Annotated in this window: 57 protein-coding genes (1 of these 57 cut by a window edge); 32 read left to right on the top strand and 25 right to left on the bottom strand. The window is 68.8% G+C overall.

The genetic code is table 11. From position 1 onward, the window contains the following. Together NCCP_RS07750 and NCCP_RS07755 are read left to right on the top strand one after the other, a co-directional pair. Positions 1–633 (top strand): RHO alpha subunit C-terminal catalytic domain-containing protein (locus tag NCCP_RS07750; RefSeq protein ID WP_263970133.1); only part of this gene is annotated, 633 nt, incomplete at its 5' end. Between the two features lie 157 nt (positions 634–790). Then, entirely contained in the window at positions 791–1459 is a 669-nt protein-coding gene (locus NCCP_RS07755; RefSeq protein ID WP_225873749.1) for a GntR family transcriptional regulator, read from the top strand. A gap of 211 nt (positions 1460–1670) precedes the next feature. Here the strand turns inward: NCCP_RS07755 and NCCP_RS07760 are convergent, their stop codons facing one another. The 3 genes from NCCP_RS07760 to NCCP_RS07770 form a co-directional block, all read right to left on the bottom strand. Then, positions 1671–1874: a cold-shock protein gene (locus NCCP_RS07760; RefSeq protein ID WP_149956680.1), complete on the bottom strand. Its 204-nt coding sequence runs from the start codon at positions 1872–1874 to the stop codon at positions 1671–1673. A gap of 175 nt (positions 1875–2049) precedes the next feature. After that, on the bottom strand, positions 2050–3669 hold the full coding sequence (locus NCCP_RS07765; protein ID WP_479688378.1) for a BCCT family transporter: 1620 nt from the start codon (positions 3667–3669) through the stop codon (positions 2050–2052). A gap of 54 nt (positions 3670–3723) precedes the next feature. Next, positions 3724–4668, bottom strand: a complete 945-nt coding sequence (locus NCCP_RS07770) for a flavin reductase (protein WP_149956681.1) — start codon at positions 4666–4668, stop codon at positions 3724–3726. A gap of 141 nt (positions 4669–4809) precedes the next feature. Here NCCP_RS07770 and NCCP_RS07775 point away from each other — a divergent pair, with 141 nt between their 5' ends. The 9 genes from NCCP_RS07775 to NCCP_RS07815 all read left to right on the top strand — a co-directional run bounded on the left by NCCP_RS07775 (position 4810) and on the right by NCCP_RS07815 (position 12671). After that, complete coding sequence (locus NCCP_RS07775) at positions 4810–5505, top strand: GntR family transcriptional regulator (RefSeq protein WP_225873750.1); 696 nt, start codon at positions 4810–4812, stop codon at positions 5503–5505. A 136-nt stretch (positions 5506–5641) separates the two neighbouring features. Next, positions 5642–6271 carry an amino acid synthesis family protein gene (locus NCCP_RS07780; protein ID WP_149956682.1) on the top strand — a complete coding sequence of 210 codons (630 nt, stop codon included), beginning with the start codon at positions 5642–5644 and terminating at the stop codon, positions 6269–6271. Continuing rightward, entirely contained in the window at positions 6268–6822 is a 555-nt protein-coding gene (locus tag NCCP_RS07785) for an amino acid synthesis family protein (RefSeq protein WP_225873751.1), read from the top strand. Before NCCP_RS07780 ends, NCCP_RS07785 begins: the two co-directional genes overlap by 4 nt. Then, positions 6819–7685, top strand: a complete 867-nt coding sequence (locus tag NCCP_RS07790; protein WP_225873752.1) for an alpha/beta fold hydrolase — start codon at positions 6819–6821, stop codon at positions 7683–7685. The genes NCCP_RS07785 and NCCP_RS07790 overlap by 4 nt, the downstream gene beginning before the upstream one ends. After that, entirely contained in the window at positions 7678–9159 is a 1482-nt protein-coding gene (locus tag NCCP_RS07795; protein ID WP_149956683.1) for an aldehyde dehydrogenase, read from the top strand. The genes NCCP_RS07790 and NCCP_RS07795 overlap by 8 nt, the downstream gene beginning before the upstream one ends. Positions 9160–9171: 12 nt before the next feature. Next, on the top strand, positions 9172–9417 hold the full coding sequence (locus NCCP_RS07800; protein WP_149956684.1) for a tautomerase family protein: 246 nt from the start codon (positions 9172–9174) through the stop codon (positions 9415–9417). Positions 9418–9429: 12 nt separating this feature from the next. Next, complete coding sequence (locus tag NCCP_RS07805; RefSeq protein WP_149956685.1) at positions 9430–10497, top strand: LLM class flavin-dependent oxidoreductase; 1068 nt, start codon at positions 9430–9432, stop codon at positions 10495–10497. Between the two features lie 590 nt (positions 10498–11087). Beyond that, positions 11088–11969 carry a manganese catalase gene (locus NCCP_RS07810; RefSeq protein ID WP_149956686.1) on the top strand — a complete coding sequence of 294 codons (882 nt, stop codon included), beginning with the start codon at positions 11088–11090 and terminating at the stop codon, positions 11967–11969. 246 nt (positions 11970–12215) lie between these two features. Next, entirely contained in the window at positions 12216–12671 is a 456-nt protein-coding gene (locus NCCP_RS07815; RefSeq protein WP_149956687.1) for a DUF4383 domain-containing protein, read from the top strand. A 183-nt stretch (positions 12672–12854) separates the two neighbouring features. Here NCCP_RS07815 and NCCP_RS07820 read toward each other — a convergent pair whose 3' ends face one another. After that, positions 12855–13196, bottom strand: coding sequence for a DUF8129 domain-containing protein (locus tag NCCP_RS07820; protein WP_149956688.1), 342 nt, complete (start codon positions 13194–13196; stop codon positions 12855–12857). Between the two features lie 146 nt (positions 13197–13342). Then, the gene (locus tag NCCP_RS07825; RefSeq protein ID WP_149956689.1) at positions 13343–14086 is read right to left on the bottom strand and encodes an MBL fold metallo-hydrolase; all 744 of its coding nucleotides are present in this window, start codon (positions 14084–14086) and stop codon (positions 13343–13345) included. A gap of 231 nt (positions 14087–14317) precedes the next feature. On the opposite strand from NCCP_RS07825, the gene NCCP_RS07830 reads away from it, so the two are divergent. The 3 genes from NCCP_RS07830 to glf are packed head-to-tail and all read left to right on the top strand — an operon-like array spanning position 14318 to position 18296. Beyond that, positions 14318–16786: a glycosyltransferase gene (locus NCCP_RS07830; RefSeq protein ID WP_149956690.1), complete on the top strand. Its 2469-nt coding sequence runs from the start codon at positions 14318–14320 to the stop codon at positions 16784–16786. Beyond that, positions 16783–17079 (top strand): hypothetical protein, encoded by a 297-nt coding sequence (locus NCCP_RS07835; RefSeq protein ID WP_149956691.1) that lies wholly within the window; start codon positions 16783–16785, stop codon positions 17077–17079. Before NCCP_RS07830 ends, NCCP_RS07835 begins: the two co-directional genes overlap by 4 nt. Beyond that, entirely contained in the window at positions 17073–18296 is a 1224-nt protein-coding gene (glf, locus tag NCCP_RS07840) for a UDP-galactopyranose mutase (protein WP_149956692.1), read from the top strand. The genes NCCP_RS07835 and glf overlap by 7 nt, the downstream gene beginning before the upstream one ends. A gap of 105 nt (positions 18297–18401) precedes the next feature. Here glf and NCCP_RS07845 read toward each other — a convergent pair whose 3' ends face one another. Next, positions 18402–18848, bottom strand: a complete 447-nt coding sequence (locus NCCP_RS07845; protein WP_149956693.1) for a MarR family winged helix-turn-helix transcriptional regulator — start codon at positions 18846–18848, stop codon at positions 18402–18404. Positions 18849–19037: 189 nt separating this feature from the next. Here NCCP_RS07845 and NCCP_RS07850 point away from each other — a divergent pair, with 189 nt between their 5' ends. The 5 genes from NCCP_RS07850 (at position 19038) to NCCP_RS07870 (ending at position 22596) form a co-directional block, all read left to right on the top strand. Continuing rightward, entirely contained in the window at positions 19038–19277 is a 240-nt protein-coding gene (locus NCCP_RS07850; protein ID WP_149956694.1) for a hypothetical protein, read from the top strand. Between the two features lie 438 nt (positions 19278–19715). Next, positions 19716–19931, top strand: coding sequence for a hypothetical protein (locus NCCP_RS07855; RefSeq protein ID WP_149956695.1), 216 nt, complete (start codon positions 19716–19718; stop codon positions 19929–19931). Positions 19932–20264: 333 nt separating this feature from the next. Next, entirely contained in the window at positions 20265–21344 is a 1080-nt protein-coding gene (locus tag NCCP_RS07860; protein WP_225873753.1) for an iron-containing redox enzyme family protein, read from the top strand. After that, positions 21341–22384: a glycosyltransferase family 2 protein gene (locus NCCP_RS07865; RefSeq protein WP_149956697.1), complete on the top strand. Its 1044-nt coding sequence runs from the start codon at positions 21341–21343 to the stop codon at positions 22382–22384. The genes NCCP_RS07860 and NCCP_RS07865 overlap by 4 nt, the downstream gene beginning before the upstream one ends. Beyond that, a complete protein-coding gene (locus NCCP_RS07870; RefSeq protein WP_149956698.1) occupies positions 22381–22596 on the top strand; it encodes a CDGSH iron-sulfur domain-containing protein in 216 nt (71 codons plus the stop codon). The genes NCCP_RS07865 and NCCP_RS07870 overlap by 4 nt, the downstream gene beginning before the upstream one ends. 42 nt (positions 22597–22638) lie before the next feature. On the opposite strand, the gene NCCP_RS07875 is transcribed toward NCCP_RS07870, so the two are convergent. Both NCCP_RS07875 and NCCP_RS07880 read right to left on the bottom strand, forming a co-directional pair. After that, positions 22639–23637, bottom strand: a complete 999-nt coding sequence (locus tag NCCP_RS07875) for a cation diffusion facilitator family transporter (protein ID WP_149956699.1) — start codon at positions 23635–23637, stop codon at positions 22639–22641. Further along, positions 23634–24119, bottom strand: a complete 486-nt coding sequence (locus NCCP_RS07880) for a transporter substrate-binding domain-containing protein (protein WP_149956700.1) — start codon at positions 24117–24119, stop codon at positions 23634–23636. The genes NCCP_RS07875 and NCCP_RS07880 overlap by 4 nt, the downstream gene beginning before the upstream one ends. A 289-nt stretch (positions 24120–24408) precedes the next feature. Here NCCP_RS07880 and NCCP_RS07885 point away from each other — a divergent pair, with 289 nt between their 5' ends. The 3 genes from NCCP_RS07885 to NCCP_RS07895 all read left to right on the top strand — a co-directional run bounded on the left by NCCP_RS07885 (position 24409) and on the right by NCCP_RS07895 (position 27038). Beyond that, a complete protein-coding gene (locus tag NCCP_RS07885; RefSeq protein ID WP_149956701.1) occupies positions 24409–24957 on the top strand; it encodes a hypothetical protein in 549 nt (182 codons plus the stop codon). A gap of 642 nt (positions 24958–25599) precedes the next feature. After that, a complete protein-coding gene (locus NCCP_RS07890) occupies positions 25600–26346 on the top strand; it encodes an alpha/beta fold hydrolase (protein WP_149956702.1) in 747 nt (248 codons plus the stop codon). Positions 26347–26402: 56 nt separating this feature from the next. Next, positions 26403–27038, top strand: coding sequence for an esterase/lipase family protein (locus tag NCCP_RS07895; RefSeq protein WP_225873754.1), 636 nt, complete (start codon positions 26403–26405; stop codon positions 27036–27038). Between the two features lie 64 nt (positions 27039–27102). Here NCCP_RS07895 and NCCP_RS07900 read toward each other — a convergent pair whose 3' ends face one another. After that, a complete protein-coding gene (locus NCCP_RS07900) occupies positions 27103–27681 on the bottom strand; it encodes a TMEM175 family protein (RefSeq protein WP_149956704.1) in 579 nt (192 codons plus the stop codon). A gap of 600 nt (positions 27682–28281) precedes the next feature. Between NCCP_RS07900 and NCCP_RS07905 the strand changes: the two genes are divergently transcribed. Both NCCP_RS07905 and NCCP_RS07910 read left to right on the top strand, forming a co-directional pair. Continuing rightward, complete coding sequence (locus NCCP_RS07905; RefSeq protein ID WP_149956705.1) at positions 28282–29943, top strand: serine hydrolase; 1662 nt, start codon at positions 28282–28284, stop codon at positions 29941–29943. 127 nt (positions 29944–30070) lie between these two features. Next, positions 30071–31261, top strand: a complete 1191-nt coding sequence (locus NCCP_RS07910) for an NAD(P)/FAD-dependent oxidoreductase (RefSeq protein WP_149956706.1) — start codon at positions 30071–30073, stop codon at positions 31259–31261. A 125-nt stretch (positions 31262–31386) separates the two neighbouring features. Here NCCP_RS07910 and NCCP_RS15260 read toward each other — a convergent pair whose 3' ends face one another. Beyond that, a complete protein-coding gene (locus NCCP_RS15260; protein WP_225873755.1) occupies positions 31387–32916 on the bottom strand; it encodes an FAD-dependent oxidoreductase in 1530 nt (509 codons plus the stop codon). A gap of 155 nt (positions 32917–33071) precedes the next feature. On the opposite strand from NCCP_RS15260, the gene NCCP_RS07920 reads away from it, so the two are divergent. Then, positions 33072–34244: an alcohol dehydrogenase catalytic domain-containing protein gene (locus NCCP_RS07920; RefSeq protein ID WP_149956707.1), complete on the top strand. Its 1173-nt coding sequence runs from the start codon at positions 33072–33074 to the stop codon at positions 34242–34244. 116 nt (positions 34245–34360) lie between these two features. Here NCCP_RS07920 and NCCP_RS07925 read toward each other — a convergent pair whose 3' ends face one another. Both NCCP_RS07925 and NCCP_RS07930 read right to left on the bottom strand, forming a co-directional pair. Then, the gene (locus NCCP_RS07925; RefSeq protein ID WP_149956708.1) at positions 34361–34741 is read right to left on the bottom strand and encodes a PaaI family thioesterase; all 381 of its coding nucleotides are present in this window, start codon (positions 34739–34741) and stop codon (positions 34361–34363) included. 136 nt (positions 34742–34877) lie between these two features. Beyond that, positions 34878–35741 carry a hypothetical protein gene (locus tag NCCP_RS07930; protein ID WP_149956709.1) on the bottom strand — a complete coding sequence of 288 codons (864 nt, stop codon included), beginning with the start codon at positions 35739–35741 and terminating at the stop codon, positions 34878–34880. Between the two features lie 130 nt (positions 35742–35871). Between NCCP_RS07930 and NCCP_RS07935 the strand changes: the two genes are divergently transcribed. Then, positions 35872–36690, top strand: a complete 819-nt coding sequence (locus tag NCCP_RS07935; protein ID WP_149956710.1) for an SGNH/GDSL hydrolase family protein — start codon at positions 35872–35874, stop codon at positions 36688–36690. Positions 36691–36857: 167 nt separating this feature from the next. Here NCCP_RS07935 and ald read toward each other — a convergent pair whose 3' ends face one another. Continuing rightward, positions 36858–37988, bottom strand: coding sequence for an alanine dehydrogenase (ald, locus tag NCCP_RS07940; RefSeq protein ID WP_149956711.1), 1131 nt, complete (start codon positions 37986–37988; stop codon positions 36858–36860). A 175-nt stretch (positions 37989–38163) separates the two neighbouring features. Here ald and NCCP_RS07945 point away from each other — a divergent pair, with 175 nt between their 5' ends. Further along, positions 38164–38655, top strand: a complete 492-nt coding sequence (locus tag NCCP_RS07945; protein ID WP_149956712.1) for an Lrp/AsnC family transcriptional regulator — start codon at positions 38164–38166, stop codon at positions 38653–38655. 427 nt (positions 38656–39082) lie between these two features. Here NCCP_RS07945 and NCCP_RS07950 read toward each other — a convergent pair whose 3' ends face one another. Then, positions 39083–39343, bottom strand: a complete 261-nt coding sequence (locus tag NCCP_RS07950) for a GlsB/YeaQ/YmgE family stress response membrane protein (RefSeq protein WP_149956713.1) — start codon at positions 39341–39343, stop codon at positions 39083–39085. A 241-nt stretch (positions 39344–39584) separates the two neighbouring features. Here NCCP_RS07950 and NCCP_RS07955 point away from each other — a divergent pair, with 241 nt between their 5' ends. From NCCP_RS07955 to NCCP_RS07965, 3 genes are all read left to right on the top strand, one after another. Then, on the top strand, positions 39585–40148 hold the full coding sequence (locus NCCP_RS07955) for a Dps family protein (RefSeq protein WP_149956714.1): 564 nt from the start codon (positions 39585–39587) through the stop codon (positions 40146–40148). 69 nt (positions 40149–40217) lie between these two features. Further along, positions 40218–40412, top strand: a complete 195-nt coding sequence (locus NCCP_RS07960) for a CsbD family protein (protein WP_149956715.1) — start codon at positions 40218–40220, stop codon at positions 40410–40412. Positions 40413–40495: 83 nt separating this feature from the next. Continuing rightward, complete coding sequence (locus NCCP_RS07965) at positions 40496–41074, top strand: cysteine hydrolase family protein (protein ID WP_149956716.1); 579 nt, start codon at positions 40496–40498, stop codon at positions 41072–41074. 67 nt (positions 41075–41141) lie between these two features. On the opposite strand, the gene NCCP_RS07970 is transcribed toward NCCP_RS07965, so the two are convergent. Beyond that, positions 41142–42371, bottom strand: coding sequence for a cytochrome P450 (locus NCCP_RS07970; RefSeq protein WP_149956717.1), 1230 nt, complete (start codon positions 42369–42371; stop codon positions 41142–41144). Between the two features lie 137 nt (positions 42372–42508). Continuing rightward, positions 42509–43459: an SDR family oxidoreductase gene (locus NCCP_RS07975; RefSeq protein WP_149956718.1), complete on the bottom strand. Its 951-nt coding sequence runs from the start codon at positions 43457–43459 to the stop codon at positions 42509–42511. Between the two features lie 666 nt (positions 43460–44125). Here NCCP_RS07975 and NCCP_RS07980 point away from each other — a divergent pair. Beyond that, the gene (locus NCCP_RS07980; RefSeq protein WP_149956719.1) at positions 44126–45085 is read left to right on the top strand and encodes a DNA topoisomerase IB; all 960 of its coding nucleotides are present in this window, start codon (positions 44126–44128) and stop codon (positions 45083–45085) included. A 458-nt stretch (positions 45086–45543) separates the two neighbouring features. Here NCCP_RS07980 and NCCP_RS07985 read toward each other — a convergent pair whose 3' ends face one another. The 7 genes from NCCP_RS07985 to NCCP_RS08015 form a co-directional block, all read right to left on the bottom strand. Then, positions 45544–45810: a DUF7218 family protein gene (locus NCCP_RS07985; protein ID WP_149956720.1), complete on the bottom strand. Its 267-nt coding sequence runs from the start codon at positions 45808–45810 to the stop codon at positions 45544–45546. Positions 45811–46138: 328 nt separating this feature from the next. After that, a complete protein-coding gene (locus NCCP_RS07990) occupies positions 46139–46714 on the bottom strand; it encodes a DUF3618 domain-containing protein (protein ID WP_149956721.1) in 576 nt (191 codons plus the stop codon). Next, positions 46711–47151 (bottom strand): phage holin family protein, encoded by a 441-nt coding sequence (locus tag NCCP_RS07995; RefSeq protein ID WP_225873756.1) that lies wholly within the window; start codon positions 47149–47151, stop codon positions 46711–46713. The genes NCCP_RS07990 and NCCP_RS07995 overlap by 4 nt, the downstream gene beginning before the upstream one ends. Continuing rightward, positions 47148–47978: a hypothetical protein gene (locus tag NCCP_RS08000; RefSeq protein ID WP_149956722.1), complete on the bottom strand. Its 831-nt coding sequence runs from the start codon at positions 47976–47978 to the stop codon at positions 47148–47150. The genes NCCP_RS07995 and NCCP_RS08000 overlap by 4 nt, the downstream gene beginning before the upstream one ends. Positions 47979–48373: 395 nt before the next feature. Further along, on the bottom strand, positions 48374–49243 hold the full coding sequence (locus NCCP_RS08005; RefSeq protein WP_149956723.1) for a glycosyltransferase family 2 protein: 870 nt from the start codon (positions 49241–49243) through the stop codon (positions 48374–48376). After that, positions 49240–50823, bottom strand: coding sequence for a D-glycero-beta-D-manno-heptose 1-phosphate adenylyltransferase (gene rfaE2, locus NCCP_RS08010; protein ID WP_149956724.1), 1584 nt, complete (start codon positions 50821–50823; stop codon positions 49240–49242). Before rfaE2 ends, NCCP_RS08005 begins: the two co-directional genes overlap by 4 nt. After that, a complete protein-coding gene (locus tag NCCP_RS08015; protein WP_149956725.1) occupies positions 50808–52208 on the bottom strand; it encodes an aldehyde dehydrogenase family protein in 1401 nt (466 codons plus the stop codon). The genes rfaE2 and NCCP_RS08015 overlap by 16 nt, the downstream gene beginning before the upstream one ends. 149 nt (positions 52209–52357) lie before the next feature. Here NCCP_RS08015 and NCCP_RS08020 point away from each other — a divergent pair, with 149 nt between their 5' ends. Further along, positions 52358–53515 carry a glycosyltransferase family 9 protein gene (locus tag NCCP_RS08020; protein WP_149956726.1) on the top strand — a complete coding sequence of 386 codons (1158 nt, stop codon included), beginning with the start codon at positions 52358–52360 and terminating at the stop codon, positions 53513–53515. Here the strand turns inward: NCCP_RS08020 and NCCP_RS08025 are convergent. Continuing rightward, positions 53481–54254 (bottom strand): SDR family oxidoreductase, encoded by a 774-nt coding sequence (locus tag NCCP_RS08025; RefSeq protein WP_149956727.1) that lies wholly within the window; start codon positions 54252–54254, stop codon positions 53481–53483. The genes NCCP_RS08020 and NCCP_RS08025 overlap by 35 nt on opposite strands. 65 nt (positions 54255–54319) lie before the next feature. After that, a protein-coding gene (locus NCCP_RS08030) for a PfkB family carbohydrate kinase (protein ID WP_149956728.1) crosses the window boundary here: on the bottom strand, positions 54320–54820 show its 3' portion. 951 nt of this gene lie beyond the right edge of the window; the window shows 501 of its 1452 coding nt (coding positions 952–1452); its start codon lies off the right edge, out of view; its stop codon occupies positions 54320–54322.

A 54820-nucleotide genomic window follows, 5' to 3' on the forward strand; every position in this document is an offset into this window, starting at 1 on the left:
CACGCCGCGTGCAATTACCAGCTCATCCTGGACAACCTGATGGATTTGACCCATGAGGAGTTCGTGCATTCTTCCTCGATCGGGCAGGAAGAGCTGAGCGAGTCGGAATTCGAGACCACCCATGACGGGAACACCGTGACCGTCACCCGGTGGATGTTCAACATCGACGCCCCGCCGGTTTGGGCCAACTATCTCAAGGACCGTTTTCCCGACTACGCCGGTCCGGTGGATCGCTGGCAGATCATTCAGTGGCAATACCCTTCCACCATCCGGATCGACGTGGGCGTGGCCAAGGCCGGTACCGGCGCGTTCGAGGGTGACCGCAGCCAGGGCGTCAACGGCTACGTGATGAACACGATCACCCCGGAGACGGACCGCACCAGCCACTACTTCTGGGCGTTCATGCGCAACTACCGGCTCAACGATGCGTCCATCACGCGGAAGACCACGCAGGGAGTGTCGGGAATTTTCGCCCAGGACGAGGCCATGCTCAAGGCCCAGCAGGAGGCCATCGACGCGAACCCGGACCACGAGTTCTACAGCCTGAATATCGACGCCGGCGGCATGTGGGTGCGCCGGCTGATTGAGCGGATGCTGTTGGCGGAGGATCGGTTGGCCGCGGCGGCACTGTAGGGTCGGCACACCGGCAGGGTCGGCACACCGGCAGGGTCGGTGCCGCGGTAGGGTCAGGGGGCATCGGCATCACCGCCATCGTGCAATAATGTCGACAAAATTGGTTGCCAACAATCAGCGCCAACATTCAGCGCTGACATTCAGCGGAGGAGCAATCGTGACAGCGGAAAGCCTCACGGCCACCCAGACGGTCGTTTCCAGGCTCCGGGACGCGATTTCGCGCGGAGACCTGGCTCCCAACCAGAGGCTCATCGAGCAGGACATCTGCATGGCGTATGAGGCGAGCCGGGCAACGGTACGGGCCGCCCTGGCTGAGTTGGCGACCGAAGGACTGGTGGAGCGGATCCAGAACCGCGGTGCGCGGGTACGCTCTGTCCCGGTGTCCGAGGCCATCGAAATCCTCGAGGTCCGCGCGGCGCTTGAAGCTATGTGCGCGGCCCAAGCTGCCGCCCGGCTGAAGGACGAGGACCGGCGAATGCTCCAGTCTTTGGGCGGGAGCATGCGCCAAGCCATCGACGCGGGGGATCTGTACCGTTATGCGGAGCTTAACAACCGCCTGCATGAAGCTGTTTTGAATATCAGCGGGCACGGCACGGCTGCCGCGGTGATCCACCGGCTCAAGGGCCAGGCGGTCCGCCATCAGTTTCGGCTCAACCTGCGTTCGGGCGGCCCCGCAGGATCGCTGGCTGAACACCTGGAAATTATCGATGCCATTTGCGGCGGTGACGCCGCCGCTGCCGAGGACGCCATGAAGCGGCATCTTCTCAACGTGTGCGACGCGCTCCGGGAGCGCGGCGTGGAAGGGCATGCCGCCAGCGAAGCGTAGCGCCCTGCTCCCGGGGCCTTCTGGGGGCCAGGGCCGTGCGTTGTCCCCGGCCCTGCGTTGTCCCCGCCCTGGAGACGGGCGAAGGCCCCAGCTGGGGGGAAGCTGGGGCCTTCTTCATCACTCGCACCTTTTGAGGTGCTTCCAACATTAGGGAGCCAGCCTGCAAAATCCCTGTGTGGAACGTGGGAATTTGCCCGGCTCTGATGCCCGGCTAGAGCGGGCGGATGTTCTCTGCCTGAAGGCCCTTGTTGCCCTGCACGACGTCGAATTCGACCTTCTGGCCCTCGTCGAGGGACCGGTATCCGCTGGATGCGATCGCCGAGTAGTGCGCGAAGACGTCATCGGAGCCGTCGTCGGGGGCGATGAATCCAAAGCCCTTTTCGGAGTTGAACCACTTCACTGTTCCAGTTGCCACTTGCAAGCCCTTCGGTATTCATGATCGCCCAGACGGGACACCTCCAGACTATGGGCGCTGACTAGGCGGGTGCAAGGAAAATTAGTCCGGCCTGCCGCGGATGACGTCCGGCGCGGACGGTCCGCGGGCCAGATGGCCGGCGGACCGTCCGGTGTGCGCACTACGGGGGCTGCCGCTATGATCCGCTTTCCTCGCGTTCCGCCCGCCCTTGTGCCGCCGGCAGCTCGGCCAGCTTCGCGTGGCGCAGGAGCTTGAACTCCGGGTCCTGCCGCATTTCCTTGACCAGGGAGATCCCCAGCAGCGCCACGATCAGCGTGAAGGGAAGGGCTGAGAGCATGGCGGCCTGCTGGAGGGCCGCCAGCCCCCCGACCACCAGGAGCAGGACGGCGCAGGTGCCGGTGAGCACGCCCCAGAGGGTCAGGACCGGCCTGCTGGGGGTCAGGCTCCCCTTGGAGGAGAGCATGCTCAGCACGTAGGTGTTGGCGTCGGCTCCGGAGATGAAGAACAGGGCCACCAGGACAACCGTGACGACGGCGGTGACCTGCGCCAGCGGAAGCTGCTCCAGCATGGCGAAGAAAGCGGAGTTGACGTTCGCCGTCGTCGCCTCGCCGATGCCGGCGCCATCCATGTCCATCTTGATGGCCGTGCCGCCGAAGATGGTGAACCAGGCGAAGAAGACCAGGCTGGGCACGCCCAGGACGCCGGCGACGAACTGGCGCAGGGTGCGTCCCTTGGAGATCTTGGCCAGGAACACCCCCACGAAGGCCCCCCAGCTCAGCCACCAGGCCATCATGAAGTACGTCCACCACTGCATCCACTGCAGGTCGTCCGCGGTGGAAGGGGTGATGAGGCTGGTGGCGAAGAATTCGTTGGCGTACTGGCCGACGGAGCGGAAGAACAGGTTGGAGACGAAGCTGGTGGGACCGGCGAGGAAGACGTAGATCGCCAGGACCACCGAAAGGCCCATGGTGATTTCGCTGATGTACCGGATGCCGCGGTGGACCCCGGACAGGGCGGAGAGGGTGAACAGGACCGTGATCACCGCGATGATGACGATCTGTACCGGCAGGCCCACGGGAAGTCCGAAGACCCGGCTCATGCCCTCGTTGATCTGCGAGGCTCCCAGCCCCAGGGAAGTGGTGGTGCCAAAAAGGGTGGCAATGATGGCGAAGACGTCGATCGCCTTGCCGAACCACCCGTCCACGAGCCTGCCCAGGACTGGCCGGAGCATGGGGGAGACCAGGCCGGGACGGTTCTTGCGGTGGGTGGAGTAGCCGATGGCCAGCCCGAAGACCCCGAACACGGCCCAGGCGTGTGGTCCCCAGTCGAAGTAGCTGAACTGGAGGGCGCGCACGGCCGCCTGCATGGTCTCCGGCTCGGCCAGGGCGTGCGGCGGGGCCAGGAAGTGGGAAACAGGTTCGGCCACGCCGTAGCTGATCAGGCCGATGCCCATCACTGCCGAGAGGATCATGGCCAGCCAGGCGCGGGTGCTGTATTCGGGCCGGCTGGTGTTGGAGCCGAGCCGGATGTCCCCGTACCGGCTGAGGGAGAGGTAGACCAGCAGGCCGATGCACAGCAGCGGGACCACGAGGTAGCTCCAGCCCATGGATCCGGCGACCCGGTTCATGGTGGTGGTCATGGTATCGCCGAGGCTGGTCGGGGAAACCGCCGCCCAGAGGACGAAGACGGCGATCAGGCCCACCGACACCGCCAGCACCGCCCCGGGGCGGTTCGGGGAGGATGGCCTCTTCGGGGTGGTGCGGGGCAGGACGGGCGGGTCGATTTGTTGGACCACGGTGTTCTCCGGTTCTTGTCGTCGAAAGGGCCGGCAGGCCCTTTCGAGCAGGCGTCACAGCTGGATGAGGTCGTCGCTGTCGTAGAAGCGGCCGGCTTTGTAGACGATCGGGCTGGCCTCGGTGACTTCCGCGTGGCGCACGCGGCAGATGAAGACGGTGTGCGTCTTGGCTTGGAAGCGTTCGCGGATCTCGGCTTCCAGCGACGCCGGCGAGCCGTCGATGAGCGGGCTGCCGTGGGGCCCCGCGTGCCAGTCGACCTGCGCGAACTTGTCAGCGGCTTTGGAGGCGAACGTCGCCACGGTCTCGCGCTGCCCGGTGCCGAGGATGTTAATCCCCAAGTGGGTGGCCGAGAACAGGGCGGGGTAGGTGGAAGAGGTCTTCTGGATGCAGACCATCACCAGGGGCGGCTCCAGCGAGACGGAGGCGTAGGAGTTGACCGCCAGGCCCTTGGGTTCGCCGTCGGACTGCGTGGTCACCACCGTCACCCCGGTGATGAACTGGCGGTTGAAGGTCTTCATCACCTGGGGGTCCGGCTCGCCGGACAGGTCGTCCACGACGACCTCGCCCGGCTGCTCCAGGGCATCGCTGAGGTGGCGGACCCCGAGGCTGTGCAGCAGTTCGGAGCCGTCCCAGGTCACCTCCTCGCGGTCGATGCGACCGTCCACCAGCGACAGGTGGTTACAGCCGCGGGTCTGGACCCGGCGCTGGGTGGCCGGCACGCCCAGATAGGGCTCGGTGTGGGTTCCGGTACTCGTCCAGAAGACGGCTGCGGTGTCCCCCTGGACCACCACCGAATCGATCGTCGTGGTCAGGTCGGGGAAGCCGGCCCGCACGGCGAGGATCTCCTCCTGCAGCTGCTCCAGCGTGCTGCTCTGCCCGCTGGCCCGGCTGACCCGGCTGTAGCCGGGAGTGACGACGTCGGCGAGGGCGGCCACGTCCCCGCAATCCCACGCGCTGTGCCAAATGGACGTAAGACTTTTTTCCAGTTGCTGTTGCATGGCACAACAACGTAATGCCCATCACACCGTCTGGTCAATCTCCTGCGCAGACTTTCCTGCTTCCTCGGAATTAAGCGGTTTTTTCCGGCCCCGCCGGATGCGCCTTGACGCATGCCCAAGGCCGCACCTACGGTTTGATGTATGCAAGAAACGATGGAGAACCTGACCGGGGACACCCACGGCTCCGAAGGGGCCCTTCTGGACCGGGTGCGTCACCTGGTCCTCAGCGGGCGCTTCCCGCCCGGGGCCCCGGTATCCGAGGTGCTCCTGGCGCAGGAGTTCGAGGTCAGCCGCACCCCCATCCGGGAAACGCTCAAGCAGTTGCAGCACGAGGGGCTGGTGGAGATCCGCCCCAAGGTGGGCACCTTCGTCCGCGAACCCACCCGCCGGGAGATCGTGGAGCTGTTCCAGCTCAAGGAATGCCTGGAGGGGATGGCGGCCGGCCTGCTGGCCCGGCGCGGACCGGTGCCGGAGCTGGAAATCCTGGAACGCAACGTCGAGGAGTCGGACAAGGCGGCGGCCAGCCAGGACGCGGCCCGGTACGCCGAGTTGGTCCACGAGTTCCACCGCACGCTCATCCTCGGGGCCGACAACAGCAAGCTGGTGGAGCACTACGACCGGCTGATGAACCAGCTTGCCTACCACCGGCTGGTCCTGCGCACCGCCGAACACCCGGGACGGATCACCACGTCCACCGGGGAGCACCGGGCGGTGCTGGCCATGATCCGTGCCAAGGACCATTTCGGGGCCGAGGCGGCCATGCGCAACCACGTCTATGCCTCGTCCCGCGAACTGCTCACCGACGCCCGGACGGCGGCGGAGCACACGCTTTCCTGAAACTTTCCAGACCCACGGATGCCGGCCCCGCCCGGCGCGAAAGGAACACCCATGCGCTTTTCGATCGTCCCTGACCCCGGCGCCTTCGGGGACCCGGCCAGCCCGGAACTGCCCTCCGAGAAAGTGATGGCGCACTGTGCCTAGCCCGAGTCCCTCACCCGAAGCGGGTTCCGCCGGCATCCGCAAGATCATCTACTACCAGGAGGAGACCTTCCTGGAGAACGGGCAGGAACCGGCCGTTCCGGCCGTGCGCGCCGCCGCCGCGGCTGTCCTTGCCAACCCGTGGGCCGGAAGCGGTCCCTCGGCCGACCTGGCCGCCGGTTCCGCAGGCGTGGCGCCGCAACTGGCCCGCGTGCTGAGCGACCGCCTGATCGGGGGCCTCGGGGGAGCGGAGAGCATCGAGGCTTTCGGCAAGGCCGCCATCGTTGGCACCGCCGGGGAGATCGAGCACGGCGCCGCGCTGATCCACACCCCGTACTTCGGGAACCTGGTCCGCGAATTCCTCGAGGGCAGCTCGATCCTGTGTTTCGCCGACGACCGCGCGGAGGCCGGCCAGCCGCTGGTCATCCCCATGTGGCACAAGACCGCGGCGGCCACCCGCAGCCACTACCAGACCATCACCACCCGCATCGGCGACGGCCCCCGGGCGGACGAGATCGTCATCGCCGCGGCCGCTTCCACCGGCCCGCGTCCGCACCCGCGGATCGGGGACCGCAGCACCGACCCCACCGTCACCTCAGCCGTCCTTGAAGGAGCAACCGCATGATCACCCCGCGCAAGATCTACACCATTGTCGAAGAAACCCTCCTGGAAGGTGGCCGGCCGGTCGAACCGGCGGCGCGTGTCGCCCTCGTAGCCGCCGTGATCCCCAACCCCTGGCACGGCCAGGGGTTCGTGGAGGACCTCAACCCCGGCATCGACGAGACGGCCTCCGCCATCGGCGAGCTCCTGGCCCCGCGCGTGGTCGAGGCGCTCGGCACCACCGTTGAGGCGTACGGCAAGGCCGCCATCGTCGGACTCGAGGGGGAGATCGAGCACGGTTCGGCGCTGATCCACACCCTGAAGTTCGGCGACCACTTCCGCAAGGCAGCCTACGCCACCACGCTGCTGCCGGCGGTGGAGAAGCGCGGGCCGGCCGGAATCGTCTTCGACATCCCGCTCAAGCACATCACCGACGCCACCATCCGCTCCCACCACCAGAGCATCGAGGTCCGCCTCGCCGACGCCCCGCACCCCGGCGAGATCGTCATCGCGCTGGCCGCCGCGGCCCAGGGCCGCCCGCAGCAGCGCCTGGCCCCGCTGAGCACCGAACAGTGATTGACCGGGCAGTGATCAACCAGGCACTGACCAACCAGACACTGACCAACCAGGCAGCGACCCACGAAGCAGTGACCAACGAATCAGCGGACATGGTCCAGCCCCTGCCGGCCGTCCTGCCTGAGCCGATCGTCCTGCTGCACGGCGTGGGGCTGGACCGCACCATGTGGGAGCCCCTCCAGGCCGAACTGGCCGCGCTCACCGGCCGGCCCGCCCTCGCGCTGGACCTGCCCGGCCATGGCGGCCAGCCGCCGCTCACCAGTCCGGCGACCCTCGCCGGGCTGGCCGCGGACGTCGCCGCGCGGATGCCCGGCCCGGCCCACGTGGTGGGTTTCTCCCTGGGTGCGCTGGTCGCCCAGCACCTGGCCCTGCACCGCCCGGAACTGGTCGCCACCCTCACCAGCGTCAGCTCCGTGTGTTCGCGCACTCCCGAGGAGGCCGCGTCCGTGCGCAGCCGGCTGGAGAACGCCCGCCGGGACTTCGCCGGAAGCGTCGAGGCCTCCATCGAACGCTGGTACCCGGAGGGCTCCGGGGTCGATGCCGGGACCGTGGCCCGGACGCGGACCACCCTGCTGGCGAACTCCGAGGAGTCCTACCTGTACGCCTATGAGGTCTTTGCGACCGCCGACGCAGAGATCGGCCCCGAACTGGGCCGCATCGCGGTCCCGGCGCTCGCGGTCACCGGGGAACTCGACCCCGGATCGACGCCGGAGATGACCCGAAGGCTGGGCCGCGCGGTCCCCGGTTCCCGAACGGCCGTCGTCCGCGGGGCACACCACATGCTGCCCGTCGAGCAGCCCCGGGAACTCGCCCTCACCATCCACCGCTTCATCGAAGAATCGAGCCGAGAAAACCATGAGTGAGCGCTACGACCACTTCATCAACGGACGCCACACGGCCCCGGTCCGCGGCGGGTATTTCCCCAGCTCCAACCCGGCCACCCTCGAGGTCCTCTACGAGGCCGCCCGCGGCACGAAGGAGGACGTGGACGCGGCCGTCGAAGCGGCCGGCCAGGCCTTCGACAACCCGCTGTGGCGCGACCTTTCGGCGACCAGGCGCGGGCACCTGCTGCGCCGCCTGGGCGACCTGGTGGTGGAGCACGCCGAGGAACTGGCCCGGATGGAAACCCGGGACAACGGCAAGCTCCTGCGCGAGATGCGCGCGCAGCTGGCCACCCTGCCCGAGTACCTCTACTACTACGCCGGACTGGCGGACAAGGTCCAGGGCAGCCAGATCCCCACCAGCAACATCCAGGTGCTCAACTACACCCAGCGCGAGCCGCTCGGCGTCGTCGGAGCGATCACCCCCTGGAACTCGCCGCTGACCCTGACCACCTCCAAGCTCGCCCCGGCGCTCGCGGCCGGCAACACACTGGTCATCAAGCCCTCCGAATACACCTCCCGGACCGTCCTGCGCCTGGCGGAACTGGCCACGGAGGCCGGCTTCCCCGACGGCGTGGTCAACGTGGTCACCGGCTACGGGGCCGAGGCGGGCGCACCCCTGGTGGAGCACCCGAAACTCGCCAAGATCTCCTTCACCGGATCGACCGCCACGGGCTCCGCCATCGCGTCCTCGGCGGCAGCGCGCTTCATTGGCTGCACGCTGGAGCTGGGCGGCAAGAGCCCGAACATCGTCTTCGAAGACGCCAACGTGGACAACGCCGCCATGGGCGTCGTCGCGGGCATCTTCGCCGCCGCGGGACAGACATGCATCGCCGGCAGCCGGGTCTTCGCGCACCGCTCCGTCTACGACGAGCTGCTGGAGAAGGTCGCGGACCGGGCCCGCAGCATCGTCGTCGGCGACCCGATGCTCGAGGCCACGGAGCTGGGCCCGCTGGCCTTCGACGCCCAGCAGCAGAAGGTGAACTCCTACGTCGAACTCGGCGTCTCCGAGGGGGCCACCGTGCTCACCGGCGGGCGCCGGCCCGACGTCGCGCTGCCGGGGTACTTCTACGCGCCCACCGTGCTGACCGGCGTCACCAACGACATGCGCGTCACCCGCGAGGAGATCTTCGGGCCCGTGGCGGCCGTCATGCCCTTCGATACCGAGGAGGAGGTCCTGGCCCTGGCCAACGACACGCAGTACGGACTCGCCGCCGGAGTGTGGACGCAGAACCTTTCCCGCGCCCACCGCATGGCCCGGCGGCTGGATGCGGGCACCATCTGGGTCAACACCTACCGCGCCATGTCCCCGATGTCCCCGCGCCAGGGGTTCAAGGACAGCGGCGTGGGGATCGAGCACGGGCTCGAGTCCATGCACGAGTACACGCGCCTGAAGAGCGTGTGGATCAACACCGACGAGGGGCCGGTCGCCGACCCCTTCATCATGCGCAGCTAAAGGAGAGCACCCATGCCGCTGATTGACGTATCCATCGCCGAGGGGCGCAGTCCCGAGCAGCTGCGTGCCCTCGTGGCCGCCCTCCACCGCGCCGCGGAAGAGTCCGTGGGCGCGGTCCCGGAAAACACCACCGTGATCGTGCGCGAGGTTCCCGCCACCCACTGGTCCAAGGCGGACCAGACCATCGCCGAACGGCAGGCCGCGGCCCAGGCGGCTGCGCCCGTCCGCGAAGCGCCGGCCACAACCACCGCAGAATAAAAGGAGCCCCTCATGCGCTTTTCCCTCTTCGTCCACATGGAGCGCTGGGACGAGAGCGTCTCGCATCGCGAGTGCTTCGAGAACCTGACGGAACTCGCGCTCATCGCGGAGGCGGGAGGCTTCAGCACCGTCTGGATTGGTGAGCACCATTCGATGGAGTACACCATCTCTCCCAGCCCCATGCCCCAGCTCGCCTACCTGGCGGCGCGCACCTCGACCATCCGGCTGGGTGCCGGAACGATCATCGCGCCCTTCTGGAACCCGATCCGCGTCGCCGGCGAGACGGCGCTGCTGGATGTCATCAGCAACGGCCGGGCGGAAGTGGGACTGGCGCGGGGCGCCTACCAGTTCGAGTTCGACCGCCTCATGGGCGGCATGTCCGCGGTCGACGGCGGCAAGCACCTGCGCGAAATGGTGCCGGCCGTGCGCGCGCTGTGGGAGGGCGACTACGCGCACGACGGCGACGTCTGGCAATTCCCCACCTCGACCAGCGTGCCCAAGCCCATCCAAAGGCCGACCCCGCCGATGTGGATTGCCGCCCGCGACATTTCCTCCCACGAGTTCGCGGTCGCCAACGGCTGCAACGTGATGGTGACGCCGCTCATGAAGGGCGACGAAGAGGTCGAGGACCTGGTGGGCAAATTCGACACCGCCGTGGCAAACAATCCCGGCATTCCCCGCCCGGACCTTATGGTGCTCCGCCACACACACGTCCACCCCGCGGACGAACCCGGGGGATGGCGCCGCCCGGCCGAAGGCATCCAAAAGTTCTACAGGACGTTTGATGCCTGGTTCGGAAACAAGGCCACCCCCAAGGACGGTTTCCTTGAGCCCAGCCCGGCAGAGAAGTTTGCCGGACGGCCCGAGTTCACCCCGGAGTCCCTGCATAAGACAGCGATGATCGGAACGCCGGATGAAATCATCGGGCGCCTGCGCCGATACCAGGAACTGGGCGTCACCGAGTTCAGCCTCTGGTCCGACAACAGCCTGACCCACGAGGAGAAGAAGCGTTCCCTTGAGCTCTTCATTGAGCACGTGGTGCCGGCCTTCCAGCAGCAGCCCGCATCAGTGGCACAGTGATGCCCACCGGCTGAGGCCCGGCCCCCCAAACGCGACACACAACCGGCCGCCCCGCAGGCAAGTCCGCCTGCGGGGCGGCCGGTTGCGTGGGGCGGCAGCGGCCAAACCCAGCCCCAACAACCCCTCCGCGCCGGGGCAAACGACCGCCCGGCGGCACCCACTTTCAGGACCTGCGCAGGGAGCAGGGAACCGGCACCGGTAACGCCCGAAAGGGGCCGCAAGGCCCGTGCCCGCACCACCCCACCCCTTTACCGCTGCCCGGCAGCCCGGCATAGTGGGGAACGCGTGGCCGGAAGCGATGGGTAGCGGCCCAAGCCGCTGCCTTCGGCACCTGATCCGCGTCCCTCGGTCCGACCCCCAGCGGAGGCAAGGGACGGGTACGCCGGGCAGGAAGGCGTCCTGAAGCGGAACTGGAGCAGGGCCGGCACCGCCGTCCCCGCGGCCCTCCAAAAGCAAGACCAACAAAAGCAAGACGAAGCGCCCGGGAACGCCACGCCCAGGGCTCCCCAGGCACTGGGCTCCCTCACGCCACATCCCCCCACAACCACCAGCCGGCTGGCCCTGCAGGGGCAGCCAGAAGGAGGACCGTGATGTTTTTCCACAGGCAGGTTTTGCAGTACAAGGCCACTCCCGAAAAGCCCGATGCGGTCTACGCGCGCAAGCTGCAGGAGGTGATCGGCGGGCAATACGGGGAAATCACCGTAGCGATGCAGTACAGCTTCCAGGCGTGGAACGCCCACATGCCCGGCAAATACCGGGACCTGCTTTTCGCCACCGCCGCCGAGGAATTCGGCCATGTGGAGATGCTGGCCACGATGGTTGCCCAGCTGCTGGAAAAGGCGCCGGTGGGGATCACCGAGGACGCCATCCAAAAAGATCCCACCGTTGCGGCGATCATCGGTGGAACCGACGTGCAGGAGGCGATTGCCGCAGGAGCCGGGGCCCGTCCGGTGGACAGCAACGGCAACCCGTGGAACGCGGGGTACGTCACCGCCAGCGGCAATCTGCTGGCGGATTTCACCTCCAACGTCAACGCGGAGATGCAGGGGCGCATCCAGGTGGCCCGCCTCTACCACATGACTGACGACCCGGGCGTTCGCGACCTGCTCTCCTTCCTGCTGGCCCGCGACACGATGCACCAGAACCAGTGGCTGGCGGCCGCCCGGGAGCTCCAGGAAGAGGGTAACGAGTCCGTTCCCGTGCCCAGCAACTTCCCGATCAAGAAGGAGCACCGGGAGGTCTCCTACCAGGCCATCAACTTCTCCAACGGGGCGGCGATGGGCCAGGGATCCTGGGCCTCCGGCCCCACCCCGGACGGGTTGGGAGAGTTCACCTACATCGACACCCCGCCCGAGGGCGTCCCCATGCCGCCGCCCACCCACCCTGACGCGCGCTTCTACGGCACCACGGAACTGCCCAACGTCGTCGAAAAGGCCGCCGGCACGCTACAGGACAAGCTGAAAAAGGAGTGACCCCCGGAGCCCCGGGAACAGGCGCATGGCAGGCCTGCCCGGGCCACCTCCCCTGTGCTCGCCGCGCCCCAATGGGGTGCACGGAAGACCATAAATCCTGCCGCATCCCCGAAGGTCAAGGGGTAGCCCCGAGGGCTTCCATAGTCGCCGTTTTTCAGGGATTATGCGGATACGGCACCAACCGCATGAAAGGGATGACCGCAGCATTAACGCGGCGGACACCTATCCGATGGAAGGACAAATGCCATGACCACACACTCACACACTCACGGGGAGCGAACGGCAGTCCAGAAGGCGGCCATGGCCGTCGGCGCGGTATTCCTCCTGGTCGGACTCCTTGGGTTCATTCCCGGAATCACCACCAACTACGACCAGCTCAGCTTCGCCGGCCACGACTCCGACGCCATGCTGATGGGCATCTTCCAGGTGTCCATCCTGCACAACATCGTCCACCTGCTTTTCGGCGTCCTCGGCCTGGCCCTGGCGCGGAACCCGGAACAGGCCCGCAAGTACCTTCTGTGGGGCGGGGTGGTGTATCTGCTCCTGTGGCTCTACGGACTGGTCATCGACCATGACAGTGACGCGAACTTCGTCCCTGTCAACAACGCCGACAACTGGCTGCACCTGCTTCTCGGTGCCGGCATGATCGCCCTGGCCCTTGCGCTGACCCGCCACCGCAACCGCAAGCCCCTGACCACCTAGGCAGGGGAGCCCCTCGGCCAGGCAGGCCCCTATAGGGCTCCAGGCCGGGCTGTGGCACAGGACAGGCCCCCGCGGTTTCGCGGGGGCCTGTCCTGTGCCGGTGGACCCGTCCGCAGAATTTCGCCGGACTTCAAAAATCCACCGGACTTCAAAATTCCACCGGACTGGGGACGGGCGCGCGGACTATCTGCCCGGCTGGGAGTTGTAGGTGGGGTTCCCGTGGAAAGGCGGCACTGGAGTGGGGCCCGACGTTGAGGGATCCACGGGGGACCCGCCCTGTTCCCCGGTGACCTCAGGGGTGTCCGGCTGCGCCGGCCCGCTGGGCTCCTCGCCCGCCTGCAGCGCTTCCAGCCGCTGCTCCAGCACCTGGATTACCGGAAGGCGGTTTCCATGGTTTCGCTCGAAATCGAGCAGCTGCGAGACGCCTCTTGCATCCAGCCCATGGATACGCGACGGAAGTGTTCCCAACGGAATATGGTCGTAGTCGGGGAGCGGCAGTTCGTTCTTCTCCGGCAAGTGGCTCATGGATGTCCTTCTGCATTCGGCGACGCCCTGCCGGCGCCGACGGGGTTCCGGATACGGCGCGTCATTGCGCCGCTCGTCCCAAAGTAACAGCAGAGACCCCGATCGGTAACCCACTTTTCCGCCCGGGGAATCCGGCCCTGCCCGGGTTAGTGTGCTCCGGTTGCCAGGGCCAGGTCCACCGCACGCCGTGCACCCTCGGCCCAGGGGGCCCCGTGTCCGGGAAGCACGGTCTGCTCCCCGGTGCCGGCTAGGACTTCCAGGGAGGCCAAGGCTTTGTCCGGGTCGCTGGTCGCTGCGTTGGCGACGATCTGCGGGCCCCTGGCGCCGGTGTAGGGGTCAAGGGTGACCAGGGCGTCGCCGGAGAAAACCACGCCGTGCCGGGGCAGGTGCAAAATGCAGTGCCCGTCCGTGTGTCCGGGGGTGTGGAGCGCAATGGGGCGTCCGGGCAGGGGGAGGGGCTCGCCCGTGTCCAGCGGGCGCGTGTCGTCCACTCCCTTGACGGACAGGGCGCCGGCAGCTGCCATTCCGGCGAGCAGCGGCAGCGACCGCGGATGGGTCAGGGGGTAGAGGAAACGGTTGCTGCGCGGCTTGTACCGGTACGGGTGGGCGGCCAGCCGCTGGTCCCCATGGTGGACCAGGACCGGCACTTCCCACTTCCGGTGCGCATGGAGCGCGAAACCGACGTGGTCGAAGTGGCCGTGGGTCAGGACCAGGGCCCGGATATCGCTGACGTCCCTTCCCAGTCCCGCAAGCAGGCCCAGAAGCGGCGGCCGCATGCTGGGCAGGCCGGCGTCGACCAGCAGGAGGCCGTCGTCGTCCTGCACCACGTAGCAGTTCACGTGCGCGTGGCTGATCAGGTGGACCCGGTCTGCGACAAGCTGAACTTCCATCACGTTCCCTCTCGGCAAGCGGCGTGGCGGGCCCATTCAGGATGGAAGAAGGACTTCCTCAGGTCAACTGCCGCCTTATCCCCGCGCCTGGGGTGTGGAACGACATCCCTTGACACCCCTCAGAGATCCGGCCTAGGGTCGGTCCACCTACAACTGTGGTTCAGCCTCCAGCCACTACCTGGCAGTTCCCCTGCCCCCACCGGGCAGGGTTGTGAGGGAAGGGCGGTGCCCATGCAGGACAGCAGTTCAGACCGGCGGATCCCGATGGTGGCGGGCGTCGAAAGCACGTACCTGCCCGCCTATGACGTCGACATTTCCGACGCCACCGGACATACCATCGCGTGGCGGAACGACCTGGAATCGATTGCGGCCGCCGGGGTCCAAACGGTGCGGTACCCCATCCGATGGCACCGCGTCGAGCGGCGGCCGGGACACTATGACTGGGGCGAAACCGACAGGGTGCTCGAATTCCTCCACGCCCGCGGGACCGACGTGATCGTGGACCTGCTGCACCACACGAGCTACCCCCGCTGGCTGGATGACGGGTTCAGGGATGCCCGTTTCAGGGGGAGCTACCTGCGCTTCGCCGAGGCCGTCGCCCGGCGCTACCCGTGGCTGCGCTCCTACACCCTGTTCAACGAGCCTTTCGCCACCCTGTTCCTCACGGGCCACGAGGCCCTCTGGCCACCCTACGACCGCGGCATCGAGGGGTTTGCCCGCCTGGCGGCCAACGTCCTGCCGGCCATCTCCGAGGCCTCGGCCTGCTGGTCCGAGCTGCTCCCGCGGGCCCGGCACGTGTGGGTGGACACCTGCGAACACCATGCCGGCACTCCCGGAGGGCCGGCGGAGTACGCGGCCCTGGCCAACGACCGCAGGCACGTCCTGCTGGACCTGGTCCTGGGCCACCAACTGGAGGCCACCCGGCCCTTCCTCTCGCGCTTCCTCGCGGCCGGGGCCGAGCACCTGGTCGGCAGGGTTCCCGTCCGCGTGGACGTCGTCGGCCTGGACTACTACTGCCACTCAGAGTGGTGGTACGACGAATCCGGCAGCATGGCCCCTTCCCCCCGCCCCGTCGGGTTCGCCGCCCTGGCGGAGCAGTACTTCCGGCGCTACGGGCTTCCGGTGATGCTGACGGAGACGAACATCCGCGGGCTTCCCACGGACAAGGCGTCCTGGCTCCGCCACACCCTGGAGCAGTACGAGCTGGCGGTTGCGCGCGGTGTGGACCTGCGTGGCTACTGCTGGTTCCCCCATGTGGACTCCTGCGACTGGGACTCCCTCCTGGCCAGGGCGGGCGGACGCGTGGACCCCGTGGGCGTCTACAGCCTCGGTGCGGAGGGACAGCGGCTCAGGACCTCCTTCACGGATGCATGGGAAGCGGTGGCCGCCGGGAAGTCCGTAGCCGAGCTTCCCGCCTACCGGTTCCAGGCCCCCTGCGACCGCCAGCTGCGGGGATTCGTCCCCCTGATGGCGCACTGGCCCTGGACCGACCTCCCCGCCACCGAAATCGTCCCTCCCCTGAATGTGAAGGAACCCCCGATGAACGAATCCGTCCCCGATCTGGCTGTCCTCTCACACCTGCGCTGGACGTGGGTGTGGCAGCGGCCCCAACAACTCGTCTCGCGGTTCGCCGCCCGCCGCGCCGCGGCCGGGGCCAGAACCTGGTTCATCGAGGAACCAGTCCCGGGAGAAGTCGCGGAGCCCCGAATTTCATGGGAGGACCGGGATGGCATCACCCGCGTCTGGCTGGTGGTTCCCGACGGCGGCCGGGGCGGCCACATCGGGTTCGACGATCCCCGGGCAGAGTCCTACCCCCAGTTGCTGCAGGACTTCCTGCAGGCCCGAACGTCCTCCCCGGACGTCCTGGTCTATACGCCCATGGCCCTGGATGCCGCCCACGCCCTGAAGCCCGGCAGGATCTGCTACGACGTGATGGATGACCTCGCCTCGTTCCTGGGGGCACCCGAAGCCATGAAGCTGCGCCAGCACCAACTGCTCGCCGAAGCCGACGTCGTTTTCACGGGCGGACGGTCCCTGCATGAGGGGATCCGGCGGCACCGCCGGACCGGTTGCCACCTTTTCCCCAGCGGTGTGGATTCCGCCCACTTCGAAACGGCGCGGCGGCTCAGGGCCACCCGGGGCGGTGCCGTCCCGCCGACGGCCGGCTACGTCGGCGTCATCGACGAACGCGTGGACCTGGACCTGATTGCGGGAGTCGCCGCGCACCTCCCCGACTGGCACTTCCGGATCGTGGGCCCGGTCACCAAGATCGATCCGGCATCGCTGCCCCAGGCGGCAAACATCGAATACCCGGGCATGGCTGACTACGCGCGGCTGCCGGAGATCATGGCGGGCTTCGACGTGGCCCTCATGCCTTTCGCCCTCAACGAAGCCACCCGGCGCATCAGCCCCACCAAGACTTTGGAGTACCTGGCGGCCGGCCTTCCGGTCGTCTCCACCCGGGTGCCCGACGTCGTCACCGACTACACGGGCATCGTCCGCTTCGCGGACACCGCCCAGCAGTTCGCCCAAGCGGTCCTCGATGCGGCCGGCGAATCCCGGGGGCAGCGCGACAGCGCATCGGCGCCCTTGCGGGAACGGCACGAGTGGGACTCCATCGCCGAAGCGATGCACGAGCGCATCTGCGCCCAACAAACAACGGATGCCGAGGAAGAATCCGCTAAGGAGGCTGGAGCATGAGGGCCAACCAGCTGGCCCAAGAGCTTGACACCGCGCACCGTCACGCCATCAGCGCCGCCAGTGCCGGGCTGCAGGACCCGGCACTGGGCACCGAGCGCCTCACCGGACCGGTAGTGGGCCGCCTGGCCGACGCCGCCGTCACCTCCGCGACGCCCTTCCTGCGGGCCCCTTTGCTCGCCAGGATCTCTGCGGTCCGGCTCCTGCACACGCCCAGCGCGGAGGATGGCGACGGAAAGTGCCCCGCCTGCCAGACGCCCGCGCCCTGCGCCACCGTCCGGGAGCTGTCGTGGTAACCGCGCCGGGCGGGAGGCCGGACCTCGTCGTCGTTGGTTCCGGCTTCTTCGGGCTCACCGTCGCCGAAACCGCAGCGCGCCGCTACGGCAAGCGCGTGCTGGTCCTGGAGCGCCGCGACCACCTGGGCGGCAATGCCTGGTCCGAGCCCGATCCCGAGACCGGCATCGAGGTTCACCGCTATGGCGCGCACCTTTTCCACACCTCCAACGAACGCGTATGGCAGTACGCCCAACGCTTTACCTCCTTCACCAGCTACCGGCACCACGTCCACAGCGTCCACAACGGACGCACTTACGCCATGCCCATCAACCTTGGGACCATCTGCGCCTTCTTCGGCCGGCACCTCAGCCCCGACGAGGCCCGCGCGCTCATCGCCGAGCAGGCGGCGGAAATGGCGGGCCGTGAACCGGCCAACCTGGAAGAAAAGGCGATCTCCCTCATCGGACGGCCCCTCTACGAGGCCTTCATCCGCGGGTACACGGCCAAGCAGTGGCAGACGGACCCGAAGGAACTCGGAGCCGACATCATCACTCGGCTTCCCGTGCGCTACACCTTCGACAGCCGCTACTTCGCCGACACCTACGAAGGGCTCCCCACCGACGGGTACGCGGCCTGGCTGGAGCGCATGGCCGCGCCGGACCTTATTCGGGTCGAGCTGGGCACCGACTACTTCCAGGTGCGGGACCGGCTTCCCCAGGGCGTCCCGGTGGTCTACACCGGTCCGCTGGACCGGTACTTTGACCATGCCGAGGGGCGGCTGTCGTGGCGGACGCTGGACTTCCAGCGCGAGGTGCTGCCCATTCGCGACTTCCAGGGAACTCCGGTCATGAACTACGCCGACGAGGACGTCCCCTGGACGCGGATCCACGAGTTCCGGCATTTCCACCCCGAAAGGGACTACCCGACGGACCGGACGGTCATTGTCCGCGAATACTCGCGCGCGGCCGAGTCCGGCGACGAACCCTACTATCCCATCAACACCGCCCAGGACCGCGACATCCTGAAGCGCTACCGGAAGCTCGCCGCGGCCGAGCGGAACGTGTACTTCGGCGGCAGGCTGGGGACGTACCAGTACCTCGACATGCACATGGCCATCGCCTCCGCCCTCTCCCTGGTCGAGAACCACCTTGCCCAGCGGTGGGATGCGGCCGCGCCGGCGCCGCGTCCCCGCCGCATCAGGGGCGCGGTGCGCCGGACCCGCAGCGGCGCTTCCTAGGCCCCGCGCCCAGCCCAAGGCACGTCTCGACTCCCGTGCCGGTGCCGGTGTGCCGGTGCCCGTGCCGCGCTGTCCGGGGTGCGCTAAGCGGGGCGGCGCGCCCCTTTAGCGGGTGGCCCTGGCGGCGGCGGTGAGCCGGCTCATGAGCTGGTGCAGCAGGGAGAGCTCTTCCCGGGACATCCCCAGGCGGCGCACCATTTCGACGGGCACCTGCTCCGCGTCCCGGCGCAGGAGGCGCCCCCGTTCGGTCGGGGCGATGGCCAGGGTGCGCTCGTCCTCGGGCTTGCGCTTGCGTTCCACGTAGCCGGAGGCCTCAAGGCGCTTGATCAACGGGGACAGCGTCCCGGGATCCAGCTGCAGCAGGGAACTGAGGTCTTTGACGGAGAGGGGAGAGTTCTCCCACAGCGCCAGCATGACCAGGTACTGCGGATGGGTCAGCCCGAGCGGTTCCAGCACCGGTCGGTAGGCGGCTACCACGCTGCGGGAGGCCACGGACAGCGCGAAGCACACCTGATGCTCCAGTGCCAAGGTGTCGATGCTTTGGTCTTCCACCGTTCCCTGCTTTCCTCGTTGCTGCCGCTACCGATCTTCTCACCTTCGCCGGGAACGGGGACGGAGACGGGGGCGGGGAGGGGGACAGCCGGGCAGCAATTTTATTTGTACACCAATTATTTGCGTACCATGAGAATACCGGGCCTGCCCCGGACCCACCCTCAGCGGCCCACTCACGGAACGAGAACCATGAATCCCGACACTCCCTTGCCGATCCTTGCCGACACCACCGGGCTCAGCCGCGGATACCGTTTCCGCTGGAGCCTGCAGTACTTGGGCTTTTCCATCTTCGGACCGGCCGACCAGCGCGTGGAGAACAGCCCCAAGGAACGCCTGAAGTGGGAACGGGCCCGCAGGGTACTGCGGGCTTATGAGCAGGCGGGGAAGCAGGCACCGGCGGAAGTGGTCGAAACGGCCAACCGCTGGTAGACCCTTGGGGCTTTGCCCCTCCGGCCGGGGGCGGAGCCCGGGAACGGTGGGGGAGGGCCGGCAAATCCTGTGCCAGCCGCAGGCGGCAAGCCCGCTCCGGGGCGAGCGGGATTACGGGGCTCATGAGATTCCGGAGCCAAAGAGAGAAGCCCCAGCCTGGGGGGGAGGCTGGGGCTTTGTCTCATCACTCGCACCGTGTTGAGGTGTCTACGACGATAGCCAGCCACCCTGCGAACTGCCTGTATGTGCGATGGGAAAACGCACAGGGGCTGGACCACGCCTCTGCGGAACACCACCCCGACCGGGCCTCCTTCAAACCCCACTGCCTCAACTTCCCGGGACGCTAACCCCGTGTCGGGAGGCACTGTTTGGGGTCCGGTGGAAGATAGTGGTGGTTCCGGTGGCTGTAAACCGGGCTCGAATAAGGAGATATGGCAGATGAGCGATCAGCGGACGGTGAAAATCGGGGACCTGGAGGCGGTGCCTTCAGAGGCGGACCGGTTCGTCGTGCGGGAAACGGCCCAAGACCTGGTCCTTGGCGACGTACGGATCGCCGACGACGGACGCTTCGAGGCGCGCCGGGCGGACGGATACTTCGCCGGGGCCTTCAAAACGCTTGCCGAAGCAATGCGGACCCTGGCCGGCGACCGGTAGGGAAAGCGGCCGCACCGGCATCGTCAGCACCGGCTTCGGTGGCACCGGCTCCGGCCACCGCCGAAGCCGGTGCTCTGTCTGTCGTACTGCGGGAGCGCTGCCCAGCGCATTGTCTGGTGCGCCGGACAGGGCGCCGGACAGTGCGCCGTCCGGCGCGCCCCAATGCCCTCCGTCGGGGAGTCAAGGAGATGTTTCAGACCCTTGACACACCCTCTTCGGACGACAAGGGTGGCGGGTACGGGACCGTGACTCCGGCGGGCCGATCCGCCCGGCTGCCCCCGCAGCCCGGCCGGGCCGATGCCGGACGGCGCCCCCTGGACAGAGGAGGACCCCTTGCACGCACCCGCCGCCCGCGGCGCCGCATCCACCGAACTGCTCGCTGCGCTGAGCCGCAATGACTTCGCCGACCACCTGCCCGCGCTCGAGTCGGCGACTGGCGCCGCGCTGCGCACCACAGAGGACATCCTGTACGACGATGACCTGCAGTTGGCGCTGCTCTGCCTCTACGAGCTGCACTACTCCGGGATCGAGGGCGTGGACGACCGGTGGGAGTGGCACCCCGCGCTGGTGGCCGTACGCTCCCGGATCGAGGCGGCCTTCGAGGACCGGCTGCGTCGCGGCATCAGGTCCGCAGGCCTTGGTTTCAGCGGGACAGAGTCCAGCGGGGAGGCCTCCGGGAGCCGCACCCCGTCCAGCCCGCAGGGCGTGGCCGAGGCCCTCTTCCGGATGGCCGAGGGCGGAGGCGGCCCCTCCGTCTCGGACTTCGTGGCCCGGACGGCCACCTTGGACCAGGCCCGCGAGTTCCTGGTCCACAAGTCCGTCTACCAGCTCAAGGAGGCCGATCCGCACACGTGGGCGATTCCCCGGCTGTCCGGCCGTGCCAAGTCAGCCATGGTGGAAATCCAGGCGGACGAGTACGGCGGGGGCCGGGCCGGAAGAATGCATTCCGAGCTTTTCGCCCGGACTATGGAGGGCGTCGGCCTGGACCCGGCCTTCGGGCACTACGTGGACATGGTTCCGGCGATCACCCTCGCCTCGGTCAACGCCATGAGCCTGTTTGGGCTGCAGCGCCGGCTCCGCGGGGCCATCGTGGGCCACCTGGCCATCTATGAGATGACCTCCTCCATCCCCAACGCAAAGTACGCCCGCGGGTTCCGCCGGCTGGGCTTCGATTCCCCGGTTACGGACTACTTCGACGAGCATGTGGAGGCGGATGCCGTCCATGAGCAGATCGCCGGCCGCGACCTCGCCGGGGGCCTGGTGGAGTCTGATCCGCGGCTGGCCTCCGACGTCTTCTTCGGCGCCGCGGCGGTGTGCCTGCTCGACGGACTGGTGGGGGACTGGCAACTCAATGCCTGGCGGGAGGGGCGCTCCTCCCTGCTCGCGGCGCTGCCGGCTGCGGAGGCCGCATGACCGGGGCCGCGGACGGCTCCGCCACCGGGAGCGGGCCCGGCGCCGGCGTCGAATACGTGCTGCCGCTGCGCTGGATGGACAACCGGCGGGACGAGGACCTCACGCGCTACCTGCGCCGTTTGGTCCGTTCGGTCGATGTGACCGTCGTGGACGGCTCGCCCGCCCCGGTGTTTGAGCGCCACGCGGCGCTGTGGGGCTCCTGGCTGCGCCATGTGCGGCCGGAGGCCCCTCCGCGGACGGGATGCAACGGCAAAGCGGTGGGCGTGATGACCGGATTGCGAATGGCCCGGCACGAGTTGGTGGTCATCGCCGACGACGACGTCCGCTACAGCCGGCGCTCCCTGCGCGAGGTCGTGGACCGGCTCCGGGACGCGGACCTGGTGCGGCCGCAGAACTACTACAGCCCGCTCCCGTGGCATGCCCGCTGGGACACGGCCCGCATCCTCATCAACCGGGCGTTCGCCTCCGACTATCCGGGAACGCTGGCACTGCGGCGTTCCAGCCTGCCGGACGGCTACCGCGAGGACGTCCTGTTCGAGAACCTGGAACTCATCCGGACCGTGCGGGCCCGCGGCGGCCGCGAGGCGCGGGCCGACGACGTGTTCGTTGCCCGCATCCCGCCGACCGCCCGGCATTTCTGGTCCCAGCGGGTGCGCCAGGCCTACGACTCGCAGGCCCAACCTCTGCGGCTCGCCGCCGAGCTCGCGCTGCTCCCGGCGCTGCTTTTGCAGTCCCGGCGTCCGGCCGGCTACCTGCTCTGGGGCGCCGCCTGCGTCGGGATTGCCGCGGCCGGCCGGAAGCGGCACGGCGGAGTGGAGGCGTTTGGTCCCTCGGCTCCGGCGTGGGCTCCCCTGTGGGTGGCTGAGCGTGCACTTGCCGCATGGTCCGCCCTGGCCCTGCGTGCTGCGGGAGGCGTCCCCTACGCCGGCTCCCGGATCCGGGACGCCGCCACGCCCCAACGCTCCCTCCGCCCGGCCGGGCCCAAGGAACCGGCGGCGCCGGAAAAACCTGCGGCACCAGAGAAAGGACCGCGACCATGAGCGCTTCCGGGAACACCGAAATCACCGTCTGCCCCCGGGGCCCGCTGTTGGTCCGCGGGGAGATCGAGCTGCGCGACGCCAACGGCCGGCCCATCGAACCCGAGCGCGGCACGGTGGCCCTCTGCCGCTGCGGCGCCTCGGCCAGGAAGCCGTTTTGCGACGGCAGCCACAAGCTCACCGGCTTCGAACGCCCCCGCGGTGACGCTGCCTAGCCCTTGCCGCCGGGCGCTGCCGGGAGCCTGAATGCGGAACCTCTAGCGGTTGCGTTCGGACCGGCGCCCGGTGGTACTGTCCCCAACCTCCCGGGGAAGGGCGGCCACGGGCACCAAAACGATGTCCTGGATCTTCCAGTCGAGGCCGACGCACGCGTCCCGGGCCGCTTCGAGGCTTTCCAGCGAGGGAACGCGCTCGTCGCGCGGGACGATGAAGGACTCGACATGAAGGACGTGTCCCTGGTCCCGGACACGGGAGCCCGCCTCCAGGACCCACGGCAGGGACCGCAGATGCCCGTCGATCCTGTCCACCAGGGGATGGGGCCCGCTGCTGTCGAAGGTGGTGGCCCGGGTGTCCATGAGGTCGGTGATCGCGGCGCCCATGTTTTTCACCCCGTCGCGCAGGATGCTGGACGCGATGAGCAGGGCGGCCGCGGCGTCGGTCCACCACAGCCCGACGCCGATGCCGGCGACGCCGACGATCGTGCCGACCGCTGTCATCCAGTCCGCCTTGTTCATGTCGGCATCCGCGTACAGGACTTTGTCGTGCAGCTCCTCCGCCAGCGACATCTTTACCCGGCCGAGGTAGATCGGCAGGGGGATGCTGAGCGCCATCACGGCCATCATCAACCACCCCAGCCAGACGGTGTTCCCGAACAGCTGGACGGAACCGATGGAAGGATGTTCGGCCGCGAACAGCCCCGAGGCCGAATCGACGACCAGGAAGGCGCCCATGGCGAAGAGTGCCACTCCGGCGACCAGATGGGCCACGCCGACCGAGCGGTGGTAGCCGTAGGGGTACCTCCGGGTGGGGGGCCTGTTGACGATGCGCACCGCGAAGAGGAATGCGATGGGAGGGGCCAGGGAGAGGAGGTCCTCGATCCACGCGGCCTTCATGGCCTGGGAATTGCCCATCACCAGGAACACCGTGACGATGAAAACGGCGAGGAAGCCCAGGGTGAGCCATTCGCAGCGCACCGCCTTCTCCAGGCTCCGCGCCTGCCGCTCGGGCAGTTCGGTCCTGCCGAACCGGATGCTCACGGCTGGACGACCTCCTGCCGGGCGAGGAACTTTTCCAGCTCCAGGAGGAAGGCGTTTTCGCCCGGCGGGGTGGCCATGACGTGTTTGTGGGTTTCGCCGTGCTCGTCCGTCGCCTCCGCGTAGGGGGCCGTAACGGCGACTTTCTCCGCCCACGGGGTGTCCTTGGTCAGGCCGCCAAGGACGATGTCCAGATTGCCGCGCTTGAGCTCGTCCACGAGCTTCTGTTCCCCGCCCTCGGACCACTGGATTCGCGCAGGGAGCGTGGCGGCGAACTTGCGCACGAGGTCCGGTTCGATGCCGGCCGGCTCGGCCCCGTCGCGGGTTTCGGCCCACGGTGCGTTGGTGGAGACCCCGACCCGCAGATGGCCGTCGCGGACCCGTTCCAGGGTCCCCTCCGGATCGGCGGGGATGCTGATGCCGCACCCGGTGAGAAGGCCCGCCGCGAGCATGGGGAAAACAACACATACCGCTACCTTCCTCATGAAACCGACCATAGCCCAGACTCGCGAAGCGTGGGGCCGGGGGTGCCCTCAGGGGCGGGCTGCGCGCGGGACATGGGAGGCTTTTCCGCGGTAACTCCGGTGCTTGAGGCGCGAAGGCTCGGGAAAAGATTTAAGTGCGGATTAAATCCTGAGTGGAACCTGAAAGTTGCCTCAAGCCGGGTCCAAACCCTTTACGTAATCCCCCGCCCCGGGCAGAGTGGGTCACCCGGGGTCCGGTCCGGCCTGTCGCCGGTCCGGCTGCCAAAACAGCGAAAGGTAGGGCGTCTTAATGTCCGGAAACTTGCTAGCCCGTTCCGTCCACGATCTCAGCGCGGCCGCCTGGTTCGGCGGTTCCCTGATGGGCGCCATTGGCCTCAACGGCGCCACGGCCAAAGCCAAAGACCCCACCGAGCGGACCAGGCTCTCCAGCTTGGGGTGGAAGAAATGGGCCCCCGTCCAGGCGGCCGCCTTCGGCGCCCACCTGGCGTCCCTCGGCCCCATCCTGGTCGAGAACAAGGGCCGCTATGCGGGCCAGGAGGGCGTCATGAAGTGGACCTGGATCAAGGCCGGGGTCACCGTGGCCGGAGCGGCCGTCACCCTCTATTCCGGTCTCCTGGGACGCAAGGTCGGCATGCTGGCCGAGGAGGGGGCAGAAGGCGCGACGGAGCCAGGCTCTAACGCCAGCCCCGAGTTGGCCCAGGCGCAGAAGCAGCTCCAGCGGTTGCAGTGGATCATCCCGGCCTTTGCCGGAACCGTCGTCGTGCTGGGTGCACTGCACGGGGAGATGCAGCGTCCGAAGAACGTCAAGCTCGGCCTCTTGGAGCGCAGCTTCCACTAGAGGGGAAACGGCCTGCGGCCGGCCCCTGCCGGGCCGGCCGCAGGAGAGCCGTCGCCCGGCGCCGGGACATCGTCCCGGAGGCCAATCCGGGCCCAAGCCGGGCCTGAGGTACTGCGGGCCTCAGCCCCGCCGGGTCCGTGGGGGACCGCCGCCTTATCCGTCATTTCCGCTGCGAACTTACCTGTAGCCTCCATCGCGTTGCTCCCCACATAATGGGGTCACCACTGAAATGGAGGAACCAAAATGCGTGGAAGCAGCCTCATCTGGACCATCGTGGGCATCCTTGTCGCCATTGCCCTGGTCATCTGGATCGCCTCCGCAATCTAGAACAAAGTTCCGCAGGTTTCCTGCCCGGGATTGTTCCGGTCCCGGGCAAGTGAAGCCTTCCCCAGTCATGACGGGGAAAGGGGGTTCCGCCGCACGGGCCCTATTCTGGCCTGGGCCCGTGCGGGACCAGGCTTGTCCTGGTATGGATTCTGAAACGGTTCGGGCAGGTAAACGTGCCCGAACGGTGGGCTTGGGCCTGAAAGGGGCCTCCGGCGCGGACCCGTCGCGCCGGAGGTTCCAAGGGCCCGTTCGGGCCGGCAATGGTTTACGCAGCGGTGCTCTACTATGTGGACAACGTCTAAGGAGCCGCTGGCCATGACCGCAACGTCTGAAGCGCGCGAGGTTGTCCTCAAGGGCGCTACCGTGCACATCCACACCTCCGGTGCCGGTGCGACGACCTATGTGTTGATCCACGGCATTGGGGTTTCCTCTCGCTACTTCCGTCCGCTCGGGGAAGAATTGGCCCGGGAGGCGCTGGTGCACAATGTGGACCTGCCGGGCCATGGGCGGTCGCCCAAGCCGGCCCGCCCCCTCTCAGTCCCGGACTACGCCCGGGTGCTGTGGGCTGCGCTGGACCGAATCGGCGTGGAGGCTCCCGTGCTCGTCGGACACTCGATGGGCGCCCAGATTGCCGCGGAAATGGCCCTCGCCGGGCGGCAGTTGGCCGGCGTCGTCCTGCTGGGACCGACGAACTACGCAGCTGAACGGGGCTTCTGGCGGCAGGCGCTCCGGCTGGGGCAGGACACCCTGCGCGAGCCGTTCGCCGTGAATGCCGTCGTGTTCACGGACTATGCCTTCCGCTGCGGCCTGCCCTGGTACCTGAAGACCACGCCGGCGATGCTGGGACACCACATTGAGGATGCAGTTGGCGGCATCGGGGCGCCGCTGCTGATCGGGCGCGGTGCCAAGGACCCCCTTGTTCCGCGGCGCTGGATCGAGGAACTGGCGGCGTTGAGGCCGGGCGCGGAGACGGCCGAAGTCGCAGGCGAGGCGCATGTACTGATGATGAAGTCCGCGCCCGAGGTCGCGAGGCTCTGCCGCAAGCTGGTGGCGCCCACGTGATCCGGCCCGCCAAACTCCTGCCGCGCGCCCGCGCTTGGTGCCTTGACTATCTGTACGTGGCCTACTGGCAGATCCACGCGCTCCTGTTTCCGGCCGACCACCGCCATTTCCTGGAGGGCACGGGACCGGGCACGGCACCGGTGGTGCTCCTTCCGGGAATCTACGAGACGTGGCAGTTCCTGCACCCGGTCGCCGAGCGGCTCCATGCGGCCGGGCACCCGGTCCACGTGGTCAAGGGTTTGGGATACAACCACGGCACCGTGCCGGACATGGCCCACGTGGTGTCCCGGTACCTGGAGGAGAACGACCTGCGCGGAGTGCTGTTGGTGGCCCACAGTAAGGGCGGGCTGATCGGCAAGTACGTGATGAGCGCTTCGGACCAGGCATGGCGCGTGGAGCGGATGACTGCCATCAATACCCCGTTTTCGGGTTCTGTCTATGCACGCTTCGCCCCGTTGCGCAGCCTGCGCGATTTCTCCCCGCGTAATGCCGGGCTTCTCAAGCTGGCCCGCAATCTGGAGATCAACCACCGCATCGTCTCTGTTTACAGCGCCTTCGACCCGCATATCCCTGGCGGGAGTTTTTTGGAGGGCGCCGTAAACATCAAGTTGGACACCATGGGACATTTCCGGCCGATCGGCGACTCCCGTCTGCTGGCTGTCGTTGAGGAGCAGGTGGCGGGCTTGTCCTGAGTTCGGGAGCGGGCAGTATCCACCCGGCAGGAGCGCAGTGCCGTGCGGCGGCTGCCGGTCTTGGTTATTCGGGCTGGGAGTGTCTGGCTTTGGGCTGTCCGGTCTTCGATTTTCCGGTCTTGGCCTTGGCGGCGGGGAGGGGGAGGCCGGAGGTGGCGGAGTCACTGGTCCCTTGGGTGGTGGACGGGATCAGGACGATGAAGAAGGCCGCAACGATGTTCCAGCTGATGAGCCGGTGGTTCATCAGTGTCGTGGGTCCGATGAGGCGGAAGTTCACCCGCCAATAGAACGCAATGACCGCAAAGCTCAACAGGAACCCAAAAAGGTGGTTGGGCAGGGCCGAGTGCCACAGCGTGGTGGGGCTTGTCCAGGACTCCGCGGGTGGCGGGTCGACATTGGTAACCACCAGGATGATGGCGAAAGCCCTGGCGCGGGGCGTGCCACAGCCTTCCCTGCCGGCTGCCGCTGCCAGTAAGGGCCTCTTGGGTGTCTCCGGCAGCCGCGAGCCGGCAATGAAGGCCATGACGCGGACCGCCACCAGGCAGAAGGCCGCGGACAACTCGGACATGAGCACCGCGGTAACGATGCCGGTCATCACGGCGCCGATCCCCAGCAGGAACTGACCCGGGAGGGAAAATCCCAAGGTTTCCGGTGCTGCCCATCATGAAGGCGGGGAAGACGGCGGCGATGAGGAGGCCGCACGCTGTCATCGCGCTCTTGCGCCGGCCGACGCAGCCCGGGAAACGGCCCATTACCGGGCAGAGCAAGCCGGCAAGGGCCTGGGCGAGGATGAAGGTGAACCCGGCGGCGAAGGCAAAGGACCAGAGCGTGCTGACAGGGGGGAAGCTGGCGTAAGTTGCCTTTTTCTCCCGCGGGGCATGCTCACTGACCTACGCGCAGGCTCCCGCATATTCCCCTCCGGCCGAGAAGCCTTGCCCGAGGACGAGGACGAGGACGAGGACGAGGACGAGGACGAGGGCATCAACGGGCCAATCAGTTTCCACCGGGCATCGGAGAAAACGATATAGCGGGATTTCACCCGCCCATCCTCCTAAAACAAGCAATCAGGTATTAGGAGACACGCCTTAGGAGGGAGGCGGCGGAAGGTCCGGGGGCCCATGCATTGCCCCCGCCTCTGCCAGGGTCCACCATGGTGGTGGTGCCTCGGCTGGGCGCTTTCGGGGTGGCGCGGGCCAGGGGCTGAAACCAGAGTCTTTAAGCCTGCCCAGAGTGAGGGAACCCGATGGCCAGCTCCGTTTCGCCGGACCGCCGGACACTGCTAAAAACGATCGGGACCGGGGCGGCGGGAATCGCGCTCGTGGTGCCGCTGGCCGGTTGCCGGCCTGGCCAGGCCTCAGCAGCCCCATCCTCTACCGGCCCCTCCGCCGACGCCGCGCCGTCGCCGCTTCATTCCGCGCCGCAGCAGCAAGTTCCGCCGCTGCTGGACCGGGCCAAGGTAGACAACGCACTGGCCCGGCTGGACGGCTCGGTGCACCACGCGATGGAGCAGACCGGCGTGCCCGGCATCGCCGTGGCCGTGGTCTACCAGGACGCGGTACTGCATGCGCAGGGATACGGGGTGCGGGAGGCTGGCCAGGACGCCAAGGTGGACGCGGACACGGTGTTCCAGCTCGCGTCGGTGTCCAAGCCCCTGGCCTCCACGGTGGTGGCGGGGGTGGTGGGACGCGGAAAGGTCCAGTGGACCGACCCGGTGATCCGCCACAACCCGTCCTTTGCGCTCAAGGACCCCTACGTGACCCGCAACGCCACGTTTGAGGACCTGATGTCCCACCGCAGCGGCCTGCATACCGGGGCGGGAGACCTGCTCGAGGACCTCGGGTTCGACCGCGCCTACATCCTGGGCCACCTGAACCAGCAGCCGCTGGAGCCGTTCCGCGACGCCTACAACTACAGCAACTTCGGATACACGGAGGGCGGCCAGGCGGCGGCCGACGCCATGGGCATGGCGTGGGAGGACCTGGCCCAGGAAATCCTGTTCGGCCCCCTGGGCATGGGTTCCTCAAGCTACCGCCACGCGGACTACGAGCAGGCCGCCAACAAGGCCCGTATCCACGTGCCGGTGGGTCACCGGAAGTGGGAGGCCAAGTACGTGCGCAATGCCGATGCGGAGGCACCGGCCGGAGGCGCCAGTTCCTCGGTGCGCGATTTGGCCCAGTGGATCCGCCTCCAGCTGGCCCACGGGCGGCACGAAGGACGGCAACTCATCGACGAGCAGGCCCTGCTGGCTACCCATGTACCGGAGGCGGTCATGGGGCCGCCGTCCACGCCGGCTGCCCGCACCCGCTTCTACGGTCTGGGATGGAACGTGACCTACGACGACCAGGCCCGGCTGCAGCTGGGCCACTCCGGGGCCTTCAACCTCGGTGCAGCGACTGTCGTGATGCTCCTCCCGGGCGAGCAGTTGGGCATCGTGGTCCTGGCCAACGGGCAGCCGCAGGGCATTCCCGAGGCGATCGCCGCCGAGTTTTTCGATACGGCGCAGCATGGGGCGCCCACGGTGGACTGGCTCCCGTTCACCGCCGCGGCGTTCCGGCAGATCGAGGAGGCTGACCAGCCGGAGGTGGACTATTCCAAGGCCCCGGCCGATCCCCGGCCGGCACGCTCCCTTGATGCCTACACGGGCACCTACGCAAACCCCTACTACGGACCGCTGACCGTGTCCGCGGAGCAGGGCCAGCTGTCCATGGTCCTGGGCCCGGGGGAACGGCCCACCACCTTCCGGCTGAGCCATTTCGACGGCGACACCTTCAGTTTCGAAACCATCGGCGAGAACGCCAACGGCCTCGCCGGGGCGATTTTCGCCCCGGCTGACGGGGGTCGGGCAGTCAGCGTACGGCTGGACTTCTACGACACCACCGGACTGGGAACCTTCACGCGGAGCTAGGGAGCCGCCCTGCTGGGGGCACAAAGGGGCCGCCGCCCTTTCCTGATCCCTTGACCCGGCCGTACGGCCGGGGTGCACTGGAAGCAGTGCCCGCGCCGAACCGCAGGGACGAAGGCAGGGAGATGACATGGCGGACCATCACGAGGTGCTGGTGATCGGCGGCGGAAACGCGGGCATTTCGCTGGCCGCGCGGCTGCGACGCTACAAGGTTGCAGACATCGGGCTGATTGAGCCACGTACCACGCACTACTTCCAGCCGCTCTTTTCCCACATCGGCGGGGGCGCCGCCCGGATGGGTGAGGCCACGCGGGAGCAGGCCAGGGTCATGCCGCGTGGGATCGAATGGATCCGCGGGGAAGCGGCCGACATCCGGCCCGAAGAAAACGCCGTGCTGCTGGCGGACGGACGCCGCATCGGCTACGGCCAGCTGGTTGTGTGTCCGGGCCTGCAGAAGGACTGGGACGGGATTCCGGGGCTGGCCGGGGCCATGGCTTCGGCTCAGGTGACCTCCAACTACGATCCGGCGATGCCGGAGAAGACCTGGGGGCTGGTGCGCTCCCTGCGCTCGGGGACGGCAATTTTCACCCAGCCCCCGGGGCCGGCGACCTGCGTGGACGTTGGCCAGAAGATTGCCTACATGGCCTGCGACTACTGGCGCGAGTACGGCGTGCTGCGTGATATCCGGGTGGTCCTCGTGGTGCCCACACCGACGGTGTTCGGCATCGAGGACGTGGACGCGGTGCTTCGGGCCAAGATCGCCGAGTACGGCATTGAACTGCACACTTCCACGAGCCTGGCCGGCGTTGACGCTGCGCGGCGCACGGTTACCTTGGCCGGCCCCGACGGGACCCGCGAGCTCTCCTTTGACCTGCTTCACGTCGTGCCTCCGCAGTCCGCGCCAGACTGGCTGAAGGGGACCCCGCTGCCGGCCGCCGGTGACGCCAGTGGATTCGTTGAGGTGGATCCGGAGTCGCTAAGGCACCGGCGGTACGCCAACGTGTGGTCGCTGGGCGACGCCGCCGCAACCCTGAACTACAAGAGCGGAGGGGCGCTGCGCAAGCAGGTAAAGGTATTGGCCCGGAACCTCGCGGCGGTGGCACGCGGAAGCGAGCCGCGCGAGCGCTACAACCACTATGGCGTCTGTCCCATCGCCCTGACCCGGCATACCCTCCTGTTCGCCGAGTTCGACCACCAGTACCGGCCCATGCCGACCGTCCCGTGGATGGACTTGGCGAAGGAGCGACGCTGGGCCTGGGTGCTGGACCGGTGGATTTTTCCGCAGGTCTACTGGCGCCTGATTCTCAAGGGAAGGGCCTAGGGTGCGTTGCTGAAGCCGGCTCCGCTCCGGTTCAGGGCCGCAGCGAACCGGACCCCGACCAGACCCCGCCCGGCCACAACCCAAATCAGGCAAACCCCCGTCCCAACAGGGTTTAACAACACCCCCTAGGGCGTTCCCGAATGGGCGGGCCCCCCGTCTGAATCGGCGGGTGCGGGCGGCTGGTTGTGCGGGCGCGGCGGAAGGTTCCGCGTGGCCGGGCCCTCCAGCAGGCACCCGTCCGGGGCGAACCGGGAACCATGCAGCGGGCAATCCCAGCTCTGTTCCACGGCGTTCCAGCGCAACCGTCCGCCCAGGTGCGTGCACCGCGGGGTGGTGCGCTGAACCGACCCGGCAAACCACCGCGAGGCTATCCCGGCATTCAGCCGCGCCGTCTCCCCCACCTCCTCCAAGTCCAGATGCCTGCCGTAGAGCCGCCCAGCCCACTCCAGGGAGGGCGCGGTGTCCTCCGTGGGCCCGCCGACGCACAACCGGGCCAGTTGCATCGCCGCCGCCACCCCATTGGTCATACCCCATTTGGCGAACCCGGAAGCAAACAGCACCGGGTTCGCGCCCCGGCCTGACACCCCTAAGGGGCCGGCCATCGGCAGGCCGCCGACAGGGGAATAGTCCTGGGCGGACCAGGCATGGGTTTCCATGAGGCCCGGAAACATCCTTTTGGCCCAGGCGCGCAACTCGGCTTGGGGCACTGTCCCGGAATCCCGTCCCACCGTGTGCGAGGCGCCGCCGACCAGAAGCCTTTCGGCCCCGTCGGGAGAGGTGGTGGTGCGCAGCGACCGCCGCACGCCATCCACGGAAATCAGCATGTCGCGGGGCAGTTCCGTGGTCCCGGGAAGCACCCGCCGGTAGGCCAGTATGTAGGAGCGTTCCGGCAGCACCCGGGTGAAGATCAGGCCCCGGAGCAGCGTGGGGATCCCGGTAGCCATGACTACCCGGCGGGCCTGCAGTTGGGACGGTCCCGGCTGGTTCCCGGTTCCCGGTTCCTGCCGCCCGGGCCCGATGCGCACCGTGGGGGTACCCGTGCTGGAAACGCCGAGGACCCGGGCGCCGGCCACCACGGTCCCGCCGAGCCGACGAACCTCCGCCACCGCGGCGGAGACAAAGTCCATGGGGTCGAATTGCCGCTGGGCCTCCAGCCCCACCGCGCCGGCAAAGGGGAACGGCACTTCCAGACTGCCGGGGCCGAGGCTGACCGCGGGCTGTCCTGCCGCTTCCAGCACCCTCAGGTCATCCTCGAGCTGGACCTTGCCGGCGGTGGTTTGCGCGTAGGTGACGGCCCTGCGGGCCTGCATGTCCACGCCCAGGCCGTTACAGAGGCGAACCAGCCATTCCAGGGCGTCGGCGTTGGCGCGCACGTAGGCTTGGGCCACCTCTGGACCGTGGCGGCGCAGGATGGTCCCGGCCCGTCCGCCGTGCAGGGCGGTTACCTTGGCTGTCGTATGGCCGGTGGTCACAGCACCGGGGTGCCGTGCCTCCAGCACGACGACCCGCTGCCCGGCCCGCAGGAGCATCAGGGCGGTGCACAGCCCGGTGATCCCCGCTCCGACGACAATCGTATCGATGGCTTCGCCGGTGCTGCGGGGCAGGGCGTCACATTCAGGGGGCACGCGCCCCTCCATCCAGAGCGGACCCGTCATGTCCCGTCCTTTCGTGGGTTCCCACAGTGAATCAACACCTGCCGTCCCCCGCAAGGGATTCTCGGGCCGCCGGCTACATATCTGCGGCTTCTTCCTGTCCCGGCCCGCCTGTGCTTCACTGGACGGCAACTGCCCCCTATCCAAGGAGATCCGCCGTGAAGGCGTTGACCTGGCAAGGAAAGCGGAAGATCGTCCACGAGGAAGTCCCGGATCCCGTGATCCGGGAACCCGGAGACGCAATCATTGAAATCAGCTCCACCGCTATCTGCGGTTCGGACCTGCACCTGTATGAACTCCTGGGCCCGTACATGAACCGCGGGGACGTCCTGGGGCACGAGCCCATGGGAACCGTGGTGCAGGTCGGCTCGGGTGTCGAGCGGCTGAAGATCGGGGACCGGGTGGTGGTTCCCTTCAACATCGCCTGCGGGAACTGCTGGATGTGCGACCACGGGTTGCAGTCCCAGTGCGAGACCACCCAGGTGACCGCCCACGGCAAGGGCGCCGCCATTTACGGCTATTCCCAGCTGTATGGCAGTGTCCCGGGCGGGCAGGCGGAGCTGTTGCGGGTCCCCTTCGCCGATTATGGGGCGATAGTCGTCGGGCGGGAGCTGCCGGACCACCGGTACCTCTTCCTCAGCGACATCCTGCCCACCGCCTGGCAGGCCGTGGAGTATGCGGCCGTCCCCGAGCGGGGGACGATGGCGGTGTTTGGGCTGGGCCCCGTGGGGCAGTTGTGCGCCCGCATTGGCCAGTACCGCGGTTACCGCGTCTTCGGGATTGACCCGGTGCCGGAGCGGCGGGCCATGGCCGAACGGAACGGGACTGAAGCCATGGATTTCACGCCCGATGCGCTGGCTAAGATCCGTGAGGCAACCGGGCGCGGTCCGGACGCCGTCGTGGACGCCGTGGGGATGGAGGCGCATGGTTCCCCGGTCGGGACATTCCTTCAGGAAAGCGTGGGGCTGCTGCCGGACCGGGTAGCGCGCAAGGCCATGGAGACCGTGTCGATCGACAGGACCGTCGTGCTGCACAGCGCGGTGGAGGTGGTGCGCCGCGGCGGGACGATCTCGCTCAGCGGCGTCTACGCCGGCATGGCCACCCCGATGCCGTTGCAGGAGATGTTCGACAAGCAGATCCAGGTGCGCCAGGGCCAATGCAACGTCCGGCGCTGGATCGACCGGTTGCTTCCCCTAGCCGAGGAACCCAGCGACCCACTGGGCCTGGACGACCTGGTCACCCATACGGCTCCGCTGTCCGAAGGCCCTGAACTGTACGCCACGTTCCAGAAGAAACAGGAGGGCTGCATCAAAGTGGTCCTGAAGCCCTGAAGCCCTGAAGCCCTGAAGCCCTGAAGCCCTGAAGCCCTGAAGCTGCCACCCGGAAGAACGCCACGGGCCCTCGCCGCCCTGGCGCTCGCCCGGACAGTTTTGGGCACCCCTGGAGATCACATTGGGGGAGCGGATTCCTTCTGGCGCCGAGCCCCGGCGGGCTGGCCGCGCTGGTCGGGGGTGGCGTAGGCGCCCGGGACCTCCAGGACCGCAAGCGTGCAGCGCGAGATGCAAACCAGCTTGCCCTCTCCGTTGGTGAGCTTTACTTCCCACACGTGGGCGCGGCGGCCGATGTTTGCCGGGATGGCCTCACCGTAGACCCAGCCGCCCGGGGAGACCGGGCGGATGTGGTTCGCGTTGATTTCCCGGCCCACCACGTGGAAGCGGGAGCGGTCCACCGCCAGATACCCCGCCCAGGACGCCAGGGTCTCGTTGAGGCAGGCAAGGTTCTTTTCATTAAGCTCCCCGAGGCTGACCTCCCCGTGCCAAATGCCCATGTCCGCCGGTCCTTTCTCGCGTCTGCCAGGTGCTTCAGGCCCGGGCGGATGCCGGATCCCCCGTCCACCCTACGGAGGCCCCGCACCCCGTTCCCGGCATCATGCCGCCCAGCGGCACGCGCCCTCCCCGGCGCGCCTAATCGTGGCCCGCAAGCCGGCGCAGGGCTTCGGGGGTTCCCAGTTCTGGCCGGTCCTCCGGGTGGGTGAGGTAGTGCTCGACGGCGTTCAGCAGAAGGTTGGGGTCGGCAGTGAGGTACTGGACCGGAACCACGACGCGCTTGTGGCGCCTTTCCCGCAGAAAGTCACGCCTTGCCGCGCGCCTGCTGTCCAAGCCGTCCCCCTCGGACCTTCGCCGGACGGTGATGTAGGCCGGGCCGCGGTCCCCGAGCGGGACCCGGCCGCGCGGGTTCTCCGCCGCGACGGACTCGACGTCCTTCCAGTAGACCTCGTTCATGCCGTCGGGCCCGGAGACTACGATCCGGCTGCGGGTCAGGTACACCCCCGGGGGGTGGTCCGTGGCGGCCACGCGTGCCAGCCGCAGTCCTTCGCGCAGGATCCCGAAGCCGACCACCAGCAGTACTGCGGAACCCAGCAGTTGCAGCAGGCGGGGCTGGTCGCCATGCAGCAGCAGGTACCGCGCCTCGAGCGCGAGCGCGGCGACCATGGTCACCACCCCCAGCCCCACGGTGACCGCGGAGCCGGCGGCGGTGGCCCCGGCCATAGCGAAGCGGGTGGCGGCGCGGCGCCCCGAGGAGGTCACCACCGAAGCACTCTCCGGGGCGGGCACCGAGCCGTGCCGGCGGAACTCTCGAAGGATGGAGACGGTAGCGGCGGCAGCCAGGGCGAGCATGGAAACCGCGATGAGCAGGTGGTCCAGCAGGAAGGCGGCCACGGCCAAGGCCAACAGGAAGGCGGCGACAACGAATGCCGGGACCAGGTGGTGTGCCAGCTTCCGGCCCCGATGGCGGGGCAGCCACAGCGCAGGGCGGGGGTCGGCCATGGCCCCAGCCTAGCCGCCGGGGGGCTCCCGCGGAGCGAGGCGGGGCGGGGAGGGCGCCCGCCGCCGCCGTTCACGGCATGTTCGCCCTCACGTCGGGCCACGGCCTTCTTCGGCGCCTAGCATCACCGGCATGGCTGGGCGGTTTGTCGCGATTGGCGACTCCTTCACCGAGGGCGTAGGCGACTGGGACCCGAGGTTCCCCAATGGGGTGCGCGGATGGGCGGACCGGGTTGCGAAGCAGCTCTCCAAAGCCGACCCGGAGTGGGAGTACGTCAACCTGGCGATCCGCAGCAAGCGGTTGGCGCAGATTGTCGACGAGCAGATTGGGCCGGCGCTGGCGTGGGAACCGACGCTGGTGTCCTTTTATGCCGGAGGCAATGACCTGCTGGAGCTGCGCCAGGACATGGATGCCCTGCTGAAGCTCTACGGGGAGGCGGTCGCCCGGCTCTGCGCCTCCGGGGCGCAGGTTCTGCTCTTCACGGGATTCGATGTCCCGATCAGCCCCATGCTGGACCGCATGAAGCGGCGCAACCACGTCTTCAACGCGGAGGTGCGCCGCCTGGCCGCCGGGCACGGGGCCACGCTGGTGGACTACTGGGCGTGGGACGCCTACCGGGACCGGCGCATGTGGGACACCGACCGGCTGCACATGAACCGGGCCGGGCACCGCTACCTGGCCATCCGGGTACTGGACCTGCTGGGCGTGGGCCACCGGCTGGCGTTCGAGCCGTTCGAAGCCGCCGAGCGCGTCGGCCCCGGTGCCGCGGTGCTGCGGGAGGCCGAATGGCTGCGCCAGTGGGTGCTTCCCATGTTCGGGCGCCGAATGCGGGGCATTACGCTCGGGGACTCGCTCTCGCCACGCTGGCCGGAGCCGGTCCGGCCGGCCGAGGGCCTGAAGAAGCTGTACCGGGCACGGCTGTCCGCCGGGCCTAAGATAAACGAACCATGAACTCACTGCGCAAATACACCAAACCCCTGACGTGGGCCCTTATCGTGGCGATGGTTGCCTCGGCGGGAGCCGGACTCCTCTCGGGCCTCACCTGATGGCAGGCGCACCGGGCACGACGCCGGGCCCGCTCCGGGTGCGGAAGGCGGGCCCGGCGTCGTGCCGCGGGATCAGCCGGCGAGCGCCGGTTCGGTAAGCACCGCGGAGACGGGCGTGTACTTCAGGCCGTGGGCCTCGGCCACCGGAGCAAAGGTGACCTGCCCGGCGTGCACGTTCAGGCCGGCGGCCAGGCCGGCATCTTCCCGCAACGCTGCGCGCCAGCCCTTGGAAGCGATCTTCAGGGCGTAGGGGAGCGTCGCGTTGGTCAGCGCGGCGGTGGAGGTTTGGGGCACGGCTCCGGGCATGTTGGCCACGCAGTAGTAGAGCGCGTCGTGGACCTTGAAGGTCGGTTCGGTGTGCGTGGTGGGGCGGGAACCCTCAAAGCAGCCGCCCTGGTCGATGGCGATGTCCACCAGTACCGAGCCCGGGCGCATCTTGGAGACCATCTCCAAGGTGACCAGCTTGGGGGCGGCCGCGCCCGGAATCAGCACGGAGCCGATGACCAGGTCCGCGGCGGCGACCTCCGCGGCAATCGTAAACTGGGAGGAGGCCAGGGTCTTGATGCGGCCGTTATGGGCGGTGTCGATCTCCTTCAGGCGCGCCAGGCTGATGTCGATGATGGTGACGTCGGCGCCCATGCCGGCGGCGACGACCGCCGCGTTCTCCCCGGCGACGCCGCCGCCGATGACCACGACCTTCGCGGGACGGGTGCCCGGCACGCCGCCCATGAGGATCCCGGACCCGCCGCTGGGCTGCTGCAGGTGCACCGCCCCGATCTGCGCGGCCAAGCGCCCGGCGACCTCGGACATTGGGGCAAGCAGTGGCAGGGTGCGGCCGGAGGTCACGGTTTCGTAGGCGATCGCCGTGGTGCCCGCTGAGATCAGGGCTTCGGTGCATTCCCGGGAGGCGGCCAGGTGCAGGTAGGTGAAGAGGGTCTGGTCCTTGCGCATCCGGTGGTACTCGGCGGCGATGGGTTCCTTGACTTTGAGCACCAGGTCCGCGGTCCCCCAGGCCTCGTCCGCCGTGGCGGCGATCCGGGCGCCGGCTGCGATGTAGGCCGTGTCCGGGATGCCGGAGCCGACGCCCGCCCCGGCCTCGACCACCACCAGGTGCCCCCGGGCCACGAACTCGGAGACACCCGCGGGCGTGATGGCCACGCGGAACTCGTTGTTCTTGATTTCCTTAGGGATGCCAACAATCATTTCAAGACTCCTTTTTGCGGTGTTCCACTGCCTGCGAGGGCGCCGGCGGGCAGGGCCCCCAATCCAACTATTGATCCAACACTAGGGTTTCTGCGGCTGTGCGGGTCTTGTGCGGAATTTTATGCGGGGCTTATGCTGAAACCTGAAAATAAATTCCGAATCCGAAGGCGTGACCGTGGCCACAACGAAAGATGTTCGGGGGCGCGAGGTCGTCGAGCTCGACGAGATCGACCGCCGCCTGCTGGGCCTCCTGCTCGATGATGCGCGGCGGCCGAACAACGCCCTCGCCGCCGACTTGGGCATCGCCCCCTCCACCTGCCTGGCCCGCCTGAACGCCCTGCAAAGGACCGGCGTGATCCGCAAATTCACGCTGGACATCGACCCCGAGGTGCTCGGGCACGCCCTGGAGGCCTTGATCTCCGTGCGCATCAGGGCCGGCGCGCGCCACTTGATGGCGGCGTTCGCGGAGGAGATCCGCTCACTGCCTGGAGTCACCCAACTGTTTTTCCTGGGCGGCACTGACGACTTCCTGATCCATGTGGCGGTCAAGGACTCCAACGACGTGCGCCAGTTCGTGCTGGACCACCTTTCCGCCAATCCGGCGGTGGCCTCCACGCAGACCTCGCTGGTGTTCGAGCACAACCGCGGCTCGGTGCCGTGGGTCTGAGCCCTGAGTCCTGAGCCCTGAGTCCTAATGCAGGAGGCAGGAGGCGGGAGGCAGGAGGCAGGAGGCAGGAGGCGGTGGCCTTCCGTTGTCCCGGGCCCGGGGGCGGGGGCGGGGGCGGTCTAGCCTCGGTGCGGGGCAGGGGGCGGGGCGCAGGCCGGGAAGTGCGTCCCTGAAAAGGGGCCTCAAAGCGGGCAGAACCCTGGGCCGCCCCAAAGGCGCGAGGGAGGGGTCCGGACCGCATCCGGTCCGGACCCCTCCCTGTATCAGGTGTTCCTCGAATCAGGTGCCCGTGTTCCTCGTATCGGGTGCCCGCTTCGCTCCTGTCAGATTCCCGCTGTATCCAGGACGGCGGCCCGGCCCCGTTGGGGCCCGTGCGCCGGCTCCCGGCCGCGGGGACCGGGAAAGAAGTGGGGCCGGCAAAGGGGGGTTAGGCCCTCTTGCGGGTAAAGAGGCCCCACACGACGAGCACCAGGAGGGAACCCAGGATGGCCAGGATCCACGTCTGGAGCGACCAGAAGTTCTCGAGTCCGACATTGAAGACCGCGCTGCCGATCCAACCGCCCACCAGCGCGCCAACCACGCCAAGCAGGAGCGTGGTGAGCCAGCCGCCACCCTGTTCGCCTGGCTTGATGGCCTTAGCGATCGCGCCGGCGATCAGGCCCAGAATGATCCAACCGATGATTCCCATGAGGTTCTCCTTGAGGTTTGGGATTCTTGGTTTGTACGGGGCATTCCACTTAGCTGTAAGCTACCTCACATTGTCCTCCTTCGTTCCCCATTCTCACAGGATTTTTTTGTGGATCCTGAGGGGGTGCCGGGCGGTCGTGGGCCCGGCCCACGGCGTCGGGGGATCTGGACTTACCCAGTGGCCACCCCTAGGTTGGAAATCAGGCCGCCGACCCGCGGTGGCGTGACGTGAGGAGAACTTGATGGCCGCCACAAACGGCACGACAGCAGGATTCACGGTTCCGGGCCTTGAGCTTAAGGAAGGCCACGAGGTGGCCAGAATCCTTCAAAACCGGCTCCATGCCCTCAATGACTTGCAGCTGACCCTCAAGCATGCGCACTGGAACGTGGTGGGCCGTGACTTCATCGGCGTCCACGAAATGCTGGATCCACAGATCACCCTGGTGCGTGCCATGGTGGACGCGACCGCAGAGCGCATAGCGACCCTGGGCCAGTCGCCCAACGGGCTGCCCGGCCAACTGGTGTCCGAAAGGGACTGGGACGACTACGCGATCGGCCGCGCCGGAACCGCAGAACATTTGGCCGCCTTGGACCTGGTCTACACCGGGCTTGTGGCCAGCCACCGCGAGGCCATCGAAAAGGTGGGTGAAATCGACCCCGTCACCGAGGACATGCTGATTGGCCAGACCGCCGAGCTGGAACAGTTCCAGTGGTTCCTGCGGGCACACCTGGAGGGTCCTTCAGGCCAGCTCGAGCACAAGGAGGCGAAGACGGAAAAGTCGGCGGCCGCCCAGACGAAGAAGTAGCGGCGGCACCGTAGCGCGTATCTGACCGAGGGCGGCCCTGCGGGGCTGCACGGATGAAAGGAGCTCCCGATGGGACTGGGAGACAAGATGCAGAACAAGGGGGAGGAGCTCGCCGGCAAGGCCAAGGAGGCCGTCGGCGATGCGACCGACAACCCGCGCCTGCAGGCCGAGGGCGAGGCTGACCAGGCCGGGGCCAAGGCCAAGCAGGCAGGCGAACATGTCAAGGACGCGGCCAAGGACGTGAAGGACGGCCTGGGCGAGTAGCTCTTGGCCGCAGTGGCGGGTGGCCGGGGAAGACCCGGCCACCCGCTTGGCCATGATTGGGCCCCGGCTGGGGGAGGAGACACATGGAGCAAAAGAGCAAAGACCGTGCGGCGCTGGTGGTCATCGACCTGCAAAACGGATTTTTCGAGGATCCCGTCCTGTCCCGGGACCGGACCCGTATCGTGGAGTCGACGAACACCCTGGCCGAGCAGGCCCGTGCGGCCGGCGCGCCTGTGTTCACCATCGTCACAGAGCATGCCCAAGACCGGTGCACGTGGACCCTGAACATGCGCGATGACGGGCAGGGCTTCAATTTCGCCGGCACCGCCCAAGCCTCCCTGCTCCCAGGCCTCCATCTGCCGGGCGCCCACCGCGTTGCCAAACTGCGGGACAGCGCGTTCCTTGGCACCGATTTGGCCCAGCGCCTGCGTCTGGCCGGGGTGGAGAAGGTGCTGCTGGCAGGGGTCTCGGCGCAAAGTTGCGTGGCGCAGACAGGAGCCGACGCCTTTGCCCATGATTTCCGCGTGGCATACGCGACGGACGCGATCGGCTCTCCCAAGCCGGAGCTGGGGTCGCGGATCCTGGACTTCATCTGCGACGAATACCGGCAGGAGTGCCTCGCCGGCGCCGCCGCGGAGGCGTGGTTGAGCGGCCGGAACTGAACTTCCCATTGCCCCGGGATACGCATTTCAGCCTCCAGGCACGCATCTCGGCGCCGGGACACGCACCTCAACCGAACGATGCGACGATCCCTGATCGGGGCAACGCGGGAATGCGCCGCAAATCCACCGTGAGATCCTGGGCCGGAAGGCGCAGCCTGTGCCGCAGGAACAGGACCGTGGCCCGTTCCACCAAGGCCAGTGCCGTGTCCTCGCCGGGGCAGCGGTGGCTGGCAAGGGGGTCGCCGGTCCCTTGGGGAACCAGCGCACTGGCGCAGGCTCCTCCACGGAACCGATCGGGATCGAAGGCCCGTGGGGCCTTCCACAGCCGGGGGTCCAGGTTGGTCCCGTAGAGATCCACCATCACTCGCGTCCCCGGGGCCACGGTCTCCCCGTCCCACTGGAATTCCCTGGCGGCAAGCCCGCCGGCGGCGGGGAAGAAAGGGGTGGTGCGGCGGACCTCCTGCGCGAAGCAGCGAAGGTCTGCCGGATCCTCCGCCGCAAGGTTCCGCGCCCACGCCGGGTTTTGCTCAAGGGCCAAGGCTGCGAAGGCCAGGAAACGGGATGTCGCCACCACGGGGCGGAGTACGTTGAGCAGTTCGACGGCGGCCGTCCCCTCCTCCAACAGGGAGCCGTCGGCTTCGGTAAACAGAGCCAGTGCCTGCAACGGGTCGTCCCCAGGCTCCGCTCCCGCCTTTCCGCTTCGCGCGGCGCGGATCGTGTTCCTGGCCCAGGCCTCGGTGCGCCGGCGCAACAGCCGTGCATGCCAGTTTGGCGGACCGAAACTGCCCGCATGGGCCACCATGGAATCCAGTTCCCGGGCCAGCTCCCCTGCGTGCGCGGCTTCTGTGCCGGCCCCGGCCCATCGAAGGACGGCCCGGGTCAGGACCTCCACGAGTTCCCGATGCAAGGCCACGCGGCCCGCGGAACGCCAACGGGGAAGGGAAGCCTCGAATTCCGCCTCGAACGCATTGGCCAGCAGCCCGGCGTGGCCCGGGGAAACTATGCGGAGGAAGAGCGCTTTGCGGCGGTCATGGGCATGCCCCTCCAGTTGCTGGACGCTGCCCAGGTCCTGCAACAGCGCCACGGCCGAGAGCGGAAGGGCGCCGGCGCGAGGGAAGGCGCCGGGCTGGTAGACCAGCCGGGCGGCATCGAGCCCGCGCAGGAATAGGGTGCGGCGCCCCAGCAGCCTTCCGTAGAAGGCATCCGTCTCCAACCGGTCGCAATGCCAGGAAATGGTGGTGTATCCCCGGAGCAGGAAGGACAGGCCCACTTCGGGGATCCGCAGGGAAGGAATCATCCGATGCCTCTCGGGTGCAGGGTCGTGCGCGGATTGTTGCCCCAGGACACGTATCCCGCCACAACTTCGCGGCCGCCGGGCGCCCCAGCCCCACCGCCGCGGACTGCCCCCTGCGAACCCGCAGGGGGCAGTCCCGGTCACGGCGAGGGCTTGCCGCCGTTGACGTTGAGGGTTTCTCCCACCACGTAGCTGGATTCCGGCGAGGCCAGGAAGACGTAGGCCGGGGCCAGCTCCACCGGCTGCCCCGCGCGCCCCAGCGCGGTGTTGTGGCCAAACTCCGGCAACGCCTCCTTGGGCTGGCCGTCGGAGACCTGCAGCGGTGTCCAGATGGGGCCCGGCGCCACTGCGTTGACCCGGATTCCGCGGGGAGCAAGCTGTTCGGCCAGTCCCTTGGTGAAGTTGTTGATGGCGGCCTTAGTCGAGGCATAGTCGAGCAGGTGGGGCGAAGGGGAGTAGGCCTGGATGGAGGTCGTGTTGATGATGCTGGAACCGGCGGGCAGGTGCGCCAAGGCCTCTCGCGTGATGGTGAACATTGCCAGGACATTCACCTCGAACGTGGTGCGCACCTGCTCATCGTCGAGGTCCTCCAGCCGTTCCACGCTCAGCTGCTTGCCCGCGTTGTTGACCAGGATATCCAGCCCGCCCAGCGCCTCCGCCGCGTCGTGGGCCAGGCGGCGGCGGTATTCGAGGTCCGTCAGGTCCCCGGGCAGCGTCACGGCGGTCCGGCCGGCCGCCTCGATGGTGGCGGCCACGTCACGGGCATCCTCCTCCTCGGCCGGGAGGTAGGCGATGGCGACGTCGGCGCCCTCCTTGGCGAAGGCAATGGCCACCGCCGCGCCGATGCCCGAATCGCCACCGGTAACCAAGGCCTTGCGTCCCTTCAGGCGTCCGGTGCCGGTATAGGACTCCTCGCCATGGTCGGCATGGGGTTCCAGCCGGGCATCAAGGCCCGGCTCCGGCTGGTCCTGCTCCGGCGGGCTGATCCGCGGATGGCGGGTGGTGGGGTCATCAAGTGACAACTGGTCCTTCTCCGGCGGGCTGCCCTGCGGCTGGTTCTCGCCGTTGCCGTTGTTTGGGGAGATGCTCATAAGTGTTTCCTCCAGTTCCTGAAATCCCGCCCTCCACGGGTGGTGGCCGGGCACGTCGTTCGGGTGGGGGATGGGCCGGGGTTGCCGGGTTGGGTCTGTTGGGTCGAATTTGTCGGGTCGGGTTTGCTGGGTCTGGCTCAGCGGTGGCCGGCGCCGAGCCCGGCCCGGCAGGTTTTTTCCGGGGGTGGGATTGCGGTCAGGCTCATCCTGCCGCGTCCGGTGGTCCGGGGCATCCCCCGCGCAGGCCGCGGTTCCTGCAGGTGGTGGCCGCGTTTTGCCCCGGCGCCAAGTGTGGCGCGGGACCAGGGGAGAAGGATGGTCGATGGCGTGTGGCCGGACATGGTGACTCCTTCCCCGAACCCGCCCTCGGGGCAGCATGGCCCGTGGCGTCCGGAACAGTGTCTGCGCAGTGGGGCGGCTGCGCGGATGGGACGGCGCGCGTCCTCCGGCGCCGCGGTGGGATCCTGTGTGTTGTGAAGCCAACCATGTCATCCGGAACCCCGCAAGGGGGAGGGGGGCAGGGCCGGGCTGGAAACGGACCGGCCGGCCGGGAAGAACCGGCCCGGCGTCCCCGGGGGCTGGCCCCGTTCCCTGGAGGCTGGTTGACTGGAAGCCGGTCGAGCCCGGCCCTACCCATCCGTCGGGCGGGGATTCAGCGAGGGGCGCATGGACATTGTGCAGGTGAAACCGGGCCGCGGAGGCATCCGGAGGGACCGCGGCAAGGACGGGTTCGAATACAGGACGTCCACCGGCCGGCTCATCCGGGCTGCCGCCACGGTGCGGAGGATCGAGTCCCTGGCCATTCCGCCGGCGTGGGAGCAGGTATGGATCGCGACCTCGCCCGGCGCCCACGTACAGGCCACCGGGGTGGATGCGGCGGGCAGGACGCAGTACATCTACCATCCCCTGTGGCGGGAGGCCCGCGACGCGGAGAAGTTCGCCCGTGCCCAGGCCTTTGCCGCAAGGTTGCCGCAGTTGCGCCGGGCAGTGACGCGCGACTTGGGAAGCGACGCGTCCCCCCGGCGCGCGGTGGCTGCTGCAGTGCGCCTGATCGACCGTGCCGCCCTGCGGGTGGGGGCCGAGGACTATGCCCGCAAAAACGGTTCCTTCGGGGCGGTGACGCTCAGGCGCCGCCACGTCAGGGTGGAGGAGGAAGAGGTGCTGCTCGATTTTCCCGGAAAGTCGGGCCAGCGCTGGGAAATACGGCTGCGGGACCCGCAGTTGGCTTCCTATCTGGCATCGCTGCCGCGACGCCCCGCCAACGCCCCCGCCCTGGGCGGGCCGGTGCGGCGCGGGAAAAGGACCCGGTGGCAGCAGCCGACGCCCGGGGATGTCAACGCCTACATCGCGCAGGTGGCGGGGCCGGGGTTCACCGCAAAGGACTTCCGCACGTGGCAGGGCACGGTCACCGCGGCCCTGTCCCTGGCCGAAGCCGCAGAGAAAGGCATGGATCTGGCGGCCGCCGTGAAGGCCGCCGTGAAGGCAACGGCGGAACGCCTGCACAACACGCCGGACGTGGCACGCTCCGCCTACATCGATCCCCGCGTTATCGAACTGTTCGAACAGGGACGGGTCGCCGACCGCGCGCTTCAGCCGGACCGCGCCGTCCTGCAACTGTTGGACTGAGTCCATCCGCAGCGGCATCGTGCAGCCCTCCGGAACGGACTTGCTTGTAGGGGCCGTCCGGCTCCCGTAGTGGAGGCGTGGCAGTGCCGGGGCGCCGGTAGGGGTCCAAGGGATCCGGCATCGGAAAAGGCGGCTGTGGGGGAGGAACGGGGTCCGGACGGGGAACGCCGGGGTCCGGCACCGGAGGGGGAACGGGGCCGGGCTGCGGTGGTCCCGGTTGTGGCGGTTCAGGTTGTGGCGGCCCGGTGGGGTCGGGCTGGGGCGGGATGCTGGGGTCCGGTACCGGAGGGGGAACGGGCCCGGGCTGCGGTGGGATGCTGGGATCGGACAGGCGCGGGGCGCCCCTTGCTCCGCGGCCCGGCGCCGGGCGGTGAGCGTGCTGCCTGGTCCTGCCGGTGGGGTAGATGTCCATTGGTTCCCTTCCTGCGACTGGTTCCATATCCAGTCCCCTCCTGCCCCTACGAGTTGCGCAAGGCATGGATCAGCTCTGCCTTGCGGAGCCTTGAGTAGCCCTTGAGCCCGATTTCCCGGGCCCGGTCCTTCAGCTCATCGACGGTCCAATCGTCATAGCTGCCGGCCTCCCCGCCCCGCTCACCAACAGCGGAGCGTCCGTCGCGGGCAGCCGCATTGGCGATCCGAGCGGCCTTACGGGCAGAGTTTCCCTCGTCCAGGAGCTTCTGGTAGAGCTCCTCGTCCTTAATCCGCGGGTTCCTGTCGGGGGCCATTTCAGTGACTCCTGTCTTCGGCGCGACTCATTTACCGCGCCTTTTCCGTGTCCCGTCCATCCACGTCTTCTGCCCTCCGCCAGTACCGCCAGCGAAGCCCCACCGCGGGATGGGCAGTACGTCCTGCTCGTCCGTCCTGCGGTGGGGCTTCGCTGGGGTCAGCCCAGTCTTCCGTACCGGGTCTTCCGTGCCAGACCTTCCGTACCGGGTATTCCGTGCCAGGTCTTCAGGACTGGGTCTTCAGTACCGGGCCTTTCAGGCTGGGCCGCCCTTTCCTGCCCGAGCAGGCAAGGGCGGCCCAGGGAGGGTTAGGGCATATATTGCCCCTTTACTGCGAGGTTCCGCCCTCTTTCATCGCTTCGGCGCCGCTCTGGGCCTCTCCCCGCACGGTCTCGAAGGACTCCGTTGCTGTCTCCTTCACGGCGGCAGCAGCTTCCTGGGCGGGTTCCTGAAGGTCGTGGGCGACTTCCGAAACCGCTGCCCGGACCTCACCGGCGACGGGTTCGACCTTCTCCTTGAGGAGCGCAGCCGCCTCCTTTTCCTTCTCGGTGGGAGGCAGCAGGGAGGAGACAATCGCGCCCACCCCGAACGCCACCAGCCCTGCCGCGAGGGGATTGCCCCGGGTGACGCGGACAGTCTGCTCCGGCGTGTGCATCACTGCGTCACCCGCCCTGTGGGCCGCGTCGCCCGCCCGGTGCGCCGCGTCACCAACGGACGTTCCGACGTCGTCGGCCGCGCCCATGACGTTTTCGCGCAGGCGGTGCAGCCCGTGCCGGACCCGCGTCTTTTGGCGGTCGACGGCGGCCGAAGGGCTGACCTTTTGGGCCAGGGCATCCACGTCCCCGCCCACCTCGCGGCGGGTGCGCTCGATTTCCGCCCGAATTTCTTCTGGTGTCTGGCTCATGGTGTCTCCTCACCGGGTTTCAGGGTGGGCGGGATCTCCTGGACCGTTGCCGCGGTCTGGGGCATGCCCCGCACGGATTCGAGTTGCTTCTTGCCGCGCGAGGCCAGCACTGCGCCGATGATGGCCCAGATGACTGCGACGATCAGGGACGCCCAGCCCAGGCCGATCCATACGGACAGTGCAACGGCGATGGCCAGCGAAAGGAAGCCGAGGGCAAAGTGCCCGGCCACCCCGGCTCCGGCCAACAGCCCCGCGCCTTTGCCTGCGGTTTTCGCCGACTCCTGGAGTTCCGCCTTGGCCAGCCGGACCTCCTGCCGCATCAGCGTGGACACGTCTTCGGTCAGCTCCCTGAACAGGTCTCCCAGGGAAGTGTCGGCGGCACGTGCTCCCGGGTCGTTCGCGGCGGGGAACCCGGGGGGCTCACGGTAGTCGCTCACGGGTACGTCTCCGAGCTCCCCGGGGTGGGGTTGGCGGGCGGAAGGGTGCTCCCCATCGCGCCCGGGGGAGTCATTCCCGCTCCGCCTGCGGGACTCGTCCCCACGGCCCCCGAGGTGGTCGTCGCGTCGGCAGGCCAGGCCGACGGGGGAACCGAGGGCCGCACGGGGCCGGGCGCCGCGGGGCCGCCGGACCCGGACGGTTGGGTTCCCGCATCCGCGGCCAGGTTGCGGGCCAGCCTCCCTGCCACCAGGCCGGCTCCGGCGGCGATAGCCAGGAAGGCCCCCGGGCGCCGCCGGGCAAACCGGCGCACGTCCTCAAGCATCGTCCCCGGGTCCCGGTTTTCCAGCCATTCGGCGACCTGCTCAACGCGTCGGCCGGCCATTCCCACCAGTTCCGCGCCTTGGCCGCCAGAGGAGGCGTCCATCATCGTGTTGAACTCGTCGCTCATGGAGCGGAGGTTCCCGGCGATCCGCTCCTGCTGCTTCCCGGCCTGGTCCCGCAGGTCGGTCTGAAGGTCGGACAACAAGGATTTTGCCTGGGTCTTCGCCTCCTGCGTCACCTTGCGGGCCTCCTCCGAGGCCGTTTCGCCGACGTGCTGGGCGGTTTCCTTCCCCGCGGCCACCATGCCCGGTTCCTGCTGGGAAGCCGGCGGTGTGGTGCCTGCCGTGGTGCCCCCCGGATAGGTTGCCGCGAGGTCGCCCTCCGGATCCCACCCGGTGGCCGGCGGAACCCCGGCGGGCGGGACGGCAGCTGGCGGGCTGTCGAGGGGGTTGGGGCGATCCATGGGATCCCGGGGCGGGGTGGCGGAAAAATCCTCTGAGCTCATCTGGTCCTCCATTGTTTGGGTTCTGCTTTCACATGTCCCAAGGGATGGGCAGCACCTGGCGGGTGCTGCGCCGGGGCGTCCTGCCCCGTCCTCCCGGGCCCAACAGGCCCCGGGGGGACGGTCCGCAAAAGGCGACCGCCGTGGGAAGCGGGCCGGACGGCGATGCCGATAATGAGTCTTGATCTTTGGTTAAGGGTTCAAGGTCCGTGCCACCGAACCTTCCCTCCCCTTGCGGGGAGGGCGCCGGGCGGGAAACCCCGGGCGGCGCCGCTGCGGCGCCCGGGCCACTGGCGAGTACCGGTGGGGGTTGGCCCTCCGTCTCTCCCGGCTGCCTACAGCCAAGCATGGACGGCCGAGGGAAACAAGGCCCCCCAAACGCAGCGGCGGGCCGCGCACTACCGGTTTTGCGGGGGATCCAGGGGAACGATCTCCAACGCCTCGGCTGTACGGTTGGGCACGGTGGTGGGGGACTCCAAATGCACCGCGCCCGAGGGCAACATCCCCGCACCGCCGAAGGCCTCCATGGTGCGCACCTGGGCCACCACGTCTTCCCCGGCGTGTTCCGGCGGCAGGTCCTTCCAAAAGGCGAAGCCCCCGGCGGCCACCAGCCGTTCCCGGTCAAAGAGCACGCAGCCCCCCACCCATGCCACCTTGTACAGCAGCCAGCTGCCGCGCTCAATACCGATTCCGGCAGCCAGGTGAGCAAGATTGGCGGCATTGTGCAGGCGCCACCGGCCGAACTCCGGGAAGCCGGGCCGGATCCTTTCGGGCTGGGGGGCTCCCGGCCACGGCTCAAAATCCTCCAGTTCCGCGGGACGGCGGTCCTGGAGGTAGGACAGGCCCTGCACTGCGGCCCCGACGAACCCGCATCGGGCCTCGGACAAGGCGCTGGAAAGGCGCTCCAGCATCCCCGGCTCCAGCCACACGTCGTTGTCCAGGAAGAGCACCTGGGGCGCAGTGGAGAGGCGCAGCAGGAAATCGCGCTGCTCCGCGACGCCACGCCGGGGCAGGTGCCACTCCAGCCGGACGGGCCTGCCCTGCGCCCGCAGGATGCGCACCATCGCCTTCACCGCCGGGTGCTGCCACACGGGCTCGGGGCTCTGGTCGCTGACCACGACTCCGAAGTCCGGGCGCGTCTGGCTGGCGAGCCCGCTGAGCGTGACGGCCAGCTCGGCGGGGCGTTCGAAGGAGGGGATCAGCACCTCCACCTCCGCCGGCAACTCCCGCTCGCCGGCAGCCCATTCCCCGCACCAGCGGGCCGTCATGGCGGTCCCCCCACGACGGGGCGCTCCCCGGCGGAACCGTCCGCCTCCGGGACCGCTGTGCGGATCCTGCGGATTACGTCCGTCGTCGAATGGTCCGCGACGTAGTCCAGGATCGCCACGGTGCCCCCGTACGCCCTGACCGCATCGGTCTCGGGGAGCATCTCCGGGGTGTAGTCCCCTCCCTTGGCGTAGACGTGCGGACGCAGCGCCTCGATGAGCGGTACCGCGGTGTTCGTCGGGAACACGGTGACATAGTCGACGCAACTCAGGGCGGCGATCACCGCCGCACGGTCGGGCGCGGAGTTGATGGGGCGCTCCGGCCCCTTGAGCCTGCGTACGGAGTCGTCGTCGTTGAGGGCAACCACGAGCACGTCGCCGAGCTGCTTGGCCAGCTCCAGGTAGCGCGTATGGCCGCGGTGGAGCACATCGAAGCAGCCATTGGTCAGCACGACGCGGTGCCCTTGGGCATGATGGTCCCTAATCCTGCAGGCCAGCCCCTCCAAGTCCAGGGCCGTGGCGGCCAGTCCGCCCAAATGCGCCTTCAGGTCCGCAGTGGTGCACACCGAGGTGCCCGGCCGGCGCACCACCACCTCCGCGGCGGCCTGGGCGAGGTCCTGCGCGGTGGGCAGCCGCAGGCCGGCGGCAAGGCCGACGGCGAGGCAGGCCACGAAGGTATCCCCTGCGCCGGAGGCCCGCTTCTCCTCCGCCGGACGGGCCCAGGTACGGTGCTCCGGCCCGGACTCCGGCAGCGCCAAGGTGCCGTCCTGGTCCAGCGTCACCAGCACGCACCGGGCCTTGGTGGCCTTCAGCAGGGCGGTGCGGCGCAGCGCCAGCACGCTGGCGCGGTCCTGGCCCGGCGGAAGCGCCCTGTCCAGCGTCTTGTCCAACAGCCGCGCGGCCTCCGCCGCGTTGGGCGTGGCGACGTCGGGGCGCAGGGCCCGCCAGGCGTGCGGATCGTGCGCATCGACGATGACCAGTGGTTCGTGCCCGGCGCTGCCGCTGCCGCTGCCGGTGCCCGGGGAGCGCAGGCCCAGCAGCACGTCCCGGACCGGTCCGCGCAGGGTGCCGGAGCCGTAATCGCACACGACGACGACGTCCGCGTCCCGGAGCAGCCGGGGAAGCCGGGCAGCCAGGGCCGAGAGCGCCTCCGCCGGAGGAGTGCCCGACTGCTCGTCGATCCGCAACAGGATTTGGTCTCCCGCCAGGACGCGGCTTTTGCGCGTCGTGACGGTCCCCGGGTGGGCGACCAGGGCCGAGGTGTCGACGCCGGCCCGAACCAGCAGGGCCCGCAGGCGCTCGCCGGCGGCATCCTCTCCAACCAGCCCGGCCAGGGAGACCTGCCCGCCCAGTTGGGCCGCATTGACAGCGGTGTTCGCCGCCCCGCCGGCAGCCTCCGCGCGCTCGCGCAGTTCCACCACCGGCACCGGCGCCTCCCGGCAGAGCCGTTCTATTGCGCCCTGCCACCATCCATCGAGGATGACGTCCCCCACCACCACGACCCGGGGCGCCACGCCCGCGACCAGGCCCGGGGTGTCGGCGTCCGGTGCCGCGAGGTCCCCCAGCCTCACTTCGCGGTCCATGGCTCCGCGCTGCCCGGCAGGCCCATGTGGACCACCTTCACGTGGGTGAATTCATCCAGCAGGCGGGGGCCGTAACCGAAGCCGCGACCGCTGGCGCCGCGCGGCTGGGCCGACCCTCCGGGCGCGCCGCCAAAGACGCTGTTGATTTTCACGGTGCCCACTGCCAGCCCGGACACCGCCTCGCGCGCGTGGCGCATGTCCGCGGTCAGCACGGTGGCGGCCAGCCCGTACCGGCCGGCCGCCGCGGCCGCCAGTCCCTCGGCGAAGTCCTCCACCACCATGACCGGGGCCACGGGGCCAAACGTTTCCTCCATCATGACCTCCATCTCCGCAGTGCATTCGAGCAGCACGGTCGCGGGGTAGTGGGCGCCGGGCCCTGACGGGACGCGGCCGCCTTCGCCCAGGCGGGCTCCCGCCGCCACCGCATGGTCCACCTGGGCGGCCACCACCTCGCGCAGCCGCCGGTCCACCAAGGGGGCCACCCGGCCGTTCGCATTCAGGTGCCGCGCCCGCGCCACCAGTTCCCGCTCGAACACTTCGGCCACCGCGCGGTGCACGTAGATGCGTTCAACGGAGGTGCAGATCTGCCCGCTGTTGGCAAAGGCCCCGAGCGCGGCCTGGGCCGCAGCCCAGGAGCCGTCGACCCCGGCGTCGACCAGCAGCGCATCCTTGCCGCCGTTCTCCAGGATGCAGTGGGCCCCCGTGGCCGTGGCCGCGTGGGCGATCCTGCGTCCGGTGGCGCTGGAGCCCACGTGGGCCACCACGTCGATGCCCGGATGGGCGGTAAGCAGCGCGCCGACGTCGGGCCCTCCATCCAGCGTGGTGAGGACCCCCTCCGGGAACACTGCCCCGAGAATCTCGCCCAACCGGCGCCCCAGATGGGGGCAGCGCTCGCTGGGCTTGTGGAGCACCGTGTTCCCCGTGACGAGCGCGGCGCCGATCAGGCCCGCAGCCACTGCCACCGGGTCATTCCACGGGGTCAGCAGGGCGGCAACGCCGCGGGGTTCCGGAACCGTGTAGTCGGTGGCGAGGTGCTGGCCGCGCAGGCTCTGCCCGCAGTGCAGCGGACCGGTTTCGGCGTACTGGCGCAGCGTGGCGGCCCCGCTGGCTATCCCCGCGGCGGCCTCCTCGACGGGGCGCCCTGTTTCGCGGTGGTTGAGCCGGGCCAGCTCGCCCCCGTGCGCCTCGAGCGCAGCTGCCGCCTTCCGCAGGTGGTCCCCGCGTTCGGCGGCCGGCAAAATCTGCCAGCTTCCCTGCGCGGCGCGGGCCGCGTCCACGGCCCGCGCCGCATCCTCCGGCGTCGCAGCCTCAATGGAGCCGACGATGCTGCCGTCCGTGGGATCGATTATGGTGATGGACTCGGTAATGGTGGTGGTTTCTGTCACGGTGGGTCCTCCTGGCGGGTCGGTGGCGGTTGGACTCCCCACAGTCCCTAATACCCCACCGCGGCCCCCTTCAGTCAGGCGGTGCCCGGCCCCGTCCCATTGGGCCCGTCACTATTCAGCCCGGCGCGGCATCCCCGTAGTCTGGGCCCATGCATTCGTGGTCCGAACCCCAGCGGCCCCGGCACGCCGTGGGCCCAGTCCATCCCCGTTTCCCCGACATCCGGCGCATCGCGGTCCTGCGTGGCGGCGGGTTGGGGGACCTCATGTTCGCCGTTCCGGCGATGCATGCCCTGGCGGCGGCATATCCCGAGGCCTCCCTCACCCTGTTGGGCACCCAAATGCACGCCCGGCTGTACTCGGAACGGCCGGGTCCGGTGCACCGGGTCGAGGTGCTGCCTGCCTGCCGGGGCGTGCAGGAGGGCCCGGAGGATCCGGAGGCCGTGGCGCGGTTCCACGCGCGGATGCGGGATGAATCCTTCGACCTCGCGGTCCAGTTGCACGGGGGCGGCCGCTACTCCAATCCGTTCCTGCTGCAGCTCGGAGCCCGCCACACGGTGGGCACGGGCACTCCGGATGCGGCACGGCTGGAGCGCATGGTGGATTACCGGTACTACCAGCATGAGGTGCTGCGTTCCCTGGAGGTGGTGGGGCTTGCCGGCGCCACCACCCCGGAGGTGGGGCCGGCGGTGGCCGTCACCGCCGCCGACCGTGCAGCCTCCGCCGCCGTCGCGGGGCCTCCTGCCAAGGGGCGGCCACGGCTGGCCATCCACCCGGGGGCCACGGACCCGCGGCGGCGCTGGCCGGTGGAGCGGTTCGCCGCGGTGGCGGCCCGGGCTGCGGACGCCGGGTATGAGGTCCTGGTCATCGGGGATGCGTCCGAGGCCGGGCTGGGGGAGGCTGTCCTCGAGGAAGCCGGACCCCCGCGGCCCGGCCGGGGAAGCATCCGTTCCCTGGCCGGGCAGCTGGACTTGGGTGCCCTGGCCGGCCTGCTGGAGTCTTGCGACGTGATGCTGGGCAACGACAGCGGGCCGCGGCACCTGGCCCAGGCGGTGGGCACCTCCACGGCCGGCATCTACTGGGTGGGGAACGCAATCATGGCGGCACCGCTGGGCCGGGCCTCCCACCGGGTCCAGATGGGGTGGACGACGCGCTGTCCCGTCTGCGGGACGGACCTCACCCAAGTGGGCTGGACCGCCCCGCGCTGCGAGCATGATGACTTTTCGCTGACTGAGGCCGTGGAGCCGGATGAGGTCTTCCGGGACGTGGAGGACCTTACGGCCAGGAGTCCTCGGCTTCGTGGCAGATAAGCAGCTCCCGCAGCTCGCAGCCCTCCGGCTGGGACAGCGCAAACATAATGGCCCGGGCGACGTTGGCCGGATCGTTTAGCCGCGAGTTGTCCGCCGGACGGTATTGCGCCGAGCGGTCGTCGAAGAAACGGGTGTCCATGCCTCCGGGAATCACGGTGGTCACCCCCACCTTCCCGGCGGTCTCCGCGGCGAGGGCGCGGCTGAAGCCCACCACCCCAAACTTGGAGGCGCAGTAGGCCGTGGCATCGGATACGCCGCGCAGGGCCAGGGTGGAGGCGATGGTGACGACCCGCCCGTGGCTGGCCAACAGGTGGGGCATGGCCGCGCGCACGGTGGAGACGGTGCCGAGGAGGTTGACTGCCACGACCCGTTCCCAGGCGTCCGCGGGAACTTCGTCGAGGCGCCCGCAGCGGTCGATACCCGCGGCAGTCACCACCGCATCAAGTCCCCCCAAGGCTTGGGCCGCGGCCTCCACCGCGCGTTCGACCGCGGCCCGGTCCGTTACGTCGGTCTGGTAGGCGGGGGCCGCCGCGGCCCAGTCCCCTGGGGCGGCCTCCCCCCCGGCAGGACCCCATCCTGCGAGGTCCACATCGAGGATGGCGGGGCGGCCGCCGGCTTCGGCGACGGCACGGGCCACGGCGGCCCCCAGCCCGGAGGCCCCTCCGGTGATCAGGACGCGTTTTCCGGTGCTGGGATCGAGGGTGGGCAGGGGGCTTGCGGCGGTAAGGGGGGAAGCCATGTGATCCTCCGGTCGTGGGTGAATGGATGGGTGGATGGACGGGCAGGCGTTGGCGCGGGCAGGGATCACCCGGATGCCAGGGCGGCGGCCAGCGCGGTGGTGGAGCGGCCCCGCAAATGCGGAACGATAACGCACCGGCCGCCCCAGGCGGCGAGCAGTGCGGCCTCGGGCAGCTGTTCGATGCTGTAGTCGCCGCCCTTGACCCATACCTCGGGCCGCAGCGCGGTGAGGGCCTCGGCCGGGGTGTCCTCGTCGAACACCACTACCGCGTCGACGCATTCCAGGGCCAGCAGCATTTCGACGCGGTCCTCTTGGCCCATGATGGGCCGCCCCGGACCTTTGAGCCGCCGCACCGAAGCGTCGGAGTTCAGGCACACGACCAGCGCGTCGCCCTGTTCCCGGGCCGCGCGCAGGGTCCTGACATGGCCGGCATGCAGCAGGTCGAAGCAGCCGCCCGTGGCCACCAGCGTTCCGCCGGCGGCACGGACCCTGCGGGCCACCTCCGCGGCCCCCGCGGCGGCGGGGGAGCCCGCTTCGAGGGGGGCGGGTGCTTTGAGGGGGGAGTC

The sequence above is a fragment of the Zafaria cholistanensis genome (assembly GCF_008580665.1).
Taxonomy (GTDB): Bacteria; Actinomycetota; Actinomycetes; order Actinomycetales; family Micrococcaceae; genus Zafaria; species Zafaria cholistanensis.

Excerpts from the sequence above, each read along its gene's own strand:
- NCCP_RS08025 (WP_149956727.1), bottom strand. The coding sequence starts at position 54,254 with ATGGCTTCCCCCCTTACCGCCGCAAGCCCCCTGCCCACCCTCGATCCC.
- NCCP_RS07955 (WP_149956714.1), top strand. The coding sequence starts at position 39,585 with ATGGCCGCCACAAACGGCACGACAGCAGGATTCACGGTTCCGGGCCTT.
- NCCP_RS07775 (WP_225873750.1), top strand. The coding sequence starts at position 4,810 with ATGCAAGAAACGATGGAGAACCTGACCGGGGACACCCACGGCTCCGAA.
- NCCP_RS07990 (WP_149956721.1), bottom strand. The coding sequence starts at position 46,714 with ATGAGCCAGACACCAGAAGAAATTCGGGCGGAAATCGAGCGCACCCGC.
- NCCP_RS07935 (WP_149956710.1), top strand. The coding sequence starts at position 35,872 with ATGGCTGGGCGGTTTGTCGCGATTGGCGACTCCTTCACCGAGGGCGTA.
- NCCP_RS07835 (WP_149956691.1), top strand. The coding sequence starts at position 16,783 with ATGAGGGCCAACCAGCTGGCCCAAGAGCTTGACACCGCGCACCGTCAC.
- NCCP_RS07795 (WP_149956683.1), top strand. The coding sequence starts at position 7,678 with ATGAGTGAGCGCTACGACCACTTCATCAACGGACGCCACACGGCCCCG.
- NCCP_RS07885 (WP_149956701.1), top strand. The coding sequence starts at position 24,409 with ATGTCCGGAAACTTGCTAGCCCGTTCCGTCCACGATCTCAGCGCGGCC.
- NCCP_RS07890 (WP_149956702.1), top strand. The coding sequence starts at position 25,600 with ATGACCGCAACGTCTGAAGCGCGCGAGGTTGTCCTCAAGGGCGCTACC.
- NCCP_RS07880 (WP_149956700.1), bottom strand. The coding sequence starts at position 24,119 with ATGAGGAAGGTAGCGGTATGTGTTGTTTTCCCCATGCTCGCGGCGGGC.
- NCCP_RS07905 (WP_149956705.1), top strand. The coding sequence starts at position 28,282 with ATGGCCAGCTCCGTTTCGCCGGACCGCCGGACACTGCTAAAAACGATC.
- NCCP_RS15260 (WP_225873755.1), bottom strand. The coding sequence starts at position 32,916 with ATGACGGGTCCGCTCTGGATGGAGGGGCGCGTGCCCCCTGAATGTGAC.
- NCCP_RS07930 (WP_149956709.1), bottom strand. The coding sequence starts at position 35,741 with ATGGCCGACCCCCGCCCTGCGCTGTGGCTGCCCCGCCATCGGGGCCGG.
- NCCP_RS08005 (WP_149956723.1), bottom strand. The coding sequence starts at position 49,243 with ATGACGGCCCGCTGGTGCGGGGAATGGGCTGCCGGCGAGCGGGAGTTG.
- NCCP_RS07870 (WP_149956698.1), top strand. The coding sequence starts at position 22,381 with ATGAGCGCTTCCGGGAACACCGAAATCACCGTCTGCCCCCGGGGCCCG.
- NCCP_RS07855 (WP_149956695.1), top strand. The coding sequence starts at position 19,716 with ATGAGCGATCAGCGGACGGTGAAAATCGGGGACCTGGAGGCGGTGCCT.
- NCCP_RS08000 (WP_149956722.1), bottom strand. The coding sequence starts at position 47,978 with ATGAGCTCAGAGGATTTTTCCGCCACCCCGCCCCGGGATCCCATGGAT.
- NCCP_RS07975 (WP_149956718.1), bottom strand. The coding sequence starts at position 43,459 with ATGAGCATCTCCCCAAACAACGGCAACGGCGAGAACCAGCCGCAGGGC.
- NCCP_RS08020 (WP_149956726.1), top strand. The coding sequence starts at position 52,358 with ATGCATTCGTGGTCCGAACCCCAGCGGCCCCGGCACGCCGTGGGCCCA.
- NCCP_RS07985 (WP_149956720.1), bottom strand. The coding sequence starts at position 45,810 with ATGGCCCCCGACAGGAACCCGCGGATTAAGGACGAGGAGCTCTACCAG.
- NCCP_RS07800 (WP_149956684.1), top strand. The coding sequence starts at position 9,172 with ATGCCGCTGATTGACGTATCCATCGCCGAGGGGCGCAGTCCCGAGCAG.
- NCCP_RS07965 (WP_149956716.1), top strand. The coding sequence starts at position 40,496 with ATGGAGCAAAAGAGCAAAGACCGTGCGGCGCTGGTGGTCATCGACCTG.
- NCCP_RS07825 (WP_149956689.1), bottom strand. The coding sequence starts at position 14,086 with ATGGAAGTTCAGCTTGTCGCAGACCGGGTCCACCTGATCAGCCACGCG.
- NCCP_RS07960 (WP_149956715.1), top strand. The coding sequence starts at position 40,218 with ATGGGACTGGGAGACAAGATGCAGAACAAGGGGGAGGAGCTCGCCGGC.
- NCCP_RS07865 (WP_149956697.1), top strand. The coding sequence starts at position 21,341 with ATGACCGGGGCCGCGGACGGCTCCGCCACCGGGAGCGGGCCCGGCGCC.
- NCCP_RS07770 (WP_149956681.1), bottom strand. The coding sequence starts at position 4,668 with ATGCAACAGCAACTGGAAAAAAGTCTTACGTCCATTTGGCACAGCGCG.
- NCCP_RS07850 (WP_149956694.1), top strand. The coding sequence starts at position 19,038 with ATGAATCCCGACACTCCCTTGCCGATCCTTGCCGACACCACCGGGCTC.
- rfaE2 (WP_149956724.1), bottom strand. The coding sequence starts at position 50,823 with ATGGACCGCGAAGTGAGGCTGGGGGACCTCGCGGCACCGGACGCCGAC.
- NCCP_RS07810 (WP_149956686.1), top strand. The coding sequence starts at position 11,088 with ATGTTTTTCCACAGGCAGGTTTTGCAGTACAAGGCCACTCCCGAAAAG.
- NCCP_RS07815 (WP_149956687.1), top strand. The coding sequence starts at position 12,216 with ATGACCACACACTCACACACTCACGGGGAGCGAACGGCAGTCCAGAAG.
- NCCP_RS07950 (WP_149956713.1), bottom strand. The coding sequence starts at position 39,343 with ATGGGAATCATCGGTTGGATCATTCTGGGCCTGATCGCCGGCGCGATC.
- NCCP_RS07980 (WP_149956719.1), top strand. The coding sequence starts at position 44,126 with ATGGACATTGTGCAGGTGAAACCGGGCCGCGGAGGCATCCGGAGGGAC.
- NCCP_RS07925 (WP_149956708.1), bottom strand. The coding sequence starts at position 34,741 with ATGGGCATTTGGCACGGGGAGGTCAGCCTCGGGGAGCTTAATGAAAAG.
- NCCP_RS07820 (WP_149956688.1), bottom strand. The coding sequence starts at position 13,196 with ATGAGCCACTTGCCGGAGAAGAACGAACTGCCGCTCCCCGACTACGAC.
- NCCP_RS07805 (WP_149956685.1), top strand. The coding sequence starts at position 9,430 with ATGCGCTTTTCCCTCTTCGTCCACATGGAGCGCTGGGACGAGAGCGTC.
- ald (WP_149956711.1), bottom strand. The coding sequence starts at position 37,988 with ATGATTGTTGGCATCCCTAAGGAAATCAAGAACAACGAGTTCCGCGTG.
- NCCP_RS07910 (WP_149956706.1), top strand. The coding sequence starts at position 30,071 with ATGGCGGACCATCACGAGGTGCTGGTGATCGGCGGCGGAAACGCGGGC.
- NCCP_RS07830 (WP_149956690.1), top strand. The coding sequence starts at position 14,318 with ATGCAGGACAGCAGTTCAGACCGGCGGATCCCGATGGTGGCGGGCGTC.
- NCCP_RS07970 (WP_149956717.1), bottom strand. The coding sequence starts at position 42,371 with ATGATTCCTTCCCTGCGGATCCCCGAAGTGGGCCTGTCCTTCCTGCTC.
- NCCP_RS07785 (WP_225873751.1), top strand. The coding sequence starts at position 6,268 with ATGATCACCCCGCGCAAGATCTACACCATTGTCGAAGAAACCCTCCTG.